This is a genomic window from Methylobacterium sp. ME121, from assembly GCF_000974725.1.
Taxonomy (GTDB): Bacteria; Pseudomonadota; Alphaproteobacteria; order Rhizobiales; family Beijerinckiaceae; genus Methylobacterium; species Methylobacterium radiotolerans.
On record NZ_BBUX01000005.1, the window covers coordinates 112,608 to 168,879 of the forward strand.

At 66.6% G+C, this 56,272-nt stretch carries 53 protein-coding genes, 1 pseudogene and 1 riboswitch (2 of these 55 only partly in view); of the genes and pseudogenes, 25 read left to right on the plus strand and 29 right to left on the minus strand.

Annotation, left to right across the window (positions count from 1 at the left end):
- The 3 genes in view from ME121_RS06425 to ME121_RS06435 are tightly spaced (at most 8 nt apart) and all read right to left on the minus strand, a layout consistent with a single transcriptional unit that may run on beyond the window.
- On the minus strand, positions 1-621 hold the 5' portion of the coding sequence (locus tag ME121_RS06425) for a FecCD family ABC transporter permease (RefSeq protein WP_012329803.1). The gene continues 426 nt to the left of window position 1, outside the view; 621 of the gene's 1,047 nt are visible here — the first part of the coding sequence; the start codon lies at positions 619-621; its stop codon lies off the left edge, out of view.
- Positions 618-1,451, minus strand: a complete 834-nt coding sequence (locus tag ME121_RS06430) for an ABC transporter substrate-binding protein (RefSeq protein ID WP_012329802.1) — start codon at positions 1,449-1,451, stop codon at positions 618-620. Before ME121_RS06430 ends, ME121_RS06425 begins: the two co-directional genes overlap by 4 nt.
- A gap of 8 nt (positions 1,452-1,459) precedes the next feature.
- Positions 1,460-3,430 (minus strand): TonB-dependent receptor plug domain-containing protein, encoded by a 1,971-nt coding sequence (locus ME121_RS06435; protein WP_059408528.1) that lies wholly within the window; start codon positions 3,428-3,430, stop codon positions 1,460-1,462.
- Positions 3,431-3,549: 119 nt separating this feature from the next.
- Positions 3,550-3,758, minus strand: a riboswitch (cobalamin riboswitch).
- Between the two features lie 292 nt (positions 3,759-4,050).
- On the opposite strand from ME121_RS06435, the gene nikA reads away from it, so the two are divergent.
- Genes nikA through ME121_RS06470 form a run of 7 tightly spaced genes read left to right on the plus strand, consistent with a single transcriptional unit; the run spans position 4,051 to position 11,676 of the window.
- The gene (gene nikA, locus ME121_RS06440; protein ID WP_059408529.1) at positions 4,051-5,625 is read left to right on the plus strand and encodes a nickel ABC transporter substrate-binding protein; all 1,575 of its coding nucleotides are present in this window, start codon (positions 4,051-4,053) and stop codon (positions 5,623-5,625) included.
- Between the two features lie 11 nt (positions 5,626-5,636).
- Positions 5,637-6,581: a nickel ABC transporter permease subunit NikB gene (gene nikB / locus ME121_RS06445; RefSeq protein WP_041373042.1), complete on the plus strand. Its 945-nt coding sequence runs from the start codon at positions 5,637-5,639 to the stop codon at positions 6,579-6,581.
- Positions 6,582-6,601: 20 nt separating this feature from the next.
- Positions 6,602-7,429, plus strand: a complete 828-nt coding sequence (gene nikC, locus ME121_RS06450) for a nickel ABC transporter permease subunit NikC (protein ID WP_373866335.1) — start codon at positions 6,602-6,604, stop codon at positions 7,427-7,429.
- On the plus strand, positions 7,426-8,208 hold the full coding sequence (locus tag ME121_RS06455) for a nickel import ATP-binding protein NikD (protein WP_012329797.1): 783 nt from the start codon (positions 7,426-7,428) through the stop codon (positions 8,206-8,208). Before nikC ends, ME121_RS06455 begins: the two co-directional genes overlap by 4 nt.
- Entirely contained in the window at positions 8,205-8,996 is a 792-nt protein-coding gene (locus ME121_RS06460) for an ATP-binding cassette domain-containing protein (RefSeq protein WP_012329796.1), read from the plus strand. The genes ME121_RS06455 and ME121_RS06460 overlap by 4 nt, the downstream gene beginning before the upstream one ends.
- Entirely contained in the window at positions 8,996-9,457 is a 462-nt protein-coding gene (gene nikR / locus ME121_RS06465; protein WP_012329795.1) for a nickel-responsive transcriptional regulator NikR, read from the plus strand. The genes ME121_RS06460 and nikR overlap by 1 nt, the downstream gene beginning before the upstream one ends.
- Positions 9,458-9,459: 2 nt before the next feature.
- Positions 9,460-11,676: a TonB-dependent siderophore receptor gene (locus tag ME121_RS06470; RefSeq protein ID WP_210383163.1), complete on the plus strand. Its 2,217-nt coding sequence runs from the start codon at positions 9,460-9,462 to the stop codon at positions 11,674-11,676.
- 311 nt (positions 11,677-11,987) lie between these two features.
- On the opposite strand, the gene ME121_RS06475 is transcribed toward ME121_RS06470, so the two are convergent.
- The 3 genes from ME121_RS06475 to ME121_RS06480 form a co-directional block, all read right to left on the minus strand.
- Complete coding sequence (locus ME121_RS06475) at positions 11,988-12,338, minus strand: hypothetical protein (protein ID WP_245337761.1); 351 nt, start codon at positions 12,336-12,338, stop codon at positions 11,988-11,990.
- A 59-nt stretch (positions 12,339-12,397) separates the two neighbouring features.
- Entirely contained in the window at positions 12,398-12,799 is a 402-nt protein-coding gene (locus ME121_RS33375) for a hypothetical protein (protein ID WP_143739234.1), read from the minus strand.
- Between the two features lie 82 nt (positions 12,800-12,881).
- Entirely contained in the window at positions 12,882-14,927 is a 2,046-nt protein-coding gene (locus ME121_RS06480; RefSeq protein ID WP_245337760.1) for a TonB-dependent siderophore receptor, read from the minus strand.
- 338 nt (positions 14,928-15,265) lie between these two features.
- On the opposite strand from ME121_RS06480, the gene ME121_RS33380 reads away from it, so the two are divergent.
- Both ME121_RS33380 and ME121_RS06485 read left to right on the plus strand, forming a co-directional pair.
- A complete protein-coding gene (locus tag ME121_RS33380) occupies positions 15,266-16,018 on the plus strand; it encodes an AraC family transcriptional regulator (protein ID WP_089231030.1) in 753 nt (250 codons plus the stop codon).
- A 664-nt stretch (positions 16,019-16,682) separates the two neighbouring features.
- Positions 16,683-17,381, plus strand: a complete 699-nt coding sequence (locus ME121_RS06485) for a glutathione S-transferase family protein (protein WP_012329789.1) — start codon at positions 16,683-16,685, stop codon at positions 17,379-17,381.
- Positions 17,382-18,030: 649 nt separating this feature from the next.
- Here the strand turns inward: ME121_RS06485 and ME121_RS06490 are convergent.
- The 9 genes from ME121_RS06490 to ME121_RS06530 form a co-directional block, all read right to left on the minus strand.
- On the minus strand, positions 18,031-18,999 hold the full coding sequence (locus tag ME121_RS06490) for a quinoprotein relay system zinc metallohydrolase 1 (RefSeq protein WP_059408532.1): 969 nt from the start codon (positions 18,997-18,999) through the stop codon (positions 18,031-18,033).
- The gene (locus ME121_RS06495; protein WP_089231028.1) at positions 18,999-19,742 is read right to left on the minus strand and encodes a quinoprotein dehydrogenase-associated SoxYZ-like carrier; all 744 of its coding nucleotides are present in this window, start codon (positions 19,740-19,742) and stop codon (positions 18,999-19,001) included. Before ME121_RS06495 ends, ME121_RS06490 begins: the two co-directional genes overlap by 1 nt.
- A gap of 6 nt (positions 19,743-19,748) precedes the next feature.
- On the minus strand, positions 19,749-20,351 hold the full coding sequence (locus tag ME121_RS06500; protein ID WP_059408534.1) for a rhodanese-like domain-containing protein: 603 nt from the start codon (positions 20,349-20,351) through the stop codon (positions 19,749-19,751).
- Complete coding sequence (locus ME121_RS06505; RefSeq protein WP_059408535.1) at positions 20,348-20,929, minus strand: cytochrome b; 582 nt, start codon at positions 20,927-20,929, stop codon at positions 20,348-20,350. The genes ME121_RS06500 and ME121_RS06505 overlap by 4 nt, the downstream gene beginning before the upstream one ends.
- The gene (locus tag ME121_RS06510; RefSeq protein ID WP_059408536.1) at positions 20,926-21,222 is read right to left on the minus strand and encodes a hypothetical protein; all 297 of its coding nucleotides are present in this window, start codon (positions 21,220-21,222) and stop codon (positions 20,926-20,928) included. Before ME121_RS06510 ends, ME121_RS06505 begins: the two co-directional genes overlap by 4 nt.
- A gap of 14 nt (positions 21,223-21,236) precedes the next feature.
- Complete coding sequence (gene pedF, locus ME121_RS06515; RefSeq protein ID WP_206407097.1) at positions 21,237-21,659, minus strand: cytochrome c-550 PedF; 423 nt, start codon at positions 21,657-21,659, stop codon at positions 21,237-21,239.
- A 25-nt stretch (positions 21,660-21,684) separates the two neighbouring features.
- Positions 21,685-22,026 carry a hypothetical protein gene (locus ME121_RS06520; protein WP_491892821.1) on the minus strand — a complete coding sequence of 114 codons (342 nt, stop codon included), beginning with the start codon at positions 22,024-22,026 and terminating at the stop codon, positions 21,685-21,687.
- An 81-nt stretch (positions 22,027-22,107) separates the two neighbouring features.
- A complete protein-coding gene (locus ME121_RS06525) occupies positions 22,108-22,785 on the minus strand; it encodes a pentapeptide repeat-containing protein (RefSeq protein WP_059408539.1) in 678 nt (225 codons plus the stop codon).
- Between the two features lie 92 nt (positions 22,786-22,877).
- Positions 22,878-24,674: a methanol/ethanol family PQQ-dependent dehydrogenase gene (locus tag ME121_RS06530; protein WP_280951351.1), complete on the minus strand. Its 1,797-nt coding sequence runs from the start codon at positions 24,672-24,674 to the stop codon at positions 22,878-22,880.
- A 364-nt stretch (positions 24,675-25,038) separates the two neighbouring features.
- On the opposite strand from ME121_RS06530, the gene ME121_RS06535 reads away from it, so the two are divergent.
- The 11 genes from ME121_RS06535 (at position 25,039) to ME121_RS06580 (ending at position 38,360) form a co-directional block, all read left to right on the plus strand.
- A complete protein-coding gene (locus tag ME121_RS06535) occupies positions 25,039-25,704 on the plus strand; it encodes a response regulator transcription factor (RefSeq protein ID WP_491892822.1) in 666 nt (221 codons plus the stop codon).
- A gap of 49 nt (positions 25,705-25,753) precedes the next feature.
- Positions 25,754-26,119: a hypothetical protein gene (locus tag ME121_RS33385; protein ID WP_246753298.1), complete on the plus strand. Its 366-nt coding sequence runs from the start codon at positions 25,754-25,756 to the stop codon at positions 26,117-26,119.
- Between the two features lie 1,020 nt (positions 26,120-27,139).
- Complete coding sequence (locus ME121_RS06540; RefSeq protein WP_059408541.1) at positions 27,140-28,531, plus strand: sodium:solute symporter family protein; 1,392 nt, start codon at positions 27,140-27,142, stop codon at positions 28,529-28,531.
- Positions 28,532-28,592: 61 nt separating this feature from the next.
- Complete coding sequence (locus ME121_RS06545; RefSeq protein WP_012321636.1) at positions 28,593-29,450, plus strand: helix-turn-helix transcriptional regulator; 858 nt, start codon at positions 28,593-28,595, stop codon at positions 29,448-29,450.
- Between the two features lie 92 nt (positions 29,451-29,542).
- A complete protein-coding gene (locus ME121_RS06550) occupies positions 29,543-32,554 on the plus strand; it encodes a xanthine dehydrogenase family protein molybdopterin-binding subunit (protein ID WP_059408542.1) in 3,012 nt (1,003 codons plus the stop codon).
- The gene (locus ME121_RS06555) at positions 32,551-33,414 is read left to right on the plus strand and encodes an FAD binding domain-containing protein (protein WP_059408543.1); all 864 of its coding nucleotides are present in this window, start codon (positions 32,551-32,553) and stop codon (positions 33,412-33,414) included. The genes ME121_RS06550 and ME121_RS06555 overlap by 4 nt, the downstream gene beginning before the upstream one ends.
- Entirely contained in the window at positions 33,402-33,935 is a 534-nt protein-coding gene (locus ME121_RS06560) for a (2Fe-2S)-binding protein (protein ID WP_012321639.1), read from the plus strand. The genes ME121_RS06555 and ME121_RS06560 overlap by 13 nt, the downstream gene beginning before the upstream one ends.
- On the plus strand, positions 33,928-35,487 hold the full coding sequence (locus ME121_RS06565; protein ID WP_059408544.1) for an AMP-binding protein: 1,560 nt from the start codon (positions 33,928-33,930) through the stop codon (positions 35,485-35,487). Before ME121_RS06560 ends, ME121_RS06565 begins: the two co-directional genes overlap by 8 nt.
- Positions 35,488-35,530: 43 nt before the next feature.
- Positions 35,531-36,337, plus strand: a complete 807-nt coding sequence (locus ME121_RS06570; RefSeq protein WP_012321641.1) for an enoyl-CoA hydratase/isomerase family protein — start codon at positions 35,531-35,533, stop codon at positions 36,335-36,337.
- 174 nt (positions 36,338-36,511) lie between these two features.
- Positions 36,512-37,861, plus strand: a complete 1,350-nt coding sequence (locus tag ME121_RS06575) for an MFS transporter (RefSeq protein ID WP_012321642.1) — start codon at positions 36,512-36,514, stop codon at positions 37,859-37,861.
- Between the two features lie 31 nt (positions 37,862-37,892).
- Complete coding sequence (locus ME121_RS06580) at positions 37,893-38,360, plus strand: TIGR02444 family protein (RefSeq protein ID WP_012321643.1); 468 nt, start codon at positions 37,893-37,895, stop codon at positions 38,358-38,360.
- A 7-nt stretch (positions 38,361-38,367) separates the two neighbouring features.
- On the opposite strand, the gene ME121_RS06585 is transcribed toward ME121_RS06580, so the two are convergent.
- A complete protein-coding gene (locus tag ME121_RS06585; RefSeq protein WP_012321644.1) occupies positions 38,368-38,940 on the minus strand; it encodes a UbiX family flavin prenyltransferase in 573 nt (190 codons plus the stop codon).
- 108 nt (positions 38,941-39,048) lie between these two features.
- The gene (locus ME121_RS06590) at positions 39,049-39,972 is read right to left on the minus strand and encodes a LysR family transcriptional regulator (RefSeq protein ID WP_012321645.1); all 924 of its coding nucleotides are present in this window, start codon (positions 39,970-39,972) and stop codon (positions 39,049-39,051) included.
- Positions 39,973-40,148: 176 nt separating this feature from the next.
- Between ME121_RS06590 and ME121_RS06595 the strand changes: the two genes are divergently transcribed.
- The 3 genes and pseudogenes from ME121_RS06595 to ME121_RS06605 all read left to right on the plus strand — a co-directional run bounded on the left by ME121_RS06595 (position 40,149) and on the right by ME121_RS06605 (position 44,037).
- Positions 40,149-41,534, plus strand: a complete 1,386-nt coding sequence (locus ME121_RS06595) for a UbiD family decarboxylase (RefSeq protein ID WP_012321646.1) — start codon at positions 40,149-40,151, stop codon at positions 41,532-41,534.
- 4 nt (positions 41,535-41,538) lie between these two features.
- Positions 41,539-43,246 (plus strand): annotated as a pseudogene (locus ME121_RS06600) (GMC family oxidoreductase).
- A complete protein-coding gene (locus ME121_RS06605; protein ID WP_012321648.1) occupies positions 43,243-44,037 on the plus strand; it encodes an alpha/beta fold hydrolase in 795 nt (264 codons plus the stop codon). Before ME121_RS06600 ends, ME121_RS06605 begins: the two are co-directional and overlap by 4 nt.
- Before the next feature lie 530 nt (positions 44,038-44,567).
- Here the strand turns inward: ME121_RS06605 and ME121_RS06610 are convergent.
- Positions 44,568-44,720: a hypothetical protein gene (locus tag ME121_RS06610; RefSeq protein ID WP_012329788.1), complete on the minus strand. Its 153-nt coding sequence runs from the start codon at positions 44,718-44,720 to the stop codon at positions 44,568-44,570.
- 684 nt (positions 44,721-45,404) lie between these two features.
- Between ME121_RS06610 and ME121_RS33390 the strand changes: the two genes are divergently transcribed.
- Both ME121_RS33390 and ME121_RS06615 read left to right on the plus strand, forming a co-directional pair.
- The gene (locus tag ME121_RS33390; protein WP_245337746.1) at positions 45,405-46,106 is read left to right on the plus strand and encodes a DUF2726 domain-containing protein; all 702 of its coding nucleotides are present in this window, start codon (positions 45,405-45,407) and stop codon (positions 46,104-46,106) included.
- A 115-nt stretch (positions 46,107-46,221) separates the two neighbouring features.
- Positions 46,222-46,638 (plus strand): helix-turn-helix domain-containing protein, encoded by a 417-nt coding sequence (locus ME121_RS06615; protein WP_012329786.1) that lies wholly within the window; start codon positions 46,222-46,224, stop codon positions 46,636-46,638.
- A 102-nt stretch (positions 46,639-46,740) separates the two neighbouring features.
- On the opposite strand, the gene ME121_RS06620 is transcribed toward ME121_RS06615, so the two are convergent.
- The 11 genes from ME121_RS06620 to ME121_RS06675 form a co-directional block, all read right to left on the minus strand.
- Positions 46,741-47,040, minus strand: a complete 300-nt coding sequence (locus tag ME121_RS06620; RefSeq protein ID WP_012329785.1) for a type II toxin-antitoxin system RelE/ParE family toxin — start codon at positions 47,038-47,040, stop codon at positions 46,741-46,743.
- Entirely contained in the window at positions 47,040-47,276 is a 237-nt protein-coding gene (locus ME121_RS06625; protein ID WP_012329784.1) for a CopG family ribbon-helix-helix protein, read from the minus strand. Before ME121_RS06625 ends, ME121_RS06620 begins: the two co-directional genes overlap by 1 nt.
- Before the next feature lie 198 nt (positions 47,277-47,474).
- On the minus strand, positions 47,475-48,416 hold the full coding sequence (locus tag ME121_RS06630; protein ID WP_012329783.1) for a DUF2493 domain-containing protein: 942 nt from the start codon (positions 48,414-48,416) through the stop codon (positions 47,475-47,477).
- Positions 48,417-48,682: 266 nt separating this feature from the next.
- Positions 48,683-49,729 carry a DUF7146 domain-containing protein gene (locus ME121_RS06635; RefSeq protein WP_012329782.1) on the minus strand — a complete coding sequence of 349 codons (1,047 nt, stop codon included), beginning with the start codon at positions 49,727-49,729 and terminating at the stop codon, positions 48,683-48,685.
- Positions 49,730-50,072: 343 nt separating this feature from the next.
- A protein-coding gene (locus ME121_RS33395; protein WP_089231886.1) for an IS630 family transposase occupies positions 50,073-51,034 on the minus strand; the annotation gives its coding sequence in 2 pieces (ribosomal slippage) (positions 50,073-50,683 and positions 50,683-51,034; 963 coding nt in all).
- 108 nt (positions 51,035-51,142) lie between these two features.
- Complete coding sequence (locus tag ME121_RS06650; RefSeq protein ID WP_059408546.1) at positions 51,143-51,811, minus strand: class I SAM-dependent methyltransferase; 669 nt, start codon at positions 51,809-51,811, stop codon at positions 51,143-51,145.
- 65 nt (positions 51,812-51,876) lie between these two features.
- The gene (locus ME121_RS06655) at positions 51,877-52,935 is read right to left on the minus strand and encodes a glycosyltransferase (protein WP_059408547.1); all 1,059 of its coding nucleotides are present in this window, start codon (positions 52,933-52,935) and stop codon (positions 51,877-51,879) included.
- Positions 52,932-53,855, minus strand: coding sequence for a glycosyltransferase family 2 protein (locus ME121_RS06660; RefSeq protein ID WP_059408548.1), 924 nt, complete (start codon positions 53,853-53,855; stop codon positions 52,932-52,934). Before ME121_RS06660 ends, ME121_RS06655 begins: the two co-directional genes overlap by 4 nt.
- A gap of 41 nt (positions 53,856-53,896) precedes the next feature.
- Positions 53,897-55,042 (minus strand): glycosyltransferase, encoded by a 1,146-nt coding sequence (locus ME121_RS06665; protein ID WP_059408549.1) that lies wholly within the window; start codon positions 55,040-55,042, stop codon positions 53,897-53,899.
- Between the two features lie 22 nt (positions 55,043-55,064).
- Positions 55,065-55,946 carry a glycosyltransferase family 2 protein gene (locus tag ME121_RS06670; protein WP_059408550.1) on the minus strand — a complete coding sequence of 294 codons (882 nt, stop codon included), beginning with the start codon at positions 55,944-55,946 and terminating at the stop codon, positions 55,065-55,067.
- On the minus strand, positions 55,936-56,272 hold the 3' portion of the coding sequence (locus ME121_RS06675; RefSeq protein WP_059408551.1) for an HAD-IIB family hydrolase. It continues 1,715 nt past the right edge of the window; the window shows 337 of its 2,052 coding nt (coding positions 1,716-2,052); its start codon lies off the right edge, out of view; the stop codon is at positions 55,936-55,938. The genes ME121_RS06670 and ME121_RS06675 overlap by 11 nt, the downstream gene beginning before the upstream one ends.

A 56,272-nucleotide genomic window follows, 5' to 3' on the forward strand; every position in this document is an offset into this window, starting at 1 on the left:
GTCCAGACTACGGTCGCTGAGCGAGCCCATCAGCCAGAACACGATCTCCAGGGCCGCGTAGGGGTTTGGCGACAGGTTGAGCGCCAGCGCGGTGAGGGCTCCGGCTAGACTCGACAGCCCGACGCCCGCGAGGATCAGCCCAAGGGTGCTGCTGCCGCGGGCGACGAGCGCGTTCAGGAGAAACGCGGCGACGCCGGCGCCGGCGATGCCGCCGAGCGGCAGGGCGAGGCTCATGGTGCCGGCGAGGCCGCCGTAGAAGACGATGACCGCGCCAAGCGCCGCCGCGGAGGAGATGCCCAGGATGCCGGGGTCCGCGAGCGGGTTGCGCAAGTAGCCCTGCATCGCGGCGCCGGTCAGGCCGAGGCTGAAGCCGACCAGCACTCCGAGCAGGGCGCGCGGGATGCGAAGCTCCCACAGGACCAGGGCCGGCAGCGTCGTGCGACCGGCGACGAGGTCCGCGAAGGCGGCGGGCACGTCGAAGGGCGCGTAGCCGATGGCGATGGAGGCGAGCGTCAGCGCGAGAGTGGTGAGCCCGAGGACGGCGATGACGGTTCGCCGGGCGCGCGGCATACCATGGCGACCGGAGGCCGTTGGACGGAGCGAGGTGACCGGCGCGTTCATGGCTGAGGCGCCTGCGTATTCGCTGTCTCGGCGAGGCGCGCCACCACCTCCGCGACCTGAGGACCGGGACAGGTCCACAAACGGTTCGGGATGTCGACCGTTCGATGCGCCCGCGCGAGAGCCCGAAAAACCGGATGGTGCAGGAGTGTGTCGGCGAGCGATGGCGAGCCCGGTGCGCCCTCATCGACGACAATCAGGTCTGGGTTCGCCAGCGCCGCGGCTTCGAGGGGCACCTGCCCGAGGCGGTCACGCCCGATCTCGGCCGAGACGTTGACGAGGCCGGCTGCGCGGATCAGCGCGTCCCCGAGCCCGCCGGGCGCGACCGTGAAGGCGTTCGGGCGCATCACCAGGGCGCGTAGAGGCCGCCTGGCCGGCACGATGGCGGCAAGACGCGCATCGAGCGCCGCCACCATCGCCTCGCCCCGTTCGGGATGGCCGAGCGCCGCCGCGACCTGCCGAATCTGTGCGCGGACGCCGTCGAGGTCGGCCGGCACGCCGAGTTCGAGCACGGGGGCGCCGACGCGCTTGAGCATGCCCACCGTCGTGCGGGTCGTGAAGGCACCGGCGATGACGAGATCGGGCTTCAAGGCCACGACCTCCTCGGTGAGCCCCCGCGTCACCGGCAGCCCGACCGCCTCGCTTGCGACCGTCGACCCGCGCGGGTCGCGGGCGAGATAGGTGACCGCCAGCACCTGGTCGCGGTCCGCCAGCCGCAGGACGAGCTCGTCGGCGCACAGGTTCATCGAGACTACCCGCACGGGTGCCGCCGCCGCGCCTATGGATACGGCGGACATCATGGCCGCAAAGGTGATTACGAGGCGCGACGGCATCGGCGACCTCAGAAAGACGTCACGCGGACGCCGCCGTAGACAGCGAGCCCTGGACCCTGGAAGCCGGTCGGGTTCTGGTAGCGCTGGTCGAACAGGTTATCGATCCGCCCGAACACCGTGAGTGTCTCGCTCCAGGCGTAGTTGACCGACAGGTTCACCAGCGTGAAGCCGGGGGCCTTCAGGCGGGGCACGGAGAAATCCCTGTTTCCGTCCACGAACGACCCCAGCACGATGAGAGAGCCGGTCATGGTCAAGCCCGGCATCAGGTTCCAGATCGCGGTGGCGCTGACCTTATTGCGTGGCCGGCGCAGCAGCTCCTGGTGGGCGATCTCGTCCTTCGTCACCGTGGTGGTCCAGTCGAGCCGCCCGCTCCAGAACTCGTTCAAGCGCAGGGCGACGAAGCTCTCGGTGCCGTAGCCAGTCGCCTGACCGACGTTCACGTTGGTGGAGAAGGTCGGGTAGTAGGCCGTCTGGATCAGGTTCTTGAAGTCGGTCTGATAGTAGGTCGCGCCCACGGTCATGAACCCGTCGAACAGCGGCTGCTCGAAGCCGCCGTCGAACCCGAAGCTTTCCTCCGGCCGCAGGTTCGGGTTCCCGAAGAATCGGAAGCCCGGGTAGTCCTGATAGAGCTGGCTCAGGGTCGGCGGCTTGAAGCCGGTGCCGACGCTGCCCTTCAGGCGAGTCCCGGTGCCGGGCACGATGTAGCTCGGCGCCACCCGAAAGGTGGTCGCGCCGCCGAACTGGTCGTTCGCGTCGTGGCGGATGTTGGCGACCAGCGCGGCGCCCGCGAAGGGTGTCGTCTGAAGCTCGGCGAAGCCGGCGGTGTTGCCGTTGGATCGGTCGATGCCGGTCGTCTCGAAGCGCTCGTCCTCGCGCTGTGCCCCGAACAGGACGAGGTTGCCGGGAGAGAATTGCCAGTCGCCGCGGTAATCGAACCGGGTCCGCTCGCCGAGGTAGGTGGTGGGCGTCGGCGGCGCGAGCGGGTCGAGCGGGCCGGCGAACAGGCGGTCGAACTTCGAGTAGTTCGCCCCGAAGACGTTGTGGAAGCCTGGCACCGGGGTCCACTCGGCCTCGCCCCTCATGATCAGTTGCTGCTGGTCGTTGAGGTTCCGGTACGGCAGCGGCACGTACGGGAAACCGCCGTCGGCCTGGTCGAGATAGGCGCTGTCTGAGAAGCGCAGCACGTAGTTGAGGCGGAACTCGTCGGTGAGTTGCGCCCCGAGCTTGGTCGAGACCGTCTTGATGTCGGTGAAGGCGGTCCGCAACGGCACCCCGCGGGGCAGTAGCTCAAACGGGGTGACCTGGATGGCGGATTGCCGGATGTGGCCGACCGAGACCGAGTAGTCGAAAATGCCCTCCGAGCCGGAAATGTTGCCGAACTGGTTGAAGGTGCCGAACGAGCCGCCTTCGACCGTCGCCGTTGCCCGAGCTGGCCCTTCGCCACGCTTGGTCACGACGGAGATGACGCCGCCGATTGCGTCGGCCCCGTAGAGGCCACTCTGCGGCCCGCGCAGCACCTCGATCCGCGAGAGGTCGTAGGTCTGCAACTGGCTGAAGTCGAAGGAGCGGTTCGGGGTCGAGGGGTCGTTGACGTCGATGCCGTCGATCTGGACCTTCACGTGGTTCGAGTTGGTGCCCCGGATGAAGACCGAGGTCTGGCCGCCGGCGCCGCCGGTCTGCACGACGTTGAGGCCCGGCACCTGCTGCAGAGCATCCGGCACCGTCCGGCGCTGCTGCTCCTGAAGCAGGCGGTCGGTGAGCACAGTGACACTCGATCCTGTGTTGGCAATCGGCGTCAGCACGCCGGTAGCCGACACGGAGATCTCGGACAGTGAGACCGCGGCCTGCGCGCCTCCCTGAGCATCGGCGAAGGGCGCGGCGACCTGCTGCGAGCGGGCGGGAATGGAGACGAGCAGCGCGGATGCGGCGCAGGACAGCGCCAGCGTGCGCCGGAGCGCGGAGGAAACGGGACTGGACACGGGACGGCCTCGGGGGACGGCTGTGGCACGTCACCGCGAACGAGGCCTCGGCGGTCGCGTCCTCCAAGGAACCACGACGCCGCGACACCTCCCAGGACACCCCGCCCGGCAAGCTCCGCGTGTGACCACGGCTGACGGCAGGTCTCCTGGCTCGCGGGTCGTCGCCCTCTCATCGTCTTCCCGGACGAGGCCGCCCAGTGACGTGGTGATGAAGGACTCGCCGCTTACAGTTGCGGGGGCAGCCGCGGTATCGGCCGAGCCCTCACGGGCCTGACCTCACCGCGTTCCCTTTTGATCCCCGAGGGGAACCGTCTTGCTCAAGCTAGGCTGCGGTGCATCTATCCGTCAACGCACGGAAGCACGTTGTTCAGATGTGTGGCATTTGAGGCGTCGGTTGATGTCTAAGCAGTGTGGCTTTCCGCCGATCCGTTTTGAATTCACACCCTCGCCAAGCGACGAACGTCCGCCGGGCTCCCACAGGATAGAAGTGGGACGTACTGAACACCTTAGCGAAGGGTGTCCAATCCTCGGTCGCGGTGAACACCCTGTTGGAAAGGGTTCACGGTCAAGCTTGGGCGGTGTATGATGTTCGGCGGCGATCCTCATACCGCGACCCATACATGACCAAGTTGGCGACCCTCGCCGTCGCCGCGATGGCGGCGAGCTTCCTCGGACCGCCCCAGACAGCCGCCGGGCAACTCACCTACTCGTGGCCCTCGAATGTCGGACCGCTGAACCCGCACCTCTACGCGCCCAACCAGATGTTCGCGCAGGCGAGCGTCTACGAGCCTTTGGTGAAGTACCGCGGTGATGGATCGGTCGAGCCCTGGCTCGCGACCTCGTGGACCATCTCTGAGGACGGGCGGACCTACGATTTCGTACTGCGCCCCGGCGTGACCTTCAGTGATGGCACGCCCTTCGACGCGAAAGCGGTCAAGGCGAACTTCGACGCGATCCTGGCCAACCGTCCGCGGCACGCGTGGCTCGATCTCGTCCAGCAGATCGAACGCACAGAAGTTGTCGGGCCTCTGGCGTTCCGCCTCGTCCTGAAGGCGCCGCACTACCCGACGCTGCTCGAACTTTCCCTGCCGCGGCCCTTCCGGTTCCTGTCTCCGAGCGCCATGGGCCCTGGCGGTACGACGGCCGTCGGCATCAGGGCGCCGGTCGGCACTGGGCCGTGGCGGCTCGTCGATACTCAGCTCGGCGTCTCCGACACGTTCGAGAGCACCCCGGGTTACTGGGGCCCGAGACCCATCTTCGACCGGCTCGTCGTCAAGGTCATCCCCGATCCCAACACCCGCGTCATCGCCCTGCAGACGGGGGAGATCGACTTCGTCTATGGCGCGGCCGGCCAGATTCCTTCGGAAGCCTTCGTCCGCCTTCGGGACATGGCCCCGAACTTTGCCGCAGCGGTCTCGCCGCCGCTGGCGACCCGGGTGCTGGCGATGAACTCCGCGCGCTTCCCGACCGATGATCGGGCGGTCCGCCTCGCCATCAACCACGCCGTCGACAAGGACACGCTGGTCCGGACGGTACTCGACGGGATCGAGCCGCGCGCGGACTTCCTGTTTGCGCCGCGCGTGCCGTACGCCGACGTCGGGCTGAAGCCCTACGGCTTCGACCGGGCCGCGGCCTCCCGCATGCTCGATGCCGCCGGCTGGACGCTTGGGCGTGACGGCGTGCGTGAGAAGGACGGACGCCGCCTTGCCGTCGAGATCGATTTCGTCGGGACAAACGCTCAGCAGCGGGCGATTGCCGAGGTTCTCCAGTCCGATCTTAGCCGCGTGGGCATCGACGTCCGGCTGATCGGTGAGGAGGAGAGTTCGATCCTGGCCCGCCAGAAGGATGGCCGCTTCGGCCTGATCTTCGGCGAGACCTGGGGGCCGCCCTACGATCCCGCCTCTTTCATCAGTTCGATGCGCACCCCGTCACACGCAGACTATCAGGCGCAGGTCGGGCTGCCGGAGAAGCCGGGCATCGACGCGACCATCGCGGAAGTGCTCGCCACGACCGACGAGACCGAGCGCCGACGGCTCTATGCCAAGCTGCTGACCACCCTGCACGAGGCCGCAATCTACCTGCCGATCTCTCACGCCGTGGCCATAGAGGTTCATCGTACCTCGATAACGGACGTCGGCTTCGGCGCGACGATCAACGAGATCCCCTTCGCTGCCATGCGGCCGGCGGCCCGATGACCGCCACGCCGATGCTCCGCTTCATCGCCGCCCGCCTCGCACTGATCCCGCCGATGCTACTCGGCGTGTCGATCCTCGTGTTCGTGATGCTGCGGCTTGGCCAGGGCGACCCGGCCCTCGACTACCTGCGCCTGTCGCAGATACCTCCCACCGACGCCGCCCTCGCCGACGCACGTATCCTGCTCGGCCTCGACCGACCATTCGTCGTCCAATACCTCGATTGGCTTTGGCGCGCCCTGCAAGGGGATTTCGGCCTCTCCTACGTCACGCGCCGGCCGGTCCTGCCTGAGCTCCTCGGCTACCTGCCCGCGACCCTCGAACTCGCCGGGACCGCGCTCGCCGTCACCATTGCCGTCAGCCTGCCGCTGGGCGCCTGGGCGGCCGCCCATCGCGGCGGCTGGCAGGATCGCCTCGTGCGTGGGATCGCCGTGCTCGGCGTCTCGCTGCCGAACTTCTGGATCGCCTTCCTGCTCGTCGCGCTCTTCTCGGTCACCCTGGGATGGCTGCCGCCGATGGGGCGAGGCACACTCGCGCATCTCGTCATGCCGGCGCTGGCGATCTGCCTGATGTCGCTCTCGGTCAACGCTCGCCTCCTGCGGGCGAGCATGCTGGAGGTCGCGGGCACGCGCCACGTCCTCTACGCACGTCTGCGCGGGCTCCCCGAGCGAACCGTGCAACGCCGACACGTGTTCCGGAACGCCCTGGTTCCGGTCGTGACCGCCACCGGCATGCATGTCGGCGAACTCCTGGGCGGCGCGCTCGTGGTCGAGACGATCTTCTCGTGGCCGGGCGTCGGCCGCTACGCGGTCTCGGCGATCTACAACCGCGACTACCCGGTCATCCAGTGCTTCACCCTGGTCATGACCGCGGTGTTCGTCCTCTGCAACCTCGCGGTCGACATCGCCTATGCCTGGCTCGATCCGCGCATGCGTCTGGGTGGGGAGGCGGTGGCGTGAGGCCGGCCGCATCCAGGCGGGTGACCCGCACGGGCTTGGGATCGGTCGCGGTCCCCGGCGCGCTCGCCATCATGATCTTGGTGCTGGCGCTCCTCGGATCGCTGGCCGCGCCGCACGACCCCTTGGCGGTGAACCTCACCGCCCGCTTCGAATCGTCGAGCCTCCTCCATCCCCTCGGCACCGACCATCTCGGACGGGATATCCTGTCCCGCCTGATCGCCGGTGCGCAGACGACGCTCGGCACCGTCGCGGCCGCCCTGGCCCTTGTAGTGGCGCTGGGCCTCGGCGTCGGTGCCGTCTCGGGGATGCTGGGAGGTCGGACCGACGCCTTACTCATGCGCCTGTGCGACGTGTTCCTGACGGTGCCGACCTTCGTGCTGGCGCTGTTCCTGATCGGCGCGTTCGGCACCGGCCTCGTCAACGTCATCGCGGCAATCGCGCTGTCTCACTGGGCTTGGTACGCCCGCATCGTCCGAGGTCTCGTCCTCGAACTCAAGACGCGCGACTACGTCCTTGCCGCCCGGATCGCGGGGGCGTCGCCGGTGGCGGTCTTCATCGAGCACGTGCTGGCGGGGGTCCTGCCGCCGCTCGCGGCGGTCGCCACCCTGGACGTCGGCCACATGGCCCTCCACGTCGCCGGCCTGTCTTTCCTCGGCCTCGGCGTGCAGCCTCCGACCCCAGAATGGGGTGTGATGATCAACGAGGCCCGAACCTTCTTCTGGACACGGCCCCTGCTGGTCGTCTGGCCGGGGCTCGCGATCGCTGTCGCCGTCCTCGCGTTCAACCAGCTCGGCGACGCGCTGCGCGACCGCCTCGATCCGACGTTGGTTGCGGAGCGGGGCCTATGAGCCCGCGCGTGCTCCGGGCCGAGAACCTGTGCGTCGAGACCCGGCGCGGAGCCGAGGCTGTGCCGCTGGTCGCGGACGCATCGTTCGAGATGCGCACGGGCGAGGTGTTGGCCCTCGTCGGCACGAGTGGCTCGGGCAAGTCGCTGGCCTGCGCGGCGCTCCTCGACACGCTTCCGCCGGGGACCCGGCGCGTCGCCGGTCGCGTCCACCTCGACGGCACGGCGGTGGCGCCAGCTGAGCTCCGCGGCAGGACGGTCGCCACCGTGCTCCAGGCTCCCCGCTCGGCCTTCAACCCGCTGCGCACGATAGGTGACCATGCGAGTGAAACCGGCGCGGCCGTGGGACTTCAGCGCACCGAGAGCCGGGCGGCGATGCGCGAGGCGTTGGAGGCCGTCGGGCTCGGCGACGATCCGCGGGTGCCGGACCTCTACCCGTTCCAGATGTCCGGCGGCATGCTCCAGCGCGCTATGATCGCGCTAGCCTTGCTCGCGAGGGCTCCCTTCCTGGTTGCCGACGAGCCGACAACGGATCTCGACCTCGTCGCCCAGGCTCGTATCCTCGACCTGCTGGCAGCCCTCGTGCGCGACCGAGGCCTCGGCCTCCTGATCGTCACGCACGATCTGGGCGTCGTCGCCCGCCTCGCTGATCGCATGGCGGTGATGGCGGACGGACGGATCGTCGAGACGGACGACACGGCATCAGTCTTCGCACGGCCGGACCGACCGGAGACGCGGGCGCTTCTCGCGGCCCATCAAGCCCTCCATGAGGCCGCGCTATGACGGCCCTCCTGTCCGCCCATGGGCTCGGCAAAGTCTACGCCGGCACTGGCTGGCGCCCCGGCACGCCTCGACCCGTCCTCGCAGATGTCGACTTTGCCATCGAGGACGGCGAGTGCGTCGCCCTGATCGGACGCAGCGGTTCCGGCAAGAGCACGCTCGCCCGCCTCCTCCTCGGCCTGGAACGACCCTCTGCCGGTGTCGTGCGGTTCCGCGGATTGGGTCTAGCCGGGCTCGACGACGCTGGACGACGAGCTTTCAGGTCGGCGGTTCAGATGGTTCTCCAGGACCCGCTCTCGGCGGTGAACCCACGACACAAAGTAGGCCGGACGATTGCGGAGCCGTTGCGGCATCTCACCGGCCTCTCGGCGGCGGCGAGGCGAGCCCGGGTTCATGCGCTGCTGTCTTTAGTCGGGCTCGACCCATCCGTGATCGCGTGGCTCCCGAGCCAGCTCTCCGGCGGCCAGGTGCAGCGTGTCGGTCTCGCCCGGGGGCTGGCGACTAGGCCTGCGCTCGTCGTGCTCGACGAGGCGGTCTCGAACCTGGACGCGCCGCTACAGATCGAGATCCTCGACCGCCTAACCGTCCTGCGGCGTGAACAGGGAACCGCCTTCCTGCTCGTCACGCATGACATCCGTCTGGCGCGTCGGTTCGCAGATCGGGTCATCGTTCTCGACGCCGGGCGGATCGTCGACGCATCGCCGTGCCGACCGAGGCTTGAGCTTGAGCATCCGGCCGCACGCGAGATCGTCGACGCCGTCCTCCCGGCCCTCCCAGCGGGCGCAAACTGATGCAGCGGATCACCGTCACCCTGGACCACGAACTCGTCGAAGCGGTCGACCGGATCGCCGAGGTCCGCTGCTATGCAGGCCGTTCGGAGGCGATGCGGGACCTGCTGCGCCGAGGGCTCGCGGAGGCGCGCCGGGAGCGCGACCCCGACCACGCCTGCGTGGCGACATTCACCTTCGTGGCGGAAGCCGGCGTGCGCGACCTCGGGCAGCGCCTCGCGGAGGAACAGCGGGCAAGGCATGATCTCGTCATCACGCAGGTGCAGGTGCCACTGGACCACGAGGCGGCGCTGCACACCCTCGTCCTGCGCGGACGTGTCAGGGAGATCCACGCCTTCGTCGACGCAATCGCGACACAGCGTGGCGTGCGCCACGACAGCCTGTCGATCATCCCGGCGCGGATCGAGGTCGTTGACCATCCGCACGGGCTCATGCCCCACCCCCACGAGCATATCCGGACGTGACGATGCCCGTGCTCCATCCGACCCCTGCCCCTGTCCGTCGAAGGGTGACCCGCTCGTCACATCGCGCCCGAAACGGCACCGGTCTCGCCCTCGCGGCCGCGCTCGCGGCAGGCGCCCCATCTAACGAGGCGCGGGCGCAGGAAAGCGTCGCGCTGGAGGAGTTGTCGGTCGAGTCGGTTGGGACCGGCGCCCCGTCCAGCACGACGACCGCCTCCGGCACCATCGGCCTTATCGGCCCCACGCCGGGCTACGGAGCTGGGCGGGCGGTCAGCAGCACCAAGACCGATACACCGCAGCTGGATGTCCCCCAGGTGGTCACAGTCGCGCCGCGCGAGGCCATCACCGACCTCGCCGCCACCCGGGTCGACCGGGTTTTCAATTACCTGCCGGGCGTGGCGCAGCAGAACAACTTCGGCGGCCTGAGCATCTTCAGCTACGCCATCCGCGGCGTCACAACCTCGGAGATCTACCAGAACGGCTTCCCCCTTAACCGCGGCACGCCGCCCCCGCCCGACGCGCAGAACATCGAGCGTATCGAGGTTCTGAAGGGCCCTGGCGCCGGCCTGTTCGGACGCAGCGATCCGGGCGGGCTCGTCAACATCATCACCAAGCAGCCGACCGCACAGCGCTTCGTCGAGTTCGGCAATCAGGTCGACTCGTTCGGCCTGACCCGCGGGACGGTCGACGCGGGTGGTCCGCTCAACGAGGACGGCACCGTCCTCTACCGCTTCAACTTCGCGGCCCAGGGCGCAGGAAGCTTCCGCGACTTCGCCGACAGCGACCGACTGCTCGTCGCTCCGGTGGTGAGCTGGCAGATCACGCCGGACACGCGCATCACCGTCGAGGCCGACATCCAGCGGAACCGGATCATCTTCGACCGGGGCGTGATCGCCATCAACAAGCAGCTCGGCTTCCTGCCGATCTCGCGCTTCCTCGGGGAGCCGGGACAGAGCACCTACCAGAGCCAGAACATCCTCCAGGCGCGCATCGACCACCGCTTCAACGACGACTGGCAGTTGCGTCTGGCGACGCATTTCGCCACCGGAACGCTGGACGGTGAGTCCGCTGAGATCCGCTCTATCGCCTCCGACAACCGGACGGTGGCCCGCGACCGAAACGTGCGCGACTATCGCTGGGACGTCGCGGTCGGGCAGGCGGACCTGATCGGGCGCTTCGACACGGGCGGGATCGGTCATACGCTCCTGCTCGGTTTCGAGCGCGAGAGTACCGATAGCCGAACCCTGTACCTGCGCTCGAACTTCCGCACGAACCCCTACGCCCTCGACATCTACGCGCCCGTCTACGGGCAGGCGCTGCCGCCGCTGACCATCCCGCGCAACAACCTGGAGCGGGTCACTAACACCGCCCTCTACGCCCAGGATCAGATCGTGCTCAGCCCGGAGTGGAGGGCGCTCGTGGCCACGCGGCTCGACATCTTCGAGGACTCCTTCCGGGAGCGCATCCCGCGCAGCCAGGCGGACCAATCGCGGGTCGCGGCCTCCCCGCGAGCGGGCCTCATTTACCAGCCGGTCCCCTGGCTATCGCTCTACACCAACGTCGGGACGAGCTTCCGGCCCAATATCGGCCCCGACGCCGCGGCCGTGTCGCCGGGCAAGCCGCTGAAGCCGGAGACGGGACAGGGCTACGAGATCGGCGCCAAGGCCGAGCTGTTCGGCGGCAACCTGCTGCTGACTGCGGCGACCTTCCGGGTGGATCGGCAGAACGTCCTGACGCCGGACCCGAACAACAGCGGCTTCTCGCTCGCGGCAGGGGCCGTGCGCAGCCAGGGCTTCGAGCTGACGGCGCAGGGGCAGCTCTCGCCGGAGCTGAAGATCCTGGCCGGCTATGTCTACGCCGACGCGGTGGTGACCAAGGACAACGTGCTGCCGGTGGGGGCGCCACTCATCAACGTGCCGCGCCACTCGGGCAGCCTACTCGCCGTATACGAGGTGCAGGGTGGGGACTGGAAGGGGTTCGGCATCGGGGGCGGCGTGCGCGGCGTCGGCGAGCGTCCGGGCGATGCGGCGGGATCCGGTTTCGTCCTGCCGGCCTACATCGCGGCCGACGCGCTGGCCTACTACCGCTACGAGAATATGCGGTTCGGTCTCAACGTCGAGAACATCTTCAACACGGTCTACTACGAGAGCTCGCTGAACGTGTTCCGCGTCTACCCGGGCTCCCCACGGCGCATCACCGGGTCGTTCACGGTGCGGTTCTGAAACTAAAGCCCTACGACGATCGACTTCGACCGAACTCTTGATGCCGATTGGTGTCCATATAGGGGCGACCCGCAAGGAACCGCCGCGTCACCGTAACGGGCCGGTGAAGGTTCGTTGGCTTCTGGATATGCTCCTGTCCGAAGCGGGTCGATAGCTTCCGACCATATCCTGCTGGCGCGGATGACCTCCAAGCGTCTCAGATGGGTGGATATGCGACGGTCTGCTCCCGCGCAAAATTGAACAAGAGCAGACGTTCAATCCGCCTATTCGCCTCCTACAGGAAACAGAAACGAGCCGCTCCAATGCGCATATCAGCTATCGCTCAACAAGCGAGAAGCAATAGAAAAAGCTTCATTGCGATTTGTAGCCGCAATGATTGAGAAGCCCCAAAAAGCTTGAAATCCCGGGGCAAACGACTTAATTGCAACACGCTTTAGCGTATTTTCTTCGACTACAATCATTGCTAAGACCAAGCTGCGTAAGAGAATTTTATGCCTCTTCATCCAAAGTGCCGTACGCTTCTTTTCCTCCTTGCTATGTTCATGGTCATTGGAAGGTGGATCTTGGGTCAATATAACGAAAGGTCTTCCGCGAGAGAGCAGTTCTTCGAAGTCAGCTAATTCGTCATCGTGGTCATGTCCCGGCTCGTCAGCGAAGCTCATCCATACGATCGGGAAATTTTCACAGTTCATTGTCATTTCAGAAGTCCTTTCTTCGGGTATCAGATGGACACAGATCGAACATTGCGCCACGATAACAGCATCGCTATCAATCCGGGCAAAGTAATCGCCAAGATTGCAACAATAATTAAGTTGTACCCGTCGCGGATACCGTCGACGACTCCACCCAACGTATTCAGAAAAACAAGAAGACCGCCGAATATGAGTGTGCCCCAACGCGCCCGGTTGCTCGTAGACAATGCAAGCAGCGGCGGTATTACCCAGCATCCGTAATAAGTTGAAATCATTGTTATTTGAACGGAACTAAACGTGATGGCAGGCGTAACGTTGCCGGGGGCGTGTTGAGAATTCAGATATGTAAAAATCTGGATCGCCATGAATATCGAAACACCTGCTGCTGTGACGAGCCACGCAACTGCCGTTCTTAAATCTGGATCTTTCATCCTTATTTTCTCCTCAAATGAATTCGACAGGCGGCCAATCACTGTCGGTATTCTGCTGCCTGACGGCTCGCTTCCAAGACAATCACCAACGATATCCGACGCTTGCGGTGAAACGGCGTACTTCTCCATAGTTGCAAGAAGTAATGGCGCTGCAAGCACCGACATAGCGTCGGTCGGCGATATTCGAGACGTTCAAGGCGAAGCGCCATCCATCTTTGACATAGTGCACGGCAGCGTCGAACAAGATATATTCCGGAACTTTGAATGTATTGAGCGCGTCGGCATATGAGTGCCCTACGTATCGCAGCCCGGCCCCGAAACCGAGCCCTGCCAAGTCGCCGGTCGCTATCGTATAGTCTGCAAAAATCGAAGCGAGCGTGCTCGGTGTCGCGACGGGTGTCTTTCCGATTTGCCCGATCGAGCCCCGAGTGATGGCGATATCAAAGGTGGTAAATGAGCCTACTAGGCTCAGCTCTCTGTTGATGTTGGCGACGACCTGGGTCTCGAAACCCTTCGAACGCGTCTCGCCGATTTGAAGCTGATTGAAGGGATTTGTCGGGTCTGCCGTCAACGTGTTGGATTGCGTGAGGTCGAACAGTGCGAAAATCGCCGACAGGTTGGACGCCGGAGGCTGATACTTGAGTCCGGCTTCGTATTGATCGCCCGTTACCGGCTTATAAGGCGTGCCTGCGATGTTTGTTCCAACTTGCGGGTTGAAGAACGTGGAGTAGCTGAGATACGGTGCGAAGCCACTGTCGAAATTGTAAATCAGAGCATAGCGCTGCGTACCAATATTAGCCTCTTGATGAGTTTTGGTATTCCTCAATTTGTCGTCGACGTCATTCGTCGTGAAGTCACCTCGCCCGCTAACGACAAGTTTCAGCGCATCAGTCAACTTGATTTGATCTTGCGCGTAGATGCCAATTTGCTGAAAGGCGTCCCTATTCAAGAGGTAGGGGAAGACGGGCGCGGCCGGGACGCCGTAATTCGGTGCCAGGATGTCGAAACTAGCCACAGGGCCGCTGCCCGCTTGAGTGTCGTGTAGTTGGTACCGTTTGTAATCTAATCCGGCCAAGAAGGTGTGCCCAAATAGGCCATCGTCAAACCGAGCGGTCAACTGGTTGTCTACATTGAATACGCGCGCTTGTGACGTCAAACGGTATCGCGCGCGAGGTATCATTGTTTGAAATGCGTCGGAATAAACTTGACCCGAAAATAACAGAGTATCCAGGTTCTCTACCTGCGAGTATCGAAGGTTTTGGCGGAATGTGAACGTGTCGTTGAAGGCGTGTTCAAATTCATACCCAATATGGAATTGTGTTCGTCTGAAAGTGTCGAGTTTCGGATCCGCTATGTTGAATGATCGGGGAATGCGGAGCCCCAATGCCTGCGGCCGTACTGTTCCGTAGTAGGGAAGAAACGGGCTCAGCCGACCCGTATCGTCATATTGAAAACTAGCAAGCAGGGTGAAAGACGTTGCCCCGTTGGGCTTGTAAGTGATTGCAGGCGCGATGTATCCGCGATTGTCTTCCACTCCATCCACTTGGGTTCCGCCTTGCCGACCTATCCCCGTGATGCGGTAGAGCCAATGACTATCGGTCGTGGAAGGGCCTCCGAAGTCGAACGCAAGGTACTTCTGTCCGAACGATCCTCCGCCCGTCTCGACATGACCGAACGGCACTTCGGTTGGTCGCTTCGTGATCAGATTGATGATTCCCCCAGGACCTCCCTGGCCAAAGAGAACCGCGGCAGGACCGCGTAATACATCGATGCGTTCCAAGCCAAAATTTTCAGCCTGGAACCCGGAAAAACTATACCCGACCAGTTGTAGTCCGTCCTTGTACACCCCGGTTCCGGTCGCATCGAACCCGCGAATGCTGAAAAAATCTCCGATCGTGGCTGGGCCGGGCGTACTGTAGACGCCTGCGGCGTAAGCGATCGCGTCCGACACAGTGTGCGGCTGCAAGTCGTCGAGCTGTTTGCGACCGATTACGGTGATTGACTGCGGAGTTTCATTCAGGGGCGTATCCGTCTTCGTCGCCGTAGCTGATCGTTGCGCGACGTAGCCATCAATCGGTCCGCGCGGATCGTCGGTTGAGCTATGGCCGGTGACCGACAGTGGCTCCAACGATACAGCGGTGTCTGCGGACCCAGGAGCTGTCGCCGTTCGCCGTTGTGGATCCATATTCTGGGCATATACCTCAGTGGCCATGAGTGTAAGGCACAGGCCCGCTAGCAGAAGCTTCGTGCCGCAGCGGCTGTGCGCCTCCAGTGATTGAAGACGTTTGTGGGATTCGCCCGGCGAGATACATACAGCCAGAGGATGGAACGTTTCTCGCCTCACTACCGTGTGCATCTTAGACCTCGGTCACCTTAGCTCAGTGGAGCAGATGCAAATTGCATCTTTCACGGGGGACCTCGACGAGGTATCACAGTTCCTTTTTCACGGGTCGCCAATATCTTCATATGAAACGCCAATCGACATCCCTTGAATTTAGAACAATTCAAGGTAAGTTTGCCGCCGGTTACGTGTACGATCGTCACGTTCACGAGCAGGCGCAACTCATCTTCACTGTGTCGGGCACCATTCAGGTGACGACAGATATGGGACGTTGGCTCGTTCCACCGCAGTTGGCTGTCTGGGCCCCGACGAACGCTGCGCACAGTGTGGAAGTCGTTTCGAATGCCGAAAGCTGGTCGGTCTTCTATGATGCTCAAGCATATCGCTCTTGGGCGCCGCGATCTTTGCCGAATAGACCTTTCGCGGTTCGTATGACTCCCATCCTGCGGGAGCTTCTACGGGGCCTTTTCGGGACTTCTCCAGAGTCCGAAAAGGCCAATCTGATGGTTCGGCTCATTCTCCACGAGCTTATCGAATATACGGACTCGCCAATTTTTCTTCCTTTGCCCGCCAGTGATCTTGGCAGGCGACTAGTAAATTTGGCAATGGCTGATCCAACGTGCAGCCTCAACCTTTCTCAGTTGGCCGAAGCCGCCGCAACTTCACCGCGCACCGTCAGCCGAATTTTTCCAGATGAGACCGGACTGACCTTCAAACTTTGGCGTCAACGCGCTCGTATCTTCACGGCGATCGAACGTTTGGCGGCGGGAGCCGACATCACTGAGGCCGCGGCGTACGCGGGGTTTGCTTCAATCAATACGTTCGCGTACTCGTTTCGGGAAGTGACTGGCACTTCGGTATATAAGTTCGGGAAATGAGCGTTGCCACATAGGTGTCAGCTCCACCGAGGCCGGTGTTCAGATGAGAATGGTTGGTGAGCTGGATTCCCGAAACGGTTTGATGTGCGGTCGGCGTCACCGACGCCAGTTTGAAGCGGGTCAGGCGATAGCCTGAGTGGTGTCCCGGAGAGAGCCAATGACGTTGGTGGTCGCTTGGAGCACGACTTCGACGTCCGTGGGCTGGAACGCAAGCCATCAGGGGGCCGCGTACCACCGTCCCTCGGTGTCGAACGGGAAGAGCACGATCTCCGGGCGGCGGTTGGGGACCATCCGACCGTCTAACCTAACCGGCATTTTGGACCGAGCAGCGGGAGGCTATTGCACGGCCGCTTTCGAGACACGCCGGTGGCTGTCCGCGCGGCTGGGTTGGGTCGGAAGCAGGACGGCCGCTCAGGGTGGTTTTGCGAAAATTCGCTCTCGGGCAGTGATTGATTGAAGTGGACATCGCCTCCGTGCCCGCTCGCGACCCAAGCCAGCCGCTGGAAAAGTCGTTTGCGGTTCTCCAGAGCGGTCGTTCGCTGGACCTCCGGTACCCTCGGCGCAAGGTAGAAGCAGGCACGAAGCCAACGTCTACGTCCCTCTGTTGCCGCTCGGGACCAACCCTACCTGTGGCGACATCGAAAGCCCGCTCTGCTGAGGAATCATGGACAAGCTTACCCTCTACACCTCGCCGTCAGCCTTCCCGAACCCACAGCGGGTGCGCCTGCTCATGCACGAGAAGGGTATCGCGCAGCATGTCGAGGAGCGTGTGCTCGACATGGCTCCGGGCGGCGAGCAGCGCGGTTGGCAACATCTCAAGCGCAATCCCTGGGGCGAGACCCCGACTCTTGAGCTGCCGGGCGGTGGTTATCTAGCCGAGAGCGTCGCGATCGCGCGCTACCTCGACGAGAGCTTCCCGGGCCGCAAAATTCTGGGCGAAGGCGCATTGGAGCAGGCACAGGACGTGATGTGGAACGACCGGATCTGGGTGCAGATCCTGTACAGGCTCACGACGCTATTCCACGTGCTCCATCAGGGCCTTGGGCCGAAGCTGGAACTAACTAGCAACCCGCAATGGGGCGAGCATTGCCGCAAGGAGGCGCTCTCCCATGCCAGCCTCGTCGACCGGCATCTGTCGGATGGGCGGGACTGGATGCTCGGTGGCGCGCACCCGACCTTCGCCGACATCACGCTGTGCACGGCGATCGCGTTCTCGAAGTTTGGTCCGGTCGCGACCCCGCTGGATGAGCGCTACGAGCAGCTCGACCAGTTCTGGCAGCGCTGGAAGGCGCGCCCGAGCTTCCGCCTCGCTTATGCGGATGGCGGCGGCCTTCAGGAACTGAGCGCGCTTCAGACCGCCTGATCGGCACGAGGTCTGGCGGAGCGACTGCGCAACACGCCGCTCGCTTCGCCCGGCTCCCGGCATAGGGGCGCAGGGCCGCGCACAACCGTGCTGTCTTCAGCGCGACGGGAGCCCTCACGGAGTATATCGCGCGATTGCGAATATCGGCGGTGGAGCGGGGCCTGTGCACCAGGCTTCGCCCCAGGTCGCGCCGAAAACGTCCGCTTTCGTGCATCGTCGCCCGGCAGTGGACCGGCGGAGATCCACCCCAAGCTGGTGTTGCCGGATGGCTGACGAACGTCTGCTTCGGGGGAACGCCGGCACCGCTTCCGGCGGCTGGGTTGGGTCGGAAGCGGGAGGACCGCTTGGGGTGGAAAACTGCCAGTCCGCTTTCGAGTGTAGACATCAGAAAGCAGACCACCGGGGATCGGCAGCTGCTCTCCGTAAGCGGCCGTTTGTCTCTGGATTGAGGTAGCCGCAAAGGCCGACCGCAGCAGGCCAAACAAGTCTGGCATTTTCCAGTTAAATTGCGCCTTAAAGAGCCTGCCGTCCTTGTAGGATTGCATTGTGTAAATCGCTGGCTATCACAAAAAGAAGCATCCGTCGCGACTGAGGGTCGAACAAGACAGGGATACTTACTCAATCATCTCTCAGGCAGGCTCGATGACGTTCAAGCGTTCGTCAAAACCGGCAGCCGTGCGGTCTCAATTCCTGGCAAAAGGTGCATGACGGAGCGGGCGAATTCGTAGCGCGCCACGGCGATGTCGTTCGTCCATGGGGGGAGAGGCCGTTCCATGATCTCCGTGGAATCGAGACCCGCCTCGAAGCCGGCCGCGATCCCGCTCTCGGTCGCATCGAGCCAAGCGAGGGTCTGATCGATGCCGCGCCGCCCAGCTTCGGCCGGGCCGTGTCCGGGAACCAGCAATCGGCAGGGGATGTCGGCGACCGTGGCAAGGGCTTTCCGCCAGAGGGGTAGATCGGCGTCCGGTGTCGTCGCAGCCCGATCGAGAAAAACGAGATCGCCGGGAAACAGCAGGCCCGAGGTCTCCTCGAAGAGGCAGAGATCCTCGTTGGTGTGGCCGGACAGGTTCAACAGACGGAAGCGCCGCTCGCCGACCTGCTCCACGCCGTCCCGCGCCTCGTTGACGGGCTTTGGCACGCCGGTCCCGCGCATCCAGTCGCCGGCTACCCGATACATGCCGCTGGCGAGGTCGTTGCCGAACCGAGCGAGGTCCCGCCGCAGTCCTGGGCCGACCCACACGGCCGAATCGGGGAAGGCCGTCGCCCCGAGGCTATGGTCCGCATGGAAATGGGTAAGGTAGACGCGTACCACGGGCTTGCCCGTGAGGTCTCGCGCCAGAGCCTCCAGGGCCGTGCCGTAGCGGTAGGACGGGCCCGCATCGATCAGCACACAGCCGTCTCGGGTTTCGATCAAGGTCACGTTGGCGATGGCGCCGCCGTTCTCGGCGGTGATGGCCTCCTGGGCTCCGTAGAGCGTCCAGACTCCTGGAGCCACGACGACGGGCTTGAGCGTGTAACGGCGGGGAGCCGCGAGGGCCGGAGTGCAGGCCATCGCCGCAAGTCCCAGCGCGAGCCCCGAGCGACGGGTCAGGCCACGGGATTGTTCGATCGCGCCCATTAGAGTCTCTCCCGTGCCTGCGCCTCGATCGGGGGCACCGGCACCTTGGCGCGGAAGTCGTTGCCGGCGGTGTTGCGCATCGAGACGAGCAACGCTTCGGTCGCCCCGTCCTCCAAGAGGAGCGTCAGGGTCGGGTTGTCGGCAATCGCCTCCGACAGAGTGAGGTCGGCGAGCCGCCGCCCCGCCACATCGGAGATCGCCAGCGTTTCGATAATGAACACCGGCACGTTGGCGATCATTCCGTTGTCCATAGGGTGGGTCGTGCGCAGGCGAAGACGCAGAGCGTCCGCCTCCCGCCAGATCCGGCCCTGCAGCGCGCCGAGCCTTTTCCAATCGACCCGCTTCTCGACGACCGGCGGCACAGAGCATCCGCCGCCGGCCGCATCGAGCGTGCGTCCCCCGATGTACCAGCGGCCGTCCTGACGGGCTGCCGCACGGATGGGCGTCCCCTGTTCGATCTTCATGCGGAAGGCCGCGAAGGGCTGCGCGCCGGTTCCGGCGAGGCGTAACGTCAGGGGGAAGGGATTCAGGTCGGCGATGACGATGAGTTCCTCTACAGAGCCTATGCCGCGAGCATCGACTGTCACGGGGACCTGCGTCTGGTCCTCGGTCACCGGAGGCAGCGTGACAGTGATCCGGTCGTCGAAGATCGCGGGCAGGCCGCCGAGGTAGCGCTCGGCCATGCTCGACCAGAGGGGCGACTCAAGGGGATCGCGGGTACCGGTGGTTTTCGGGGCAGGCATGGGGCTTCACCTCGACGGGGTGGAAGTCGCGCCGAGCGACGGGACCGCAGGCGGATCGGCCGGGACGAGGGGACGGCCGGCATCGCTCCAGCCATCCGTGCCGTCGGCAAACCAGTAGACCCGGCGGTAGCCGAGGTCGGCCGCACGGCGCACGGCGTTCCAGGACATCCAGCAATCGGCCATGCAGAAGAAGATCAGCGGGTGGTCGCGATGTCCCCCGCTGAGCGTCTCCAGCCAGCGGGCGAGATAGGCGGCGAGACGGGGCTCGATCCTGCCGCGGCCCGTCTCCGGCAGCCACACCGCGCCGGGAATCGTCTCGCGCCGGTCCACGATCCTCCAGCGACCGCCGACGGGCTCGAAGCCGCCGCGCTGGGGCATCACGTCGATTAAGGCGGCGCCCTCGGCACGGAGCCGGTCGACTTCGGCGAGGGCTACGAGAGTGCCGCCGACGACGGGGCGTGTCACCGGCGATCTGTAGTTCTGCGTCCGAAGCCCGGTGACGGGATCGAAATCGGCATCCGCCGCCACGATCCCAACTGCCCCCGGCCCCTCCTGCGGATGGGCGGGAAGGGACGAAACGAGGAGGAGCGCGACGGCCAGGCTCCTCATCGGCCGATCTCCGCCATGCGCCGGAGCGTGTCGTCCCGGTCGAGGACGTGATGCTTGAGCGCTGCCGCGACATGCAGCGCAATCAAGCCCGGCAGTGCCAAACCGAGCCCGTCATGGACCCACACCGCGGTCTGATAGATCAACTCCGGCCGGGTCTCGAACAGCTTCGGGATCAGGGGCCACTCGAACAGCGCGAGGGCCCGCGGATAGGCGAGGGAGCGGGCGATGCCGGACAGCGGCATCAGCAGGATCGCGGCGAGCAAGGCTCCGTGCATTGCCCGTGCCGCCCAGACCTCCCAACTCCTGTGCTGCGAAGACGGGGCCGGCCACCCTTCCCATGCACGCCACAGCAGACGGGCCAAGACGAGGAGCAGGAGCAGCATTCCAAGGGACTTATGCAGGCGGATCGCGGTGCCGCGGCCCGGTCCTTCCGGCACCGCCCGAAGCCAGAAGCCGTAGGCCAGCATCGGGAGGATGGCGAAGGCGACGCTCCAGTGCAGGAGCCGGGTCGGAAGGCTGAGGCGGCCGCCTTGCGGAGGCGGCGACGCCTCCCCCGGCGCCGGGAGGGAGCCCGTCATCGCTGCAACGCCCGAAGATGGGGAAAATCGCGCTTCTGCGTCAGGATGGTACAGTCGCGGTCGTCCTCCGAATTAGGGCAGCGGACCTCGACGCCGTCGGGGTAATGGCTCACGTTCTCGCAGATCGCGACGAAGCGGGTCGCCCCACCATCGAGTTCCTCGGCCTCGAGGCCGCCCACGCCACATTCGGTCTTCAACATCAAAAGGCGGCGGACCTGATATTCCTTGATTCCCTCCGGCCATGCGGGGGCGGCAAGGACGAGTCCCAGAAGCAGGAGCAAGGCCGCGCGCATGGGGCCGACCCCGCTCAGCTCTTGGGCTGGCTCTCGACATAGGTGCGGATCGCCCAGATCGCCTCCTGGCTGAGGATGCCCTCGAAGGGCGGCATCCGGTAGCGGTCGTCCTTCTTGGCGCCGTGCATCACGCGGGTCATGAACCAGCCGTCGCCGGCCTCGCCCTCCTCAAGCTCGCGCAGGTCCGGCGCCATGCCGCCGGACTTCGCGTCGAGGCCATGGCAGCGGGCGCAGTTCTGGTTGTAGCCGTTGGCGCCGATCTCCATGGCCAGCTTGTTGCCGTGGTAGGGGTTGGTCGCCCGGACATCGTCGCCGAGCGGCGGCAGGCCGGTCGTGTCGACCGGCTGCGGTGCGGCGTCGCCATGGGCGAAGACGGCGGCGGGCAGCGTTGCCACGGTCAGCGGAAGCGCGAGCAGACCCGCGCGAAGGAACGTCATCATTGGAAACCTCGGAACGGACAGGTCACGGCGCCGGATCGAGCCAGATGCGCCACGTTTCGGAGCCGCTGATTTGCAGAGAGTAAGTACCGGGCGTCTCGATGGTGTAGACGGCACTGCCGCCGCCACCGATGTGCAGGTTCTGAACGATGCCGCCCTGCGCATCCTTCAGGTACATCACGAAGATCGGGCCATCGCTTTCGTAGCGCAGCACGGTCGGGGCGGTGATGACGAAGGGCTCGGTCTGCATCGTCAACCGCCCCCGGAAGCGGGGCGGCACGAGGATCGCGGCGAGGCGATCGTAGCAGCGCAGGCGCTCCCCCCTCGTCCGGCAAAGCACGGCACGCGGCGAAGGCCGTGCGGACATCCGCCGACGCCTCCGCCGCCGCCGCGCCGGACAAGCCGGGCAGCAGCAGGACGACCCACGGCGCGGCAAGCCACGCCCATCTCACTGATCCGTCTCGGCGGCGGGCGGCGCGGAGGCCTCGGGATAGGTTTCCCATACCGGCTTGCCGTGCTGCCAATGGTCCGGGCAGCCCTTGCAGCCCTTCATCCAGGCATCCTGGAAAATCGCAAAGCGGATCTGGACGCCCTGCATCACCGCATCGGTGAAGTTGGCCTCGTAGAACTTGGTCTCCTGGAGATCCGTGTCGATGAACTTCGCACCGACGAACTGCGCGCGCTTGGCCTGCACCATCTCCAGATCGGCCACCGTGAAGTCGGCTCCGCTGAAATCGGCTCCCGAGGCGCGGGCATGATCGAGGTTGGCCCCGACGAAGGAGGCACCCCGGGCCTTCAGCCCCTGCATGAAGGAGATCTGCAGGCGCGCGCCGCTGAGGTTGGCTCGGTCGAGCTGGGCGCCGCGAAGGTTCGCACCGCGCAGGTCTGCACGGGCGAGCTGGGCGCCGGTGAGATCGGCCCCGCCGAGATCCGCGTTCTTCAGGTCCGCATAGCGCAGGTCCGCGCCGGGACATTTGGTCTTGGGTGCGATCGTGCAGCCGTTGACGATCCAAGGATCGGGCCGTTCCTCGCGGTTGACGATCTGGGTCTGAGCCGACACGGGACAGGCGAGCGCCGATGCGATCAGCCCGGACAGAAGCAGCGTGCGGCCGAGGGAAGCCTGCATCGGATGACACTCGGTGACGGGGTGGGCGGTAGCGAATGAGACGGGGGCCGGGCCGAGGCTTGCGCCCCGACCCAGTCTCCGGCGGCGACCGGCTACTGCGCGGAGGCCGTGTCGGTCGGCACCTCGAACACCCAGAACGAGCCGCCCTGGCTGACGAGCTTGGTCTGATCAGCCATGTCGCCGCCCCAGAGCGGCACAGCGCCGCCGTAGCCCGAGGCGATGCCGATATACTGTTTGCCGCCATCCTCCCAAGTCATCGGCACCGAGACGACGCCGGAGCCGGTCTGGAAGGCCCAGAGCTCCTTGCCGTTCTTGGCGTCGAAGGCCTTCACATAGCCGTCCGAGGTGCCCTGGAAGACGAGGCCGCCCTTGGTGGTCATGCTGCCGCCCCAGAGCGGCATATTCTCAAGATGCTCCCACACGATCCTGCCGGTCTTCGGATCGATCGCCCGTAGGGCACCGACATGGGTGTCGAACTTGCGGTGAATGCGGAAGCCCTGGCCGAGATAGGCGGAACCCGCCTTGTAGGTGACGTTCTCGGTCCAGTAATCCTCGCTCCAGTCATTCGACGGAATGTAGAACAGGCCCGTCTGCTGCGAGTAGGACATCGGGCTCCAATTCTTGCCGCCGAGAAAGTTCGGCGTGACCTGGATCGACTTGCCCTTGCTCTGCCCGGCCTCGGGAGCCGGCGGGCGCTGACCCTCGTTCTCGATCGGACGACCGGTCTTGAGATCGTAGCCCTTGGCCCAGGTGATGTCCTTGACGAAGGGATAGGCCGCGATCAGCGCCTCCGGCTTGTTGATCTTGCCGTCGCGGGCCGTCAGCTTGTCGATATCGGTAAGGATGAAGAAGCCGTTGCGGTCAGCATGGGCGCCGGCGCGGATCTTCTTGCCGTCTTTGTCGAGGTCGAACAGGATGATCTCGTTGTTGCCGGAATAGTCCCAGGCATCGTTCGGCGTATGCTGGAAGAAGCCGACCGGCTCGCCGTTCGACGGGTCGATATAGACTTGGCCCGAGGTGAAGAGGCTGTCGCCGGGCGAGCGGTAATGGTGGTTCCAGGGGGCCGGGTTGCCGGTGCCGATGATGAAGGTGTTGGTCTTCTCGTCGTACACGCCCGTCTGCCAGGGCGCGCCGCCGCCGTGGTTCCAGGCCTCGACCTTCTTGCCATCCTTGTCTGGCCAGGACGGCGCCTTCGCGTCGCCAGTCGGCGTCGAATCCTTGCCGTTGAGGCGTCCCATATGGCCCTCGACCATGGGCCGCATCCAGATCTCTTCGCCCGTCTCCGGGTCGCGGGCATAGAGCTTGCCAAGTGCGCCGAACTCGTCACCGGAATTCCCATGGATCAGCAGCACCTTACCGGACTTCTGATCCTTGATGATGTTGGGCGCGCCGGTATAGGCGTAGCCCGATCCGTGATCGTCGAACTTCTTGTTCCAGACGACCTTTCCGGTCTTCGCGTCGAGCGCCACCATGGAGGCGTCGAGGGTGCCGAAGAAGATCTTGTTGCCGTAGATCGCGGCGCCACGACTCACGACATCGCAGCAGGGGCGGATGTCGTCGGGCAGTCGGGCGGCGTAGGACCAGAGCTTTTTGCCGGTCTTGGCGTCGAGGGCGAAGATGCGCGAGTAGGAGGCGGTGATGTAGATGATTCCATCGTGAACGAGGGCTTGTCCCTCCTGGCCACGCTGCTTCTCGTCGCCGAAGGAGAAGGACCACTTCGGCTTCATCCGGCCAACGTTCTCGGTGTTGATCTTGTCGAGGGATGAATAGCGCTGAGCTTTCACGCCCATGCCGTACATCAGCACATCGTTGTTGGTTTGCTGATCGTTGAGGATGTCTTCCCAGGCGACGGGCTTCATCTCGTCCTTCGCGGCTGCAGGCGCGGCCATCGCCCACGAGAGAACAAGCAGGGACGAAGCAGTCAGGAAGACATTCCGGCGCGGTGATCCCGTCGCAGTCTTATTAGCCATGTCTCTCTCCCTCACGACCCAGTCTTTGAGCAGGATCGCGCTCTATTGAAAGGCAGCAGTCGGAAGCGGGCAGCCTCTCTTTCGCGACTATAGACAGCAATCGGGGGCGCGCCGACATGGACCTTGGTATAATAACGCCACATTATTTTCTTATTAAGAGGGAAAATAGGCCATGATTCTTGCGTCTCTCTCGATATCAATCTCGAAGAAAGCCATAAGTGCAATATTTGTACTTTGTTGATTGACGAAATCCGGGCGGGATTCCAATCATGATCACACCGTCGTGCCCTTCTCCGAGGCGGCTGTGCATCTCCTTCTCGTGGACGATCATACCCTGTTCCGGGACGCGCTCCGGCGCGTCCTGCAACTTGGCTTTCCCGAAGCGACGATACGGGAGACATCCTCAATCGAAGGGGCCATCGACGATCTCTCGCAGCATCCCGAGCCGGATCTCGTCATCCTCGACCTGACGATGCGGGGCGTGCGGGGGTTCGAGGGCTTTCTAACGGTCCGATCCCGCTTTCCACGGATCCCGATCCTGATTTGCTCGGGTGTCGATGAGCCGCGCATCATTCGCGAGGCGCTGGCTCTCGGGGCAGCCGGCTTCGTCGCCAAGACGGCTCGGCAGGCAACCTACCACGCTGCCGTCAAGCAGGCTCTCGAAGGGCAGATCTTCGTGCCGGAGGGCGTCGTGCCGCTGCCCCCCGAAGCTGGGCAACGCTCCGCCTCCGCTCGAATCTCCACCCTGTCGCAGGGGCAACTCAACGTGCTGATCCTCATCAAGAAGGGCCTAACCAATCAGGAAATTGCGGCGCGCCTTGGGATCGGCATGTCCATGGTCAAGACCCACGCCACCGAGATCATGCGCAAGCTTGGCGTACGGACCCGAACTCAAGCGGTGATCTTCGTGTCCGAGCTCGATTTTGAGCATGCCGGACTACGTCGGTAAGGCCATGACATGCAACGCGCAGCGTCATCTAAGTCGGATCGTCCCTGCGATGATCATTCTGCTGACGATTTTTGTGAATTCCACGTTGAGCCAAAACGTAGAGGACGGATCTCAAGCGTCGATAGGGCCAGAAGATACAAAAATTGTCCTCGATCTCATCCGGCGTGAACTCGAAAGTCCTGATGCGAGGGTCACGAATTTGCGCCGAAGCGGGCCCGTCCACATTTGTGGTTCCGTGAACGTCAAGAACCGCGAGGGCCTCTATACGGGCGAGCGCGGATTCGTCGTCGATCTACAAAATGTCAAGTTCGGCCGCGTCCCGGATGGACCAGAACTTCTTAATCCTCGCGTGGCTGGATTCACTCTGAAGGAGGCGATCCGCCAAGACTATTTTCGCTTGTGCTTAGAGAGCTGATCGTAACGAGTCCACCGCCTGCTACCAGGGATCCGTCGCCTTCACCGAAGCGGCTGTGAGAGGCGCATCACCGCCGTATTAACGGCCTGGGGAGGTCTGCTTTCGGAACATCGCGGTCGCGCGTGAACGACTGCGCTGGGTCGGTAGCAGGCCGTCCGCTTTTCCCGCGGACTTTCTACGAAGCAGACCGGCAGCTTTCGGCCAAACTACGTCACGCCGGATCGTCATCGCACGCAGAACCGGACGTTCGGCTTGGCGCCCATTGCTGCCACTCGGCCGAACCGGGTAGCAACCTAAAAGCAGACGTTCTATCGGCAGCTGAGCGATGGCCTGGTTGTCGATGTATCCGACAGTGCATCGCCGTAGGGAGGCTTCGCAGGTGCCTTCACGAATATCGCTCCGATGCGCACAATCCCCCGGTGGACCTTTGACGACACCATCTTGAGGTCAGCCTTGCCCTCGCGCCGTCACCAACGGCCTACGCCCCTTCGTGCCCCAAGCTAAGCTGAGTTTGCTCAACTGCCGCGAAAGACCGCTATCGGGATGCGCCAACTCCGCCCGAGATGGCAGACATGGGTCGCGAGGAGTATGTTAGCTTTCTCGGCTAGCCAGCGACTCAATGGCTATCCCACGCAACGTCGATACAAATGCGCTCTGCTAACATGCCGACCCATTTCATCGTCAAATTTTGCAGGCAGTCGAGTACACAACGACCTATAACGTCTATTATTTCTGTAAAACCGATCTAATGTGAATCCAAATCAATATAAAGACGTTTCTTGACCTGCCGCACCCTGCTAAGGGTGCGCTTTATATTAATCATCGTGCTGAATCAGATAATCTGATGGCGCCGATCAAATCAGAATATTTGTCCGCTTCCTTCTCAAAATCTAATTTTCCCCGCAATGGCCGTTGCTTCTCGTTCGTGCGAGGAAAGCTGCGGCCTCGAATGATTTCGGAGGAAACATGCTGGGGTCCCTTGGCGCCCAGGCACTACGGCGTCGCCGTTAGGCCGCACCCATGCAGCCAAACTGGATCGTTCTCTCCCTGACCCTGGCCTACATGGCGGCGATGGGGCTGATCAGTTTCTCTGTGCGACGCCATGCGAGGAGCGCTGGAAGCTTTACCTCCGGCGGCACGCGCTATCCGGCGTTCCTGATCGGCTTTCTGCTGATGTCGGAATTCATCGGGACCGCCACGAGCGTCGGCACGACACAGACGGCCTACAGGGTCGGCGTGTCGGCCGCCTGGAACGTCCTCGCCCTCGCCGTCGGTTTCGTTCTCTACGCCATTCTCCTGGCGCCCCGCTTCAAGGAACTCGGCGAGAACACGATCTCCGGGGCGTTGGCCAAGGCCTACGGTCGCCCGACCAAGCTCGCGACCTCGGTCATCATGATCTTCGCGCTCCAGATCGTCGCGGTCTCGACCTATGCGGGCGGCGGTACGATCCTGGCGGGCCTCCTCAACGTCGACCGGACCAGCGCCATCGTCATCACGGGTATCGTCGCGACGCTTTATGTCAGTGTCGGGGGGATGCGCTCGGTTATCTATACGAACGTCCTGCATGCCGTCGTGAAGTATCTTGGCATCCTCGCGGCCGTGGCCTTCGGATTGTCTCAGGTCGGCGGCTTCGACAACCTGCGGGCCCACGTGCCCGAAGCGATGTTCGCGGTCGATACGGTCGGCTGGTCACAGATCTTCGCGTGGATGGTCGCCGGCATCGGCGCGGTCTTCTCGACGCAATACGTGATCCAGGCCATCAATACCGTGCAGGACGGGCGCACGGCGCGGCAGGCCAGCTTTTATTGTGCCTTCCTGCTCGTGCCGTTCGGCATCGGCGCTGCCCTGGTCGGTGTCTGCGCGGCGGCGCTGCTGCCGGGAATCCCCGCGATCCAGGCTTTGCCGGGCCTGATCGCCCGGATGGACGATCTTTTGGCCGCCATCGTGGTGGCGGGATTGGCGGGATCGCTGTTCGGCACGATCTCGGCCCTTAGCATCGGCGCTGCCACCCTACTGTTCAAGGATTTCTATCATCCCCGCCGTCGGAGCGAGGATGGGACGTCGTCCCTGCGGTTCGTCCGCAGCATGACAATGCTCGTGGGCCTGATCCCGATTCCCCTGGCGATCTTCGCGCCGGATATCCTGAAGGTGACGTTCCTCGCGAAATCCCTGCGGGCGACCCTGGCGGTCTTGGTCATCTTTGCCTTCTACGCTCCGCGCTTCGGCACACCGCGGGCCGCCGTCGTCAGCATCCTGGTTTCCCTCGTCCTGACGATCGGCTGGTTCCTCGCCGGCGATCCCGGGGGAATCGACAACGCCTATGTGGCCCTCGTCATTCCCCTAGCGGTGATGGGTACAGCCGAACTCCGGAAGAGGACCACGCTCCGGAACGAACAGGTTGCGGCGCCCTGACGGGACGGGTGTCCCGGCGGCGATCTAGCTGCCCCCCCGCGGACCATGCTAAATAGTGCAGATGTCCGAGGCTCTTGAGATCGCCCATGGCGCCTTCGGCCGCGTCGCGCTCCTCGACATGGACCGCAGCCTTGTCCGCCACGCGCACCCGCATTGCCACGTGCTCCTGAAGGTCGAGGGAGACGACACGCAGTTCCTCGTCGGTGATCAGGTTGTGGCGCTCACCGACGATCAGGCTGTCCTGATCAACGCCTGGGAGACCCACGCCTACCTGCACGATCCCCGGCGGGCCAAGGCGATGATCCTGGCCCTGTACATCGAGCCCAACTGGCTCGGCGCGTTCCGGCGGAATTGGGCTGCGAGCGGGGCGCCCGGTTTCTTCGGACAACCGTCGGGCGCCGTCACACCAACGATTCACCGGCTCGCCCACGACCTCGCCGCCGAGATGGTCTATGCACCGCTTTCCTCCCACATCCAGGACGAGTTACTGTCGAACCTGATGGTTGCCGTGATCGAGCGGTTCACGGCTTGGCGCGAGGAGCCCCTCTCCCTCCGTGCCGCCGCCCGGCGCAACGCTGGCGACTGGCGCATCCGACGCACCATCGCACGGGTGCGGGCAGAGCCAGGCGCCATGCTGGGCACCGAGGCGCTGGCACGCGAGGCGGGCCTCTCCCGCGCCCAGTTCTACCGCCTGTTCGAGCAATCCACCGGGGCCCCGCCCCATGTCTTCCTCAACGCGATCCGGATCGAACAGGCCGTCGAGGCCATCGTGAGCAGCGAGGAGCCCCTCACCGCGATCGGCATGCGCCTCGGCTTCGCCGCGCCCGCACATTTCTCGCGCTTCTTCCGGGACCACGTCAGCGTACCCCCGAGCATCTTCCGCGGTATCGTCCGGCGGGGCGGCCAGCCCACTGCCTGACGGCGCTGTCATCAAAGAATGAGACGTTTCGGTAAGTCGCGAGACGCCTCGGCATCGCTGCGCCCACACGGAGCCGCCATTCTCCCCGAGATATGGACCCCATCGAGAGGTCCGGCGGAGGAAGCGGCTTGGGCATCGTGTCAACGAGCTATGTCGGACGATCGGTCGAGCGCGTCGAGGACGCAGCCCTGCTCTCCGGGCTCGGGCGCTACATCGACGACCTCGGCATGCGGCCCGGCACGCTGCACGCGGCGATCCTGCGCTCGCCCCACGCCCATGCGGACATCCTTGGCTTCGATGTTCAGGCGGCCAAGGCGCTGCCCGGCGTCACCGCCGTGGTCACGGGCCGGGACCTCGACGCCGTCACGACCGGCCTCGTCCCGGCCTTGCGGGCGGTCGTCGATGCCCGCGCCATCGCGGTGGACCGGGTGCGTTATGTCGGCGAGCCCGTCGCCATCGTCGTCGCCCGAGACCGCTACCTCGCGGAGGACGGCTGCGACCTGATTGAGGTGCAGTACCGGGTGCGCCCCGCGGTGGTCGATCCGCTGGCGGCCCTCGCCCCCGACAGCGAGATCCTGCACGAGGGCGTCGGCGCCAATTGCGTCAGCGACCGACGCTTCCGCTACGGCGATCCCGAGGCGGCCTTCGCGGAGAGCCCGCGCAGCCTGTCCGTGACCGTGCGCTACCCGCGCAACACCGGCTCGCCGATGGAGACCTACGGCGTCGTCGCCTCCTACGATCCCACCGACGATTCCTACGACGTGCTCGCGAACTTCCAGGGGCCATTTAGCATCCATGCAGTGGTGGCCCGGGCGCTCAAGGTGCCGGGCAACCGCCTGCGCCTGCGCACGCCCCCCGATTCCGGCGGCAGCTTCGGGGTCAAGCAGGGCGTCGCGCCCTACGCCGTCCTGATCGCCGCCACGGCGCGCCTCGTGGGCCAGCCGGTGAAGTGGATCGAGGACCGGCTGGAGCACCTCTCGGCCTCCGTCTCCGCCACCAACCGGGTCACGACCCTCCGCGCCGCCTTCGAGGCGGACGGGCGCGTCACCGCCCTCGATTGGGACCAGATCGAGGATTGTGGCGCCTACCTGCGGGCGCCCGAACCCGCCACGCTCTACCGGATGCACGGCAACCTTACCGGCGCATACGCCATCCGCAATGTCGCCGTGCGCAACCGGGTGGTGCTGACCAACAAGACGCCGACCGGCCTCGTGCGCGGCTTCGGCGGGCCGCAGGTCTACTATCCGCTCGAACGGCTTATGCAGCGCATCGCGCTGACGCTGGGCCTAGAACCCTTCGCGGTGATCCGCCGGAATCTGATTCCGGCCGACGCCTTTCCCTATCGCACCGCGACCGGCGCCCTCTACGATTCCGGCGATTACCAGCGCGCCCTCGACGAAGCCGCCCGGGACGGCGGGCTCGATGAGCTGAAGCGGCGGCGGGACGCCGCCCGCGCCGAGGGCCGCCTCTATGGGATCGGCCTGACGGCGGCGGTCGAGCCCAGCGTCTCCAACATGGGCTACATCACCACCGTGCTGACGGCGGAGGAACGCGCCAAGGCGGGACCGAAGAACGGCGCGCAATCGACGGCCACCATCACCCTCGATCCCGTCGGCTCGGTGACGGTTCAGGTCGCCTCGGTGCCGCAAGGCCAGGGGCACCGGACGGTGCTGGCCCAGGTGGTGGCCGACGTGCTCGGCCTCCCGATGGAGCAGGTCCGCGTCACGGCCGACCTCGATACCGCCAAGGATGCGTGGTCGATCGCCTCCGGCAACTACGCGAGCCGCTTCGCCGCCGCCGTGGCGGGGGTCGCGCACCTCGCCGCCACCCGCCTGCGCGACAGGCTCGCGCGGATCGCGGCGGCGCAGCTGAACCTGCGCCCGGAGGATCTCGTCTTCGCGGGCGGGCGCATCGCCTCGCGGGTGAACCCGGATGCGGGTCTGCCCTTCGCGCGGGTCGCCGCCACGAGCCACTGGTCGCCCGGCCTCGTGCCCGAGGAGCTCGGCGCGGTGATCCGCGAGACGGTGTTCTGGACACCCCCGGAGCTGACGGCGCCGGACGCGGAGGACCACATCAACTCCTCCCTGTGCCACGGCTTCATCTTCGACATCTGCGGTTTGGAGATCGACCGGGTCACCGGCAAGATCGCCATCGACCGCTACGTCTCGATGCACGATTGCGGGCGCATCCTGCACCCCGGCATGGTCGAGGGGCAGGTGCGCGGCGGCTTCGCGCAGGCGCTCGGCGCGGCGGTCTACGAGGAACTCGCCTACGGCGACGACGGCGCCTTCCTGTCCGGCACCTTCGCTGACTACCTGCTGCCCACCGCGACCGAGGTGCCGGACCTGCGCATCCTGCACGTCGAGAGCCCGTCTCCCTTCACGCCGCTCGGCGCGAAGGGGGTCGGTGAGGGCAACTGCATGTCGACGCCGGTCTGCCTCGCCAACGCGGTGGCCGACGCCCTGGGCCTGGAAGCCATCGACCTGCCCCTGACGCCCGCCAAGCTCGCGGCCCTCGCGGCGGGCGGGGAGGAGCGGGGGCCCCCCTCCGGCCACGCCGCCCCGAAGCCCGCCGCCAAGGCGGGCGACCGCACCCTGCGCGGGGAGGGCTCGGCCGCCGTCACGGCTCCGCCGGAGACGGTGTGGGCGATGCTCCTCGACCCCGACGTGCTCGCCTCCGTCATCCCCGGTTCGCATGGGGTGCGGAAGCTCTCCGACACGCGGTTCCAGGCCGACGTCACGCTCGGCGTCGGCCCGGTGAAGGGCCGCTACAAGGCCGAGGTGATCCTCTCCGACCTCGACGAGCCCCGGGCGGTGACGCTCACCGGCACGGTGACGGGCGGCCTCGGCAGCGGTGGCGGCACCGGCCGCCTGACCCTGGAGCCCGACGGCACGGGGGGCACGCGGATCGCCTACGTCTACGAGGCGGCGGTGGGCGGCAAGGTCGCGGCGGTGGGCGGACGCCTCCTCGACGGGGCCGCGCGGGTGATCATCGGCGGGTTCTTCACGGCCCTCGCTCGGCGGGCCGGCGGGTCCGGCGTGCGCGGGCTCCGCCTTCCGGCCGCCCTGCGGTGGCTCCTCGCGCGCCTGGGAGTGTCCGCATGAAGCCCGCGCCCTTCGCCTATCTGCGCGCCACGTCCCTGGACGACGCCTTGGAAGCCTTGCACCAGCACGGCCCCGAGGCCCGGATCATCGCGGGCGGCCAGTCCCTGATGCCGATGCTCAACATGCGGCTCACGAAGCCCGCCGTGCTCGTCGACGTGATGCGCATCCCCGCCCTCAAGGAGCCCCGCCCCGACAAGGGCGCCCTCGTCATTCCGGCGGGCGTGCGGCAGGCGATCCTGCTCGACCGGCCGGGTCTCGCCCGGGACCTGCCGCTGCTGGCTGTTGCCCTGCCGTGGGTCGGGCACATCCAGACCCGGGCACGGGGGACGCTGTGCGGCTCCGTCGCCCATGCCGATCCGAGCGCGGAAATCCCCCTCTGCCTCGTGGCGCTCCAGGGCGAGATTCACCTGCGCAGCCGCCGGAAGGTCCGGCGCGTGGCGGCCGAGGACTTCTTCACCGGCATGATGGTCACCGACCGGGCCGACGACGAGATGATCGAGGCCATCGCCTATCCCCTGCGCCGGAAGGGCACCGGCACGGCCTTCGCCGAGGTGGGGCGTCGGCACGGCGACTACGCCATCGTCGCCTGCGCCGCCGTGGTGGACGGCACCCGGATGCGGCTCGCGGTCGGCGGCGTCGCCGACCGGCCCACCGCCCGCGACTTCCCCCACCTCGACGGGTCGGCGCTCGACGATGCCCTCAACGCCTTCGCCTGGGACCTCGGCGCGGGGGACGATCTCCACGGCACCGCCCGCTACCGCCGCGAGCTCGTGCGCAGCCTCGGCCGCCGGGTGCTGGAACAGGCCGTCAAGGTCGCCCGCGGCGACACCCATCAGGAGGCCGTGCCATGCCACAGCTAGACGCGAAGGGCCGTCACACGGTGGCCTTTACCCTCAACGGGCGCGAGACCACGGTCGAGGTCGAGACCCGCACCCTGCTGACCGACGCCCTGCGCCACGGGCTCGGGGCCACGGGCACGCATGTCGGCTGCGAGCACGGCGTCTGCGGCGCCTGCACGGTGTCCATCGACGGGGTTCCCGCCCGGGCCTGCCTGACGCTCGCCGTGGGGGTCGAGGGCTGCGCCGTGCGGACCGTCGAGGGTCTGGCTCCGGAGCCCGGCCGCCTCGGGGTGCTGCAGGCGGCGTTCCGGCGGCGGCACGCCCTGCAATGCGGCTTCTGCACCGCCGGCATCCTGATGTCGCTCGACGCCTATCTCGCCTTCCGGCCGAACCCCTCGCGCCGGGAGATCACGGAAGTGATCGGCGGCCATCTCTGCCGCTGCACCGGCTACGCGCCGATCATCGAGGCCGCCCTGGAGGCGGCTGCGGAACTCAGGGGCGACATCCCGGCCCCGTCATCCCCGGAGGCCGCCCATGCTTGATCTCGGCACCAGCTTCCTTGCGAGCGTCTCCCGCGATCCCCGCGCCCTGGCCCTCGTCGACGGGGAGACCCGGCTGAGCTACGCGGAGTGGTTCGGGGTCATCTCCGCAACCGTGGCCGGGCTCGACCGGCTCGGGCTGAAGCCCGGCGACCACCTCGTCACGGTCCTCCAGAACCGGCACGAGGCGGCGACCCTCCACTGGGCCTGCCAGTTCGCGGGCATCGTGATCACGCCGATCAACTGGCGGGCCAAGGCCGAGGAGATCGATTACGCGGTCGAGAACGCGCAGGCCCGCGCCATCGCCTACGAACCGGTCTCGGCCGGGAGCCTGCGAGACAGCGCGGCGTCGCAGCGAATCCCGCGCATCGCCGTCGGCACGCCACCCGGCCCCGGCGAGACGGCCTTCGCCGACCTCGCCGCCACCGAGGGGCCTCCGGTGACGCCCCGGGCCGACGCGGAGGCGATCTCGCTGATGCTCTACACCTCCGGCACCACCGCCAAGCCCAAGGGGGTCCCGCGGCGACACCGGGCGGAGCGCGCGGCGGCCGTGGCCCATGTGGCGCAAAACCTCTACGGGCGCGGCGAGCGCACCCTCGGCGTGATGCCGCTCTATCACACGATGGGGGTGCGCTCGCTCCTCGCCATGTCGCTGATCGGCGGGACCTTCGTCTGCCTCCCCCGGTTCGACGTGGCCGGCGCGCTGCGGCTGATCGCGGCCGAGCGGATCACCAACCTCTACCTCGTGCCGACCCTCTATCACGACCTCGTGCACCATCGGGATTTCCCGGCGACCGACACGACCTCCGTGCGCAAGCTCGGCTTCGCCGGAGCGCCGATGACGGACGGCCTGCTCGCCCGCCTGACCGAGGCGTTCCGGCCGGATCTGTTCGTCAATCATTACGGCTCGTCGGAGGTCTACACCTTTACGATCAACCACGAGGCGGCGGTGAAACCCGGTTCGGCCGGGCGGGCGGGCCTCAACACGATGGTGCGCGTCGTACCCATGGGGGGCGACCCAGGCCGAACCGCCGCGCCGGGCGAGGAGGGCGAGATCGCCGTCATCGCCAAGGGCGACGAAGCCTTCGAGGGCTACTGGCATCGCCCCGAAGCCGACGCGAAGGCCTTTCGTGATGGCTGGTACTTCACCGGCGATACCGGCTTCGCCGACGCCGATGGCGACCTCTACGTCACCGGCCGGGTGGACGACATGATCATCACCGGGGGCGAGAACGTTTCGCCCGTCGAGATCGAGAGCCGCCTCTCCTTGCATCCGGCCGTGTCCGAAGTCGCCGTTGTGGGCCTGCCCGACGAGCGCTGGGGTCGGATCGTCGCGGCCTTCATCAAGCGGAGCGGCAGCACCGACGAAGCGGCGCTCGATGCCCATTGCCGGGCGGGCGGCCTGCCGAGTCACAAGCTGCCGCGCCGGTACGTCTTCGTGGACGAGATCCCGAAATCGCCGGTCGGCAAGCTGCTGCGCCGCCAACTCGTGGCCGGCGAGTACGTCCTGGAAGGCGGGGCCGAGCCCCATGCCGAAGGTCACGAGGCTGCCTGACGGTCCCGCCCCCACTCCGAATCACAAGCGAGAGACCAAACCCATGACGAGCGACACCCACACCATCGACCCGCGCCTGACGAACCTCGACGGGTTCCGCGTCGAGATCGACTCGGAGCGCGAGCGCGCCGACGTGATCCTGGCGCGGCCGCCCATGAACGTCATTGCGATGCCCCAGCGCGATGAGATCCGCAAGGTCTTCGAGGCGCTGGACGAGGATCCCCGCGTGCGGGTCATCGTCCTGCGGGCGGAGGGCGAGCACTTCTCGTCGGGGGGCTACATCAAGGGCTTCCTCGACGCCTCGCCCGAGCACGTTTCGAAGCTCGCCTGGAACATAGCGGCGCCGGCCCGCTGCTCGAAGCCCGTCATCGCCGCCAACCGGGGCTACACGTTCGGTGTCGGCTTCGAGATCTCGCTGGCCTGCGATTTCCGCATCGTCTCCGAGACCTGCCGCTACGCGCTTCCCGAACAGAAGCTCGGCCAGATTCCCGGCTCCGGCGGCTCGGCCCGGCTCCAGAAGATCGTCGGCATCACCCGGACCAAGGATATCGTGATGCGCTCCAAGCGCATCCCCGGGCGGCAGGCCCTCGACTGGGGCATCGCCACCGAATGCGTACCCGATGCGGACCTGGAGAAGGCCACCGACGCCCTCGTGGAGGAACTGCGCGCCTTCTCGCCCATCGCCCAGCGCACCGCCAAGAAGCTCCTCAACGACACCGAGGACGCGAGCCTGTCCATCGCCATCGAGCTCGAAGGACACTGCTACAGCCGCCTTCGTCAGGCCGACGACTTCCGCGAGGGCGTCGAGGCGTTCCACGCCAAGCGCGCGCCGCGCTTCACCGGCTCATAGTCCGGCCGCGCCGGGGGGGCTGCCGAGCGGTTCCCCCCATCCTGTGACGCCTACCGCACCGCTTCGATCCCGCCCAGGCGGGAAACGACGACGCACGCCCGAATGGCTCCCGCCCAGACCCAGAGCCCGAACCGGCCCCCCCGCGGCAACGACCGCATCCCCCGGAGGAAATCTATGCAGACCGCCGCCACCTTCGCATCCGATCCCCCCGCCCTCGCCAAACCCACAGGCCGGCAGACGGTGACCGCCGCCATGGCCTCGCTGTTCGGCTGGGGGCTCGATCTCTTCGACCTGTTCATCCTGCTTTACGTCGCGCCGGTCGTTGGCACGTTGTTCTTCCCGGCGGACAAGCCGATGCTGTCGCTGGCCGGCGCCTATGCGTCCTTCGCGGTCACGCTGCTGATCCGGCCCCTCGGCTCGGCCCTGTTCGGCTCCTATGCGGACCGCTTCGGCCGCCGTCGCGCCCTCATGGTGGCGGTGGTCGGCGTCGGCATATCGACCGCGGTCTTCGGTCTCCTGCCGACGGTCGGCCAGATCGGATGGCTCGCGACTGCGGTCTTCCTTTTCTTCCGCCTCGTCCAGGGCATCTTCGTCGGCGGCGTCGTCGCGGCATCCCACACGATCGGGACGGAATCCGTCCCGGAGCGGTGGCGGGGGCTGATGTCCGGGGCGGTCGGCGGTGGCGGCTCGGCCATCGGCGGCCTGCTTGCCTCCCTGGTCTTCTATGTCGTCTCGCTCATGGCGCCGGGAGAAGCCTTCGCCGAGTGGGGCTGGCGGCTGATGTTCTTCTCGGGTCTCCTGACCTCGGTGATCGGCCTGATCCTCTTCCGCAATCTCGAGGAATCCCCGATCTTCAAGGAACTGCAGGCCCGGAAGGCGGCGCTCCGGGCAGGCGCTCCGGCGGAGGCCTCGCCGATCCGCTCCCTGTTCTCACCGTCCAACCGGGGAAGCTTCGCGGTCGCGACTCTCATCTCCTTCGGTGGTGGCGCAGCCTACTACCTTACGTCCGGCTACCTGCCGACCCTCCTCAAGCTCGTGAACGGCGTGCCGAACGCCACCGCCTCGATGATCCTGATCGGCGCCAACGTCGCGGCGGCGATCGGCGCCTGCGGCATGGGCGAACTGAGCCAGCATATCGGGCGCAAACGGTCGTTCCTTCTGATGGGCGTCATCCGCCTGCTCGCTTTTCCCGCCCTGTTCCTGACCATGGCGAACACGACGAGCCTCGTTGGGGTCGCGGCCTGCGCCTTCCTGCTGGCGCTCATCGCCAACGGCAGCTACGGGCCGCTGCTGATCTTCCTCAACGAAAAATTCCCGACGGCGGTGCGGGCCACGGGGACGGGCCTGACCTGGAACATCGGCTTCGCGCTGGGCGGCATGCTGCCGACGCTCGTCTCCCTTGTCGCCGACGGGCCGACGCAAATTCCGATGGTGCTGGCCGTCATCACGACCGGCGTCACCCTGGTCTATCTTGTCGGTGCCTTCCTGACCGACGAGACGCAGGGCAATCTCGACCGGGCCTGACGATACGGTTCTGCGCGGGCGGAGGCCTCCCATGACGAGTGATCCCCTCTGGACCTTCGCCTGCGCATTCTATGGCCGGCCCGGCGTCGCCGCGGCCTGCCTCGCCCTCCAGGACGAGGGCGGCGCCGATGTGCCCCTGCTCCTGTACCTGATCTGGTGCGGGAGGACCGGACGAAGGCTAGACGCCTCGGCGCTCGCCGGAGCGGAAGCCCGGATTGGCCCCTGGCGCGGACAGGTGATTATTCCCTTACGGGCGATCCGCCGGGCGATGCGGTCTGACCTCATGCCGGGCCAGGGGACGGAGGCGCTCCGGGAGCGGATCAAGCTCGCGGAGATCGAGGCGGAGCGCCTCGCCCTCGCGGCTCTCTTCGAGGCCGCGCCGGTCCCAGATATGCCGGTGAGTTCGGGCGGCGAGGCGCTGGCCCTCTATGCCGCCTATCTCGGCCGGACCTGGCCGGAGGCACCGCTGCGGGTTCTCGCGACGGCGCTGGAGGGCTGAGCGCCGGTCAGCCTTCTCCGCTCCGCCAACGCCGGACGCCGGGTGCATCGATGTCGAACAGGTCGAGAACCCGCCCGATCGTATGGTCCACCATTTCGGCGAGGCTCTCCGGACGCGCGTAGAAGGCCGGAACCGGAGGGGCGATGATCGCCCCCATTTCCGAGAGCGCCGTCATGGTGCGGAGGTGGCCGGTGTGGAGGGGAGTCTCCCGCACCATCAGGACGAGGCGGCGGCGCTCCTTCAGGGTCACGTCGGCGGCCCGCGTCAGCAGGCCGGATGTGACGCCGGTCGCGATCTCGGCCTGGCTCCGCATGGAGCAGGGAGCCACGACCATGCCGCGGGTCCGGAAGGAGCCGGAGGCGATTGAGGCGCCGATGTCCCCCTGGGCGTAGGTCTTGGCGGCCAGGGCGCGGACGTCGGCGACCTTGAGGTCGGTCTCATGGGCCAGCGTCACCTCGGCCGAGCGCGACATCACGAGATGGGCCGGGATCGCGAGGTCGCGCAGGATTTCCAGGAGACGGATCCCATAGATCACACCCGAAGCACCCGAGATGCCGACCACGAGGGGCAGCGGTGTCATCGTTCCTCCCGGCCGCAACGGGCGCGGCGACCTTGCCGGTGACAGTATCGGGGTGTGCTCGCCCGTGTCGAATAACGTCGGCTGATCGCTGCCATCAGTCCGGGGGGCTCAACCGGTGATGATATGGGCCTGGAGTGCGGCCGCCGCCGCGTTCAACTCCTCCTCAAGGATACCGATGAGGAGCTGCGCCGCGTAACTGAGCGGTTTCTGCGGATGGTGGATGATCACCAATTCGCGGGCGATGCGCGGCGCGACGATGCGGTAGGCCTTGAGGGACCCGTCGGCGAGCTGTCGGCTGACGGCGATGCTCGGCAGCACAGTGAAACGCGTCGAGCGCGCCACAAAGTCCGCGATCGCGGGGGGCAGGTCGAGTTCGAGCTTCGGGCACAGGGTCACGTCCGCGGCGGCGACACGGCGGTCGAGTTCGACGCGCAGGCCGTGTCGGGTCGAAGGCAGGATCAGGTTAAGGGCGGCGAGGTCCGCCATCCGGATGGGCAGGGGCACCGGCAACGGTGTGTCGCGCCCGCCGACCACGACCATTTCCTCGTCGAGGAGGGGGGCCATGACGAGGCCGAGGCGTCGGGCCGGCCGGTTGATCACAGCGAGGTCAAGGGCGCCGGTGCCGACGCCCTCGATGAAGGTGCTGCTGTAGCCATCGGCCAGCGATAGCTCGACCTCTGGGTAGGCCGCCGCGAAGCGAGCGAGGACGCTGGGGATCACGCTCATCGACAGGGACGACAGGATGCCCGCCGTGACGCGGCCCGACACTGTTTGGGACAGGCGCGCCATGGCCGCCCGGGCGTCGGCGACATCCCGCTGGATCGGGTGGACCAGCCGGTGCAGCGTCCGGCCGGCGGCTGTCGGCACCATGGCCTTCGGCTGGCGGTCGAACAGGCGCTGGCCGAGTTCCCGTTCCAGCTTGGCGATCTGCATGCTGAGCGCGGGCTGGACGACGTTCATCCGCTGCGCGGCGCGGGTGACGCTGCCCTCCTCGAACAGGGCGACGAAGTAGGAGATCTGACGGAGATCCATACACGGGACCCAGGCGACACGAGCAACGCGCCAGAGGACCATGTGCGGGCCGGTCGGCGCAATTCAAACCGGCTGATGGGCGGCATCACCAATCGTTATTTTTCCCGCCTGCGAGAAGAGCTTAACGCTTACTCCCATGGCAAGCTTGGTTGAGAAGACCCCGCCGTGAGGACAGCATGAACGCGCCCACTCCCGTTCGTTCCCTCCGCGACTGGCTCGATCGGCTGTCCGGGGATGGGCGCCTCGCCATCGCGCGGCCGGGAATCGGCTTGCGCCACGAGGCAGCGGCGGTGGCGAGCCGCCTCGACGGCCGGCAGGCCAGCCTATTTCCGCAGCCCGGGGGGCATCCGGGCACCATCGTCTCCGGGCTCGTGTCGAGCCGGGCCTGGATGGCGGAAGCCCTCGGCACCACGCAGGATCACCTCGTCGCCCATTTCCAGCAGGCCGCCGCCCAGCCGCTCCCCTGGCACGAACACAACTCCGCCCCCGCGCAGGAGGTCGTCCACCGGGAGGGACTCGACATCCTGAAGATCCTGCCGGTGCCGACTCTGAACGAGCACGACAGCGGGCCCTACATCTCGGCGGGCCTGATGATCTCCCGGGACCCAGAGACCGGCCTGCAGAACGTCGCCATCCTGCGCTGCCAAATCAGCGGTCCGGACAGGATCGGCGTGCTGGTCCTGCCCCGGCATACCGACAATTTCTACCGCAAGGCCGAGGCCCAGGGCCGGGGCCTCGAAGTCGCCCTCGTGGTCGGCGTCGATCCCGCCTGCCTCCTCGCCTCCCAGGCCATCGTGCCCCTCGGCCACGACGAGTTGGAGATCGCCGGGGCGCTCACCGGCCAACCCCTCGACGTGGTCAAGTGCCTGACGAACGGCGTGCGCGTTCCGGCGAACGCAGAGATTGTGATCGAGGGCCGCCTCCTGCCCGAAATCCGCGAGCCGGAAGGGCCGTTCGGAGAATTCCCGCAATATTACGGGGAGCGGGCCAAGCGGCACGTCATGCAGGTCGATGCGGTGACGCACCGGCGCGATCCGATCTTTCATATGATCGTCGGCGGCGGCCTTGAGCATCTGCTGCTGGGGGCGATCCCCCGGGAGGCCACGATCCTCGCAACGCTGCAGCGCAGCTTCCCCGGTGTCGAGGACGTGCATCTGTCCCTGGGGGGAGTTGGCCGTTACCACCTCTACGTCCGCCTGCGGAAGACACAGGAGGGTGAGGCCAAGAACGTGCTGCTCGGGGCCTTCGCGGCCCACTACGACATCAAGCACGCAGTCGTGGTCGATACGGATGTCGACATCCACGTCCCGCAAGAAGTCGAATGGGCGGTCTCGACGCGGTTCCAGGCGGACCGAGACCTCGTCGTCATCCCTCACGCCCAAGGCTCGAAGCTCGATCCATCAGGCCGCGAGGGGGTCGGCGCGAAGATGGGTCTCGACGCGACCGTTCCGCTGGACGCGCCCCCCATGAAATTCAAGCGCATCCGTGTTCCCGGCGAGGCCGAGGTCGATCTCGACGCGGTGCTCGCGTCCGGCGCCGACTGGCGCGCGGCGATCGGCTGATCCCATGAACGCCTTGCCCGAAACGGTCGACGTGTTGATCGTCGGCGGGGGCTCTGCCGGCTGCGTGATGGCCCACCGGCTCTCCGCCGACCCGCGGCGCCGGGTGCTCCTCGTCGAAGCCGGCATCGATACACCGCCGGGCCGGGTGCCGGCGGAGATTCTCGACAGCTATCCGATGCCGCTGTTCCATGGCGACACCTACATCTGGCCGGGGCTCGACGCGGCGGTCACCCGCGACTCCCGCGGTCGCATGCGGCGGCGGGCCTACGAGCAGGGCCGGGTGATGGGCGGCTCGTCCAGCATCAACGTCCAGGCGGCCAACCGCGGGCTGCCCCGCGATTACGAGGCCTGGGCCGCGCTCGGCGCCGAGGGCTGGGCCTGGGACGACGTACTGCCGTATTTCCGCAGGCTCGAGACCGACCTCGATTGCGGCGGTCCGCTGCACGGCCATGATGGGCCGCTCCCGATCCGGCGCATCCTGGAGCCCGCATGGCCTCCCTTCGCCCATGCGGTCGCCCGCGCCTTCGATGCGACGGGGCTGCCCCGGCGCGTCGATCAGAACGGCGAGTTCGAGGACGGGATCTTCCCGCCGGCCTTCTCCAACCGGGACGACGCGCGGGTCTCGGCCGCCGCCGCGTATTTGGACGTGGGTACGCGGGCCCGGCCGAATCTCACCATCGCCGCCGGCCTCGAGGTCCGTTCGCTGGTGATGGACGGGCGCCGCGCGACCGGGGCCGTGCTGCGGCGGGGCGACGGATCCGAGCAACAAGTGAGCGCCGCCTCCGTAGTCCTGTGCGCCGGCGCTCTTCAATCGCCGGTGCTCCTCCTGCGTGCCGGGATCGGCCCGGGCGATGCGCTCTCCGCCTGCGGGATACCCGTCCGGCTGGATCGTTCGGGCGTCGGCGAGAACCTGCGGGACCATCCCGCTTTGACGATGGCCCAGGTCCTTCCCCGCCCGCTCCGGCTGCCCGAGACCTTCCGGCGCGCGAGCTTGCTGGCCCTGCGCTATTCGTCCGGCCATCCCGAAGGCTGCGCCTCCGATATGTATCTCACTGCCTCCGCCCGTGCCGGCTGGCACGCCCTCGGCGGACGCCTTGCGCTCTACTTCCTCTGGGTGAACCAACCGCACTCGGTCGGGCGCCTGCGCCTCGATCCGGCGAACCCGTCCGGCCCGCCCGACATCGATCTCGGCCTGCTCTCGGATCGCCGCGATCTCGAACGCCTCGCCTCGGGGATTCGGCTGCTCAGCGACCTCGTGGTCTCGCCCACGCTGAACCCCCGCTCCGACGACCTCTTCCCCGCGAACTATTCGCCGCTGATCCGCTGGTTGAGCGCCGTCTCCCCTCGCAACCGGCGGCTCACCGGCCTCCTCGCCCCCGTGTTCGATGCACCGGCCATGCTGCGCGCCCCGCTGCTGCGCGCCGTCCTAGGCGGCCACGCTTGGGCGACAGTGCTTCAGGACGATGGCGCTCTCGACGACTTTGTCCGGGACAACGTCTTCGGGGTCTGGCATGCGAGCGGTACGTGCCGCATGGGCCGGGCCGACGATCCCGGCGCGGTGGTCAATCCGGGGGGGACGCGTCATCGGAACCGACAACCTGTCCGTCGCCGACGCATCGGTGATGCCCCGCCTTCCTAGCGCAAACACGAACGTCCCGACCTTGATGATTGCGGAAAAGATCGCGGAGAGGATGATGGTGGAGATGGGATGATCCCTCTCGACACATTCGGCGCCTTTGCGGTGGCCGACCTACGGCTGGAATACCGTTTCGTCGGTCCGCAGCCGGACTTGGCGCCGACGCTGGTGTTGCTTCATGAGGGTCTCGGTTCTGCCACGCAGTGGGGCCCGCTGCCGGAAATTCTGGTCGAGAAGACCGGATGCGGTGTCCTGGCTTTCTCGCGCCAGGGTTATGGGGCCTCGAGTCCGGTGCCTCTGCCCCGCCGGACCGACTTTCTCGAACATGAAGCCTGCACCATACTTCCCCAGGTCCTCGACCTCGCGGGACTGCGAAGCGGCCTGCTGATCGGCCATTCCGATGGCGCCTCGATCGCGGCCCTCGCGTTGGCGGAGGGCGACACCCGCGTGCGGGGCGGCATCCTCATCGCGCCCCATTTTTTCGTCGAGGAGGCGACGCTGGCCGGGGCCCGACGGGCCCGGGACGCCTACGACAATGGCGATCTGAAGGTCCGTCTCGGCCGTCGGCATACCGATGTCGAGGGAGCCTTTCGCGGCTGGAACGACGCCTGGTTGGATCCGGCTCGGCGCGGATGGACAATCGAGACAGCCCTTACGCGATGGACCGTCCCGGCAATCATCATCCAGGGGACGAAGGATGCTTACGGAACTAAGGCCCAGATTGGTGCCGCTCGCAGACTTTGCCCCGCCGGTCTGCTGACTGTTTATGAGATGCCGAATGTTGGGCATCACCCACATCGCGAAGCGTTGGCAGAAACTGCCGACGTCATCGCCCGCTTCGTCACACCTGTCTTGAGCAGAAATTAAGTCTCCACAAGACAATGTCTGATTGGCCTTGAAACACACAGTCGCGAGGCCGGGTGCCGGCCCCCTTTCCCGTGGGGGGGGGCAGGAGGCGGTGTCAGGTTCGTTGACAGGGTTATTTGGAGTCACCTGCCTCCCAGGCCTCACCCAGATCGAGCTTTCCAAATCCGGGCGAGGACAAAGCCCAGCTGTGGTACTGGGCACGTTCGCCCACGTTGCCGCCCGACAGCTTTCAGCGAATGCGCGTCCTCGACGGTATGACCGGATTGGATCGGGTAAGACGCTGTCCGTTTTTCCAGCAAGCCCCCTCCAGAGCGGACCGGCCGCTTTCGGCCAGCCCCGGTCATTCAGGGCCAATCAGACCGCCGGTAAGCAGAACTTCCGAACGCCCGAGAAGGGTCGAAAGCGGCTATCTCATGCTCAAGCTGATTGGGTTCCGACTCAGATGCATGGTCGCGACTATGCTCCGACCTCCTGCGAAGCAGTCTGCCATGAGATGGAGGACGGGCCGCCCGGGGAGGCGGCCCCCACAGTCAGGCGATGAGCTGGGCTTTCGCGGCGCGTAACTCACGCTGAATTTGACGGCGCTCTTTCGGGCAGGTGACGGAGGCCAGCTCGGCCCGGAGCTCTTCGATCTGGAACAGGAGGTTGCGGTTGGCGGTCGAGGTGGCGGTGAGGCTCGGCATCGTTCGTGTCCCCCGTGCGCTCGGGACCGTCCCAAGCGCGATGACGACCTCCAATCGCGCAACGGGATCGTCCGATACTCCGCCGGACCCGGAGCGTAGCGGAGGTGCCGGAGGAGCCCCGAGCGGAGCGTAGAGGGGCCCCAGGGCGGGGTTTGTTGGTGCGCGAGGAATGCCGGCGGAGCCGGCAGGGGAAAAACCTCGCCCGGCGGCTATCGGACGGTCCCGGGGCGTGATCTCTCGTCGTCAATCGTGCCGGGGACGGTCCGGCCGCCAGAGAGGACGCGAGCGATGCCGAGCCGTCGGTGCCGCATGAGGCACGGGCAGCACCGAATCCCCGACAGGCTCCGGGCCGAGCCGGCCGATCCCCAAGCCATACGGCTGCGGGTGACCCGCGGGAGACTCTCGGCGGCTTCTGCCTCCCGAGAGGGCGCAGAGGCGCATAGCGCCTGCCGCACGCGCGGCTGCGCGTTGTGCGAGGGATCGTTACCCCGCAGGGGCCGAAACCGCGCAGCGGGTTCGGGGAGCCCCGGCGGGGCGAGTAGAGCCCGGCCTGGAGGGGCCTTGGCACCGGAAAGACGCACCCATCGAACGGCCCGAATTTTCAACTCCCTCAATCAGCACCCCGATGACAAGGCTGCATGGCATGATAGTTTTTGGCTGTGCAGTCTGAAGAATTTAATCATGATGCCACGGATTGATATAGCATCCTATCCGCCAATTATCTGCGCAATATCCCTCTGGTGCGCGCTCATATTTGCTCACTATATAACCTCGAAAATACGTGGCCAAGACAGACTCAAGATCGAACGTAAGCCGTTTCTGACGAGGGCCGAACTTGACCTATTGAACATCCTGCGTCGAGTCCTTCCCAGGTATCATATTGCCTGCCAAGTCGCCACGGGCGCTCTACTGAAGCCACAGCGGGGTCTCAGCGCGAAAGAATTCTGGCGAACACGGAACAAATTCAGCCAGAAAATCACTGATTTTGTCGTTCTTGATCCCTATACGGGATCGGTCGAAGCGATCATAGAGCTGGACGATTCCAGCCATGATGGTGCGAAGGATCGCGAGCGTGATGCCATGCTGGCTTTGGGCCACTACCGTGTCATCCGGATCCCGTCCAAGCCACGTCCCTCAGAGCGGATCGTACGGGAGCATCTCTCGGCTCTCGGCAGTTCGCAAAAGAAGCGACCGGGCTTTCCCTTCGACACAGAACGCTGGATGGCCGTTCTGAGATCGCGTATTCTACCCGCGGGGTGGTACGCGCCGCCCTGGGGCGTGGAAACCCCACAGAAAGCGGTTTGGTGCCCGCCGGTTTGGGCACCGCAATCCTTGACCTCCTGGGTCGGGGAGCCTGCGACGTATGTTCAGGCGCCTCGGTGCTAAAGGTCGTAGGGACCGACTTTCTGCGGTTTTCCAACTCCCCGACTGTTGGGTGGTCGAGGCTCGTTTGCGGGGGCGCACCGCAGACACGGGCCTCCCGAGTCGGGACGCGCCGGGCATGTCGAAGGATGGCAGCAATCCATTGGGGTGGATCGAGGCCGAGGATCTGCGCGCCCGTCAGGCCGGGCCGCTGGATCGGGACATCGGCGAGCGGATCCGAAAGCACCGCCAGGATCGCCGCCTGGGCTATGGACAGCTCGGCGGGATGTTGGGCTTCTCCGGACAGCAGATGCGGAAGTACGAGCGCGGTCTGAGCCGCATTCCAGCCTCGACGCTCTACGTCATCGCCCACATTCTCGACGTGCCGGTCAATTATCTATTGCCGGATGAGAAGAGGATGCTCAATCCGATCCAGCAGCGCATCCAAGAAATCACAACTAAGCTATCCTATATTGAGGACGTGCGTTTTCTCGTAGCGGTGTCGATATTTATCTCTGCTGCGGCAAACTACAGTCAGACCGGGAGATTACGATAGTACCATTATCCTTGATATACAGATCGATTAAAATTCAGAGCGCTACTGAACTGTTCATCCAGCCAAGCTTTGTGCCCGTCTTGTTTCGCCCCCCGTCAAGGCCTACTGTTCGGGCGCCACGAACTCAGCCGGCCATTCGCGAGCGCCATGCAGCACCGCAAGGATATTGATCCGCTCGCTCACCTCATAGACCACGATGTACGCTGTGCCCGGGATGACCAACTCTCGGGTGCCGGCGACGCGTCCGGACCGGCCGATCAGCGGGTGATCCGGCAGCAGGGCCAGGACGCGCTCATGTACAGTGAGGGCGAGTTTGTAGGCAGCGGCAGGGCTGTCCTGCGCGATGTAGTCCTGGATGACTTCGAGATGATCGAGCGCGCGTCTGGACCAGACGACCTGCATCAGCTCGGGCGATACTTGTTCAACACCCGCTCGACATCCTCAGGCGAGGCGATCCGACCGGCGGCGATGTCGGCACGGCCGGCCATCACCTCATCGACATAGCGCTCTTGCCAGTCGAGCGAATGGCCGTGTTCGAGCGCGTCGGCGATGATCGCAGCGGGCGCACGGCCCGAGCGCGCAGCGATGGCATCGACGCGGGCTTGCAGATCGGGCGTGATGATGGAGGCTTCGGCCATGACCCATCATGGCATAAAGGCCGGTCGCCGTTCAATGATCGCGCGCAGTCGGTCAGCAATCCGCCGTCGCGCGTTCATCGTCAAGTCCGGCTCGACCGGCTCCGGCCCTCCGGCAGCCTCGCGCCTTGGGCTTGGAGACCGGCGCACGTGGCCTGAGTGGGAGGAAACACCGATCGAGGGCTACCGGCAAGCCGGCGGCTATGCGCTAGCCCGGACACCCCGCCGGACCGGGACACCCCGCTCCCGAGCCTTGTCCGCGAGGTTGTCGCAGATGCCGTTGCCGGGGAAGTGCACGACGCCGATCGGCATCTGGTCGAGCATCAGGTCGTTGCGCCGGAAGGGTGCAGCTCGGCCATGGCGGGTCCAGTCGGGCTTGAAGGCGACGTGGGGCACTTTGCGGGTGTCGGCCCACTTGGCGGCGATCAGCTCGGCACCTTTGGGACTGCCGCCGTGCAGCAGCACCATGTCAGGATGCTTGGCGCGCACCTTGTCGAGGACGGCCCAGATCCGGTCCACATCTTGGTAGTCCTGGCCGCCGGTGAAGAGGATCCGCGGCCCGGGCGGGACCAGGAGCTCGGTGTCGGCCTTGCGCTTGGCCGCCAGGAAATCGCGCGAGTCGATCATCGCCGCCGTCATAGTGGCGCGATTGATCTGGGAGCCGGTTCGGGGGCGCCAGGGCGTGCCGGTGAGCACGCGGTAGATCCCGGCCGCGGCGTCGCGGGAGAACTCGAAGGCGTTGCGCCGCTCGGTCAGGCTGAGCCCCAGGGCGATCTGACGCTCCAGCTCGACGGACCGCACCTCGCTGCCGTCCTGCTCGCGCTGGGACTGGCGCTGCGCCACCTCGTTGTCGTCGAGCTTGCGATCAAGGATCTCGACGCGCCGGTGGAAGAGGTTGACGAAGCCCCACAGAACATCGTCGGTGTCGTCCTCAAGGCGCGTCTCGGTGAACAGGTCGGCGAGGGCGTTCATCGCGCCGACCAGTGCCTCCTCGACGGCTTCGGGCTTCGGCATCGGCCGCGGGTCGGCGTGCTCCTCGAACGGACGGTGGTGCTGCGTCAGCAGCTCGCTGAGGAGACTGGGATCCGCCTCGGTGGCGTGATCTGCGAGGAAGGTAGACGGAGCGTCGAGCTGATCGAGCATGGGATGGCCTCCGGGCGATGGAAGCCGCGACCGCCGCGGCCTTGATGGCGGCCGGTCTCCCGGGCGGGGCGGCGGGATCACCCGAAGAGGGCTTGCCCCGAGGGCCAAGCGCAGCGCCGGACGGCGTGCCGTTGAACCCGACGATCGCCCGGGTATAGGTCGCCCTCCGAGAAGGCCGCTGCGCGCGCTCTCCGGGGCCATGAGGCCCATCCCCGTCAAGCAGCCGGTTCCCCGCATCCTCGACCGATTCAGGCCCTGGGAGGGGCCTACACGGCCTCCAGACGGAGAAAGCGCATCGCATCCTCTTCGGCGAGCTGCGGCGCCAGGTGCAGCGCCAAGCCCGCGGGCCCAAGCTGCTGCAGGTCGGTGTTGAAGTCGTCGGCCGCCGGCACGAGTTCCCAGACCTGGACGCCGTCGGCCTCTGCCCGGGCGCGCAGGCCCTCGTGGGCGCGAAGGCCTGCGGCGTCGTTGTCGCGGGCGACGTAGAGGCGGCGCAGTCCGGGCGGGAGAAGAAGAGCGGACAGGCGATTGGCGGTGAGCGCGGCATGGGCGGGGACCGCCGGGAGGACGGCCTGCACCGACAGCACCGTCTCCAGCCCCTCGCCGGCGAGCAGGATGTCGGGAATGCTGCCGCCGAAGCGGACGGCGTCACCGAACGACTGGCCGAGCATTCGCCGCGGCTCGTCGAGGTGGGCCTTGCCGCGCCCATCCGGTGCGAGCCACGTGCGCTGGATCGCCACGATCGCCCCGCTCAGATCCGTGAGGGCGGCGAGGAGCGCCGGATGCTGCGCCCAGGTGCCGTCGTCGTGCAGGTAGTTGCACTGGGGGTGGAACCGCAGGGCGGAACTGTCGAAGGGATGATCGAGCCCGCGTCCCGCGAGGTAGGTGGCGGCGAACGTACCTCTCAGGGGCCGGCCACATCGGAAGAGACGGCGGGCCGACTCGGTGGGATCATACGAGGAAGCCGCCGGCGGTGGCGTGGCGGAGCGCTCCGTCTGCGGTCGCGGCATGCGCAGGAAGCTGCGTGCTTCCTTGAGAGTTTCAGACCACGAGTCGTGGCCGCGGTTGAGCCGGATCAGGTCGAGGAGATTGCCAAACTCGCCGGTGGCCTCGTCCGCCCATCGGCCGCGAGCGCGCGGACCGGATGTGGGCCCGGTGAGACGGACATGAAGGGAAGCGCCGGCGGCGTTGTAGACGTCACCGACCCGCCAGTAGTTGCCCTGCCGCCGACCGTTCGACAGGTAGGCCCGACAGACCGCCTCGGCCTCCTCGGCGAGGCGGCGCGCCAAGTCAGAAAAATCGGTTCGACTCATAACACCGTCCCACGGTCGATGACACAGACCATCGGGTTGGGGCCAAGGATGTGGTCAATCATTGCTACGCCGCCAGACTAGTTCGGAAAGAAGAAAACAAAATCTCCCTGCGATGGTCTCGCTAGATAAGCCGGGGCTATGCGGCGGGTTACGCACGTACGCGATGCGACTCACAAGATCGAGGCGACCGGAACTATCCCAAGACAATACGAGATCGACCCGTCAACGCCCTCCTCTCACTGATCGGCCGCTCAGGATGGCCACCTTCGGAACAGCGCTCACCGTGATCGCATGAGGGAAGGCCCCGCCCGGTCGTGCCGGGCGGGGCTAGAGCCGTGCCCGCTCAGGTAGCAACGGCCAAGTCGGTATCGTAACCGGCGGCAGCGATGCAGTTGCGGCATTCGTGGGCTGTGAAGCGAGCGAAGGCCTGCCGGATGGTGTGCCATAGGTCTGGGACAGTGCGGGCCGCCGCGGTTCGGAGCAGGCCCTTCAACTTGGCGAAGATCTGCTCGATTGGATTAAAATCCGGGCTGTAGGGCGGAAGGTAGAGCAAACTCGCACCGGCAGCCTCGATGGCCTCGCGCACACCCGTCACCTTGTGGGCCTGCAGGTTGTCGAGGATGACGGTATCGCCGGGCCTGAGCACGGGCACGAGCGTGTCGGTGACGTAGGTCCGGAAGCGTGCGCCGTTGGTGGCGCCGTCGAACAGGGTGGTGGCACACAGCCCATCGCTGCGCAGGGCGGCGGTGATGGTGGTGGTCTTGTAGTGTCCGTGCGGGACGGCGAGGCGACAGCGCTCACCGCGCGGGGCTCGACCGTAGCGGCGCGCCATGTTGGTGGCCGCAGCCGTCTCGTCGAGGAAGACCAGCCTGTCGGGATCGAGGGCGTCCTGGTTCTCGAACCAAGCCTCGCGAGCGGCCCTTACGTCCTCGCGCGCCTGCTCGGCAGCGTGGATCGCCCCTTTTTACGGGTGATGCCGTGCCGGGCGAAGAAGCGGGACAAGCTGCTCGTGCTGGTCTGCACGCCGCGCTCGGCCAAGGCGTCGCGCAACTCGTGCAGGAAGATCGCCGACTGCGCCTCGTAGGTCGTCAGGATCAGTTCGGCCTGCGCCTCGATCCGGTGCGAGGCATGATCGCCACCCGACGGCTTGGGCGTGAGCTGCCCATCCTGGCGGAACTGTTCCGACCAGCGACTGGCACTGGACACGCTGACACCGAACCGGGTTGCCGCCTGATGACAGGAGGCCCCCTCCGAAATGGCGGAGACGACACGCTGGCGTAGATCGACGGACAACGGTGAAGGCATCGGCATGCTCCTTCACCCCTCAACGTCTCAGAGCCCGAGCCGTCCCAACACGCTCGGGCGCAGCTCTAGACGGACTCGGCGGCCTACAGGCGAAGCACTGGATTAGCCCTAATCCGGTTTGGTAAACTTGCATTTGCCCTGCAGCGACCACGGTCCCCGCGCCCCAGCGTCGGCGCAGAACGCATCGACCGCCCGGGTCACACCAGGGAAGCGGCCACCCAGGCGGTCGTAATCGTCAGCGATCAGAAGGCCTCCAGGTCGCAGGACCGGCCACCAGGCGCGCAGATCCGCCGCGACGGACGCCTCTTCGTGCCCGGCATCGAGATGAATGACGTCGGCAATTACGCCGCGCAGACGCAGGAGTTCCGCGGCATTCACCGAGTCGAGCGGTAACGGCACGATGTGGTCCGTCATGCCTTCGCGCAGCACATTCGCCAGGAAGGTCCGGTAGAGGCTCGGATAGCCATGCTCGATGGCGAGTTCCGCGAAAAGCGCCCCGTCCGCCCAATGATCAACGGCTCCGAGCCACGTATCGACCGCTATCACGGTGCCGGCGACATTATGCTCGGCCATGGATCGCGCGAGAAAGAGGGCGCTGGCTCCCTTCCTAGTCCCGATTTCGACAACCACGCGGGGCCGGAACTCGGTCACCGCCTCCGCGAGATAGGGATGGATGCTACGCCAGCCTTGAAGGTCGCCGGCGCGCAGGTCCGCCGGGGGATCCGCGAAGGGGTCACGGCCATGCCACAGGGCGGCGATCAGGTCCTGTCGGGTCATGTCACTCTGGTTTCAGGGTGTTGGAGAGGCGCAGGACGGGCAGACACTCGGGAAGAGTGGTGAGGTCACTCAACGGCGCGGGCCTGCGCGTAGAGCGCCTCGCATTGGTCGAGCCAGCGTGCGTGGGTGAACAGGCGCAGGACCCGCCCGTGCGGGACCGGCCGCGGGATCGCGAGCGCCGTGCCGATAGCGCGGGCGAGGTCCGTCACGTCGCCGGGCGCCGCGAGGGCTCCGGCCTCGCCGACCACCTCCGGGACGGCGCCCCGGGCGAACCCGGCGACCGGCAGACCGCAGGCCATCGCCTCGATGGCCGCCAGCCCGAACGGCTCGTCCCAGCACGGGGTGGTCAGGAACACGGAGGCGCGGCCGACTTCCGCGGCCAGAGCGGCACCGCCGAGCCGGCCGCCGTAGCGGATCGCTCCGCCGAGTTCGGGGGCGACCTGCGCCGCCCAGTAATCCGGCTCCTCGATCGGGCCGAGCAGGGTCAGCGGTAGCCCGGCCCGGCGCGCCGCCGCGATCGCGAGATGCGCCCCCTTGTCGGGCGTGATTCGCGCGCACCAGACGGCGCTGCCGTCGCCCTGCGACTGGTAGGGCCAGGCGGCGGGATCGATGCCGTTGTAGAGCACCGAGGCCTCCGGCGGTGCCCCGTCCGGCCACCACGCGTCGAGATGGGCCCGGGATGGCGCGGTGATCCGGTGTCCCGGGGCGGGGCTCGCCTGCACGAACCAGCGCAGGGCGTCATAGGGCGGCACGTGAAGCGAGGTGACGGTCGGCGTCGCGGTGGTACGCCGCTTCTCCAGGGGCAATCGGCTCAGGCTGTTGTTGTGGAGCACGTCGAAGCCCCCGGCCGCGATCCGGTCGCAGGCGGCGGCGTAGCCATTGTCGAGATGGACCTTCAGGCCCGTATCGCCCCGGTGCTCCAGGCCGGCATGGCTCCGCTCATGATGGACCGGGACCACAGGATCCAGGGCGAAGCGCGCATCGCTGTCGCCCGAGGCGAACAGCGTGACCGCATGGCCGCGGGCCATGAGGCCGTCCGCGAGGGTCCAGGTGTAGGCTTCGAGGCCACCCGCGAAGGGCGGGGCGATCGGGTGGCGCAGATGGGCGAGGAGCGCGATCCTCACGCCGTCACCGGCGCGGGCTCGCCCGCCCGGGCCTCGATGGCGCGAATGACCGAGGCCGCGTTCGTGTAGGGCTGGTGACTCTGCTGGCCGGTGAGCGCGAGATCGGCCGCGTCGGGCCGGCGCAGGATGCGGATCGGCCGGTCGGGCGTGTCGTCGATCAGGCCCATCACCTTGAAGGCGTAGAGCCAGTGGCCCATGGTCCGGTAGCCCCACTTGGCCTCGAACAATTCGGCGTTGCGCACCACGCTGTCGAGGTGATGGACCGGCGGCATGTGGTGCGGGTGGTACTGGTGATAGGCGCGCGCGCCCTTCATCCAGGCGATCGGGATCCCGCTCTGGTCGAGGATCTTGCCGAAGTCGGTGTCTTCGCCGCCGTAGCCGGTGTAGCGCTCGTCGAAGCCGCCAGTCGCCACGAAGGTGGCCCGCCGGATCGCGAAGTTGAGTGACCAGAAGCAGCGGTAATCGGTGCAAATCTCGATGCCGGAGGCCGGGGGCCCGCGGCGGTCGGAATGCCGCTCCGCCACGGCCTCCAAGCCGTTATAGTCCCAGGCGCCCGCGGTGGCGCGCTCGGGCAGGTGCAGCACCTCGCCCATCAGCAGCCCGTCGAGGTCGCGCAAGCCCCGGGCGTAATCGGCGACGAGGTCGGGGGCCGGGATGCAATCGACGTCGAGGAAAACCACGGCGTCGCTGTCGACCGCCGCCACGCCGCGGTTGCGCGCCGCAGCCAGGGGCAATTCGCGGCCCGGCACGAGGATCTGGTGCACCGGGAAGCCGACCTCGGGCAGGTCGTAGGGCGTGTCCTGCATCACCGCGACGATGAACTCGGCGGGGGCTTGCGTCTGGCGCTCCAGGCCAAGGAGCACGTTGCGCAGATGGGCCGGCCGGCCCTTCGCGAGGGTCACGACGGAGACGGTGGACATGCGGGGGGCGGGCTCCGGTCGACGCGGGGGGAGGGAGGCGTTCATTCGGCCGCGATGTCCTGAAGCGGGCTGGGTTTGACCGCGGCGGGTCCAAGGTCCCAGAGCGCGTCGGTCAGTCCTTCGAGCCAGCCGGCGGCGCGGGCGGCGGCTTCGGGGGCATAGAGGCCGCGCAGGGCGGTCCCATCCAGGGCGCGGGCTCGGGCGAGGAGGTCGCGCCAACCCTGGAGATCGCCGGGCCAGATGGCGGCTTGCACGGCGGCCCCGAGGCGGACCAGCGCCTCGGCCTTGCGGGTCTGCTCGGCGAAGTAGCGCCATTCCGGCATGACGATCAGGCGACCGCCAACGCGGGCGACCTCATGGACCGTGTTGTCGCCCGCCGAGGCGATCACGATGTTGGCGGCGGCGAGGTAGTCCGTGACCGAGCTCACCCAGCCGAGCTCGCGCAGATTCGAGAAGTCGGTCTCGTGGCCCTCGCGGTGGGTCGGCCCCAGGGTGAGCCACAGGGCGTCGGGTTCGGCGCGGGCCGCGACCGTGAGCGGCGCGTAGGGGGTGCCGCTGCCGCCGCCGCCGGTCACCGCCACGACGATCTCCCGCGCAGGGTCGAGGCCGAGCTTGGCGCGAGCCTCCGCGCGCTCCGGCACCCGGTCGACGCTGGTGCAAAGGCCGCCGCTGTAGAAGGTCTTGGCGCGCAAGCTGGCCGGGTAATCCTCCTGCTCCAGGCGTTCGTCGAAGGGGGCGAGCATCCCCACGCAGGCCTCGTAGGCGCCGACATGGCCGATATCGGAGCGGTCGCCGTGCATGCGGATCTGCACGGCCGGCACGCTGGCGATCCGGGCGAGCAGGGCGATCTCGGCCGAGACGTCGACCACGAACAGTCCGACATCGCGGCTGTCCAAATGGTCGAGGATGGTCCGCATGGTCCGGCGCATCTCGGTCAGGCCCAGGGGGACGCAGTGCATCACCTGCGGCGTCGGCTCGGCGTAGAGGCGCGGGGTCGGCACCGCGGCGCCGATCATGTTGGGCAGCGCCACGATCTCGATGTCGCGGCTGAACCCGTCGAACAGGCGCGGATCGGCGGTGAGCACCGAGACGGGCCGGTCGCGGGCGAATTCGGCGGCCACCGCCATCGTGCGGTTGGCGTGGCCCCGGCCCTGGTGATGGACGAAGAACGCGATCGGCTTCTTCATGGCTCTGGGTTCGGGCTCGATCTCAGGAGAACAGGGCGTCGGGGCGCAGGGCGGCGGCGATCTCGGGCCCGGTCGGCGGGCGGATCAGGCGGATCGCAGGGGCGTCGGCGTGCCAGTCGATCAGCCCGGCCGCGCGGAACTGGTCGAGCCAGTAGGTCATGCACCAGCGCCCGTGCCGCGCCCGGAAGCGCGCCGCGTTGGCGAGGATCGCCGCGAAATGCTGCAGGGGCGGCACGTGGACCGGGTGGTGCTGATGATAGGCGCGGGCGCCCGCCACCCAGAAGACCGGCAGCCCGGAGGCGGCGAGCCGGGCGGCGAGGTCGGTCTCCTCGCCGCCGTAGCCCACAAAGGCCTCGTCCATGCCGCCGACGGCGCGCCAGGACGCGGCCGGCAGCGCGAAGGACAAGCCCCAGAGCTGGCCCGCATCGGGCTCCGGATGCAGACCTGCTTCCGGCAGGGCGGGCCGGGCCGGATGGATCCGGCCGAGGCGGTCGAGCAGGGCCGGATCGGGATCGCCCGTAGCCGTCGGCGGTAAGTAGAGGACCTCGCCGAGGAACAGGCCGCGGGTCGTCGCGGCGGCCTGCGCGTAGGCCGCCACCAGCCCCGGCGCCGGGATGCAATCCACGTCGAGGAAGACGAGGAGATCCGCGCCGGCCGCCCCGGCGGCCCGGTTGCGCGCGGCGGCGAGCGGCATCGGATCGCCCGGGACATGGAGATGGCGGACGGGGCAGCCGGGATCCGGCAGGTCCGGCGCACGCTCCGGCTGCATCCAGGCGATGATCAGTTCGCGCGGGGGCAGGGTCTGGTGGGCGAGCCCGCGCATCAGGTTACGCAGGCGGTCGGCCCGGCCGCGGACCAGGGTCAGGACGCTCGGCGCCGGTTCCGCCCGGAAATCACCCGACATGGGCGAGCATCCGGCGGAAATGCGACACCCCTTCGATGATCCCCCGGGCATGGGTCCGGCGGGCCACGTAGGAGTGCTTCAGGGCGGCATGGCTCGCGAGGTCGTCGGAATAGTTCGCCACGATGATCGCCTGGACGCGGGCGCCCAGCATCTCGATGTCGTTGCCGGAATCGCCGGCCACGAACACCGCGTGCTCCGGCAGGTCGTAGAGCGCCCGGACGTGATCGACGGCGGTGCCCTTCGAGGCCGCCTCCGGCAGGACGTCGAGGTAACGGCCGTGGCTGTGGATGACCCGGGCAGCGAGTCCGGCCTGGGCGAGGCGCGCG

Excerpts from the sequence above, each read along its gene's own strand:
- ME121_RS06650 (WP_059408546.1), bottom strand. The coding sequence starts at position 51,811 with ATGACCCGACAGGACCTGATCGCCGCCCTGTGGCATGGCCGTGACCCC.
- ME121_RS06520 (WP_491892821.1), bottom strand. The coding sequence starts at position 22,026 with ATGTCCGCACGGCCTTCGCCGCGTGCCGTGCTTTGCCGGACGAGGGGG.
- ME121_RS06560 (WP_012321639.1), top strand. The coding sequence starts at position 33,402 with ATGCCACAGCTAGACGCGAAGGGCCGTCACACGGTGGCCTTTACCCTC.
- ME121_RS06660 (WP_059408548.1), bottom strand. The coding sequence starts at position 53,855 with ATGTCCACCGTCTCCGTCGTGACCCTCGCGAAGGGCCGGCCGGCCCAT.
- ME121_RS06525 (WP_059408539.1), bottom strand. The coding sequence starts at position 22,785 with ATGCAGGCTTCCCTCGGCCGCACGCTGCTTCTGTCCGGGCTGATCGCA.
- ME121_RS06595 (WP_012321646.1), top strand. The coding sequence starts at position 40,149 with ATGAACGCGCCCACTCCCGTTCGTTCCCTCCGCGACTGGCTCGATCGG.
- ME121_RS33380 (WP_089231030.1), top strand. The coding sequence starts at position 15,266 with ATGAAACGCCAATCGACATCCCTTGAATTTAGAACAATTCAAGGTAAG.
- ME121_RS06625 (WP_012329784.1), bottom strand. The coding sequence starts at position 47,276 with ATGGCCGAAGCCTCCATCATCACGCCCGATCTGCAAGCCCGCGTCGAT.
- ME121_RS06570 (WP_012321641.1), top strand. The coding sequence starts at position 35,531 with ATGACGAGCGACACCCACACCATCGACCCGCGCCTGACGAACCTCGAC.
- ME121_RS06630 (WP_012329783.1), bottom strand. The coding sequence starts at position 48,416 with ATGCTCGATCAGCTCGACGCTCCGTCTACCTTCCTCGCAGATCACGCC.
- ME121_RS06610 (WP_012329788.1), bottom strand. The coding sequence starts at position 44,720 with ATGCCGAGCCTCACCGCCACCTCGACCGCCAACCGCAACCTCCTGTTC.
- ME121_RS06555 (WP_059408543.1), top strand. The coding sequence starts at position 32,551 with ATGAAGCCCGCGCCCTTCGCCTATCTGCGCGCCACGTCCCTGGACGAC.
- ME121_RS06530 (WP_280951351.1), bottom strand. The coding sequence starts at position 24,674 with ATGGCCGCGCCTGCAGCCGCGAAGGACGAGATGAAGCCCGTCGCCTGG.
- ME121_RS06545 (WP_012321636.1), top strand. The coding sequence starts at position 28,593 with ATGTCCGAGGCTCTTGAGATCGCCCATGGCGCCTTCGGCCGCGTCGCG.
- ME121_RS06510 (WP_059408536.1), bottom strand. The coding sequence starts at position 21,222 with ATGCGCGCGGCCTTGCTCCTGCTTCTGGGACTCGTCCTTGCCGCCCCC.
- ME121_RS06620 (WP_012329785.1), bottom strand. The coding sequence starts at position 47,040 with ATGCAGGTCGTCTGGTCCAGACGCGCGCTCGATCATCTCGAAGTCATC.
- ME121_RS06485 (WP_012329789.1), top strand. The coding sequence starts at position 16,683 with ATGGACAAGCTTACCCTCTACACCTCGCCGTCAGCCTTCCCGAACCCA.
- ME121_RS06540 (WP_059408541.1), top strand. The coding sequence starts at position 27,140 with ATGCAGCCAAACTGGATCGTTCTCTCCCTGACCCTGGCCTACATGGCG.
- nikB (WP_041373042.1), top strand. The coding sequence starts at position 5,637 with ATGCTCCGCTTCATCGCCGCCCGCCTCGCACTGATCCCGCCGATGCTA.
- ME121_RS06505 (WP_059408535.1), bottom strand. The coding sequence starts at position 20,929 with ATGACGGGCTCCCTCCCGGCGCCGGGGGAGGCGTCGCCGCCTCCGCAA.
- ME121_RS33390 (WP_245337746.1), top strand. The coding sequence starts at position 45,405 with ATGCCACGGATTGATATAGCATCCTATCCGCCAATTATCTGCGCAATA.
- ME121_RS33385 (WP_246753298.1), top strand. The coding sequence starts at position 25,754 with ATGATCATTCTGCTGACGATTTTTGTGAATTCCACGTTGAGCCAAAAC.
- ME121_RS06635 (WP_012329782.1), bottom strand. The coding sequence starts at position 49,729 with ATGAGTCGAACCGATTTTTCTGACTTGGCGCGCCGCCTCGCCGAGGAG.
- ME121_RS06565 (WP_059408544.1), top strand. The coding sequence starts at position 33,928 with ATGCTTGATCTCGGCACCAGCTTCCTTGCGAGCGTCTCCCGCGATCCC.
- ME121_RS06460 (WP_012329796.1), top strand. The coding sequence starts at position 8,205 with ATGACGGCCCTCCTGTCCGCCCATGGGCTCGGCAAAGTCTACGCCGGC.
- ME121_RS06580 (WP_012321643.1), top strand. The coding sequence starts at position 37,893 with ATGACGAGTGATCCCCTCTGGACCTTCGCCTGCGCATTCTATGGCCGG.
- ME121_RS06585 (WP_012321644.1), bottom strand. The coding sequence starts at position 38,940 with ATGACACCGCTGCCCCTCGTGGTCGGCATCTCGGGTGCTTCGGGTGTG.
- ME121_RS06455 (WP_012329797.1), top strand. The coding sequence starts at position 7,426 with ATGAGCCCGCGCGTGCTCCGGGCCGAGAACCTGTGCGTCGAGACCCGG.
- ME121_RS06590 (WP_012321645.1), bottom strand. The coding sequence starts at position 39,972 with ATGGATCTCCGTCAGATCTCCTACTTCGTCGCCCTGTTCGAGGAGGGC.
- ME121_RS06490 (WP_059408532.1), bottom strand. The coding sequence starts at position 18,999 with ATGGGCGCGATCGAACAATCCCGTGGCCTGACCCGTCGCTCGGGGCTC.
- ME121_RS06495 (WP_089231028.1), bottom strand. The coding sequence starts at position 19,742 with ATGCCTGCCCCGAAAACCACCGGTACCCGCGATCCCCTTGAGTCGCCC.
- pedF (WP_206407097.1), bottom strand. The coding sequence starts at position 21,659 with ATGACGTTCCTTCGCGCGGGTCTGCTCGCGCTTCCGCTGACCGTGGCA.
- ME121_RS06430 (WP_012329802.1), bottom strand. The coding sequence starts at position 1,451 with ATGCCGTCGCGCCTCGTAATCACCTTTGCGGCCATGATGTCCGCCGTA.
- ME121_RS06670 (WP_059408550.1), bottom strand. The coding sequence starts at position 55,946 with ATGTCGGGTGATTTCCGGGCGGAACCGGCGCCGAGCGTCCTGACCCTG.
- ME121_RS06475 (WP_245337761.1), bottom strand. The coding sequence starts at position 12,338 with ATGAGCTTCGCTGACGAGCCGGGACATGACCACGATGACGAATTAGCT.
- ME121_RS06605 (WP_012321648.1), top strand. The coding sequence starts at position 43,243 with ATGATCCCTCTCGACACATTCGGCGCCTTTGCGGTGGCCGACCTACGG.
- ME121_RS06470 (WP_210383163.1), top strand. The coding sequence starts at position 9,460 with ATGCCCGTGCTCCATCCGACCCCTGCCCCTGTCCGTCGAAGGGTGACC.
- ME121_RS06575 (WP_012321642.1), top strand. The coding sequence starts at position 36,512 with ATGCAGACCGCCGCCACCTTCGCATCCGATCCCCCCGCCCTCGCCAAA.
- nikR (WP_012329795.1), top strand. The coding sequence starts at position 8,996 with ATGCAGCGGATCACCGTCACCCTGGACCACGAACTCGTCGAAGCGGTC.
- ME121_RS06550 (WP_059408542.1), top strand. The coding sequence starts at position 29,543 with ATGGACCCCATCGAGAGGTCCGGCGGAGGAAGCGGCTTGGGCATCGTG.
- ME121_RS06615 (WP_012329786.1), top strand. The coding sequence starts at position 46,222 with ATGTCGAAGGATGGCAGCAATCCATTGGGGTGGATCGAGGCCGAGGAT.
- ME121_RS33375 (WP_143739234.1), bottom strand. The coding sequence starts at position 12,799 with ATGAAAGATCCAGATTTAAGAACGGCAGTTGCGTGGCTCGTCACAGCA.
- ME121_RS06500 (WP_059408534.1), bottom strand. The coding sequence starts at position 20,351 with ATGAGGAGCCTGGCCGTCGCGCTCCTCCTCGTTTCGTCCCTTCCCGCC.
- nikA (WP_059408529.1), top strand. The coding sequence starts at position 4,051 with ATGACCAAGTTGGCGACCCTCGCCGTCGCCGCGATGGCGGCGAGCTTC.
- ME121_RS06665 (WP_059408549.1), bottom strand. The coding sequence starts at position 55,042 with ATGAAGAAGCCGATCGCGTTCTTCGTCCATCACCAGGGCCGGGGCCAC.